Annotated in this window: 38 protein-coding genes, 2 tRNA genes and 1 pseudogene; 18 read left to right on the plus strand and 23 right to left on the minus strand. The window is 43.6% G+C overall.

What is annotated here, in order from left to right; genetic code table 11:
- The 3 genes and pseudogenes from RMO55_RS08940 to RMO55_RS08950 all read left to right on the plus strand — a co-directional run.
- Window positions 1–255, plus strand: a pseudogene (locus RMO55_RS08940) (hypothetical protein); the annotation flags it as partial.
- A gap of 118 nt (window positions 256–373) precedes the next feature.
- Window positions 374–1219 (plus strand): carbohydrate ABC transporter permease, encoded by an 846-nt coding sequence (locus RMO55_RS08945; protein WP_396134238.1) that lies wholly within the window; start codon window positions 374–376, stop codon window positions 1217–1219.
- Between the two features lie 63 nt (window positions 1220–1282).
- Window positions 1283–1933: a hypothetical protein gene (locus RMO55_RS08950; protein WP_310425905.1), complete on the plus strand. Its 651-nt coding sequence runs from the start codon at window positions 1283–1285 to the stop codon at window positions 1931–1933.
- A 214-nt stretch (window positions 1934–2147) separates the two neighbouring features.
- Here the strand turns inward: RMO55_RS08950 and RMO55_RS08955 are convergent, their stop codons facing one another.
- On the minus strand, window positions 2148–2867 hold the full coding sequence (locus tag RMO55_RS08955) for a fatty acid desaturase (RefSeq protein ID WP_310425907.1): 720 nt from the start codon (window positions 2865–2867) through the stop codon (window positions 2148–2150).
- A gap of 252 nt (window positions 2868–3119) precedes the next feature.
- Here RMO55_RS08955 and RMO55_RS08960 point away from each other — a divergent pair, with 252 nt between their 5' ends.
- From RMO55_RS08960 to RMO55_RS08970, 3 genes are all read left to right on the plus strand, one after another.
- Complete coding sequence (locus tag RMO55_RS08960; RefSeq protein ID WP_310425908.1) at window positions 3120–4082, plus strand: orange carotenoid protein N-terminal domain-containing protein; 963 nt, start codon at window positions 3120–3122, stop codon at window positions 4080–4082.
- A 285-nt stretch (window positions 4083–4367) separates the two neighbouring features.
- On the plus strand, window positions 4368–6737 hold the full coding sequence (locus RMO55_RS08965; protein ID WP_310425910.1) for a type II CAAX prenyl endopeptidase Rce1 family protein: 2370 nt from the start codon (window positions 4368–4370) through the stop codon (window positions 6735–6737).
- A 108-nt stretch (window positions 6738–6845) separates the two neighbouring features.
- Window positions 6846–8297 carry an MFS transporter gene (locus tag RMO55_RS08970; RefSeq protein WP_310425912.1) on the plus strand — a complete coding sequence of 484 codons (1452 nt, stop codon included), beginning with the start codon at window positions 6846–6848 and terminating at the stop codon, window positions 8295–8297.
- Between the two features lie 202 nt (window positions 8298–8499).
- Here RMO55_RS08970 and RMO55_RS08975 read toward each other — a convergent pair whose 3' ends face one another.
- Window positions 8500–9930: an isochorismatase family protein gene (locus tag RMO55_RS08975; protein WP_310425963.1), complete on the minus strand. Its 1431-nt coding sequence runs from the start codon at window positions 9928–9930 to the stop codon at window positions 8500–8502.
- Between the two features lie 175 nt (window positions 9931–10105).
- Between RMO55_RS08975 and RMO55_RS08980 the strand changes: the two genes are divergently transcribed.
- Entirely contained in the window at window positions 10106–10975 is an 870-nt protein-coding gene (locus tag RMO55_RS08980; RefSeq protein WP_310425914.1) for a branched-chain amino acid ABC transporter permease, read from the plus strand.
- Window positions 10976–11054: 79 nt separating this feature from the next.
- Here RMO55_RS08980 and RMO55_RS08985 read toward each other — a convergent pair whose 3' ends face one another.
- From RMO55_RS08985 to RMO55_RS09025, 9 genes are all read right to left on the minus strand, one after another.
- Window positions 11055–12116 (minus strand): mannose-1-phosphate guanylyltransferase, encoded by a 1062-nt coding sequence (locus tag RMO55_RS08985; protein ID WP_310425916.1) that lies wholly within the window; start codon window positions 12114–12116, stop codon window positions 11055–11057.
- A gap of 210 nt (window positions 12117–12326) precedes the next feature.
- A complete protein-coding gene (locus tag RMO55_RS08990; RefSeq protein ID WP_310425917.1) occupies window positions 12327–13451 on the minus strand; it encodes a site-2 protease family protein in 1125 nt (374 codons plus the stop codon).
- Window positions 13452–13680: 229 nt separating this feature from the next.
- The gene (locus tag RMO55_RS08995) at window positions 13681–14151 is read right to left on the minus strand and encodes a Rieske 2Fe-2S domain-containing protein (protein WP_310425919.1); all 471 of its coding nucleotides are present in this window, start codon (window positions 14149–14151) and stop codon (window positions 13681–13683) included.
- A 179-nt stretch (window positions 14152–14330) separates the two neighbouring features.
- Complete coding sequence (gene trpA, locus RMO55_RS09000) at window positions 14331–15125, minus strand: tryptophan synthase subunit alpha (RefSeq protein ID WP_310425921.1); 795 nt, start codon at window positions 15123–15125, stop codon at window positions 14331–14333.
- A gap of 99 nt (window positions 15126–15224) precedes the next feature.
- Window positions 15225–15530, minus strand: coding sequence for a DUF3007 family protein (locus RMO55_RS09005; protein ID WP_310425923.1), 306 nt, complete (start codon window positions 15528–15530; stop codon window positions 15225–15227).
- A 10-nt stretch (window positions 15531–15540) separates the two neighbouring features.
- Window positions 15541–15753 carry an NAD(P)H-quinone oxidoreductase subunit L gene (ndhL, locus tag RMO55_RS09010; RefSeq protein ID WP_310425925.1) on the minus strand — a complete coding sequence of 71 codons (213 nt, stop codon included), beginning with the start codon at window positions 15751–15753 and terminating at the stop codon, window positions 15541–15543.
- A gap of 67 nt (window positions 15754–15820) precedes the next feature.
- Window positions 15821–16045, minus strand: coding sequence for a hypothetical protein (locus RMO55_RS09015; RefSeq protein WP_310425926.1), 225 nt, complete (start codon window positions 16043–16045; stop codon window positions 15821–15823).
- Between the two features lie 29 nt (window positions 16046–16074).
- On the minus strand, window positions 16075–17265 hold the full coding sequence (locus RMO55_RS09020) for a GNAT family N-acetyltransferase (RefSeq protein WP_310425927.1): 1191 nt from the start codon (window positions 17263–17265) through the stop codon (window positions 16075–16077).
- A gap of 255 nt (window positions 17266–17520) precedes the next feature.
- A complete protein-coding gene (locus RMO55_RS09025; RefSeq protein WP_310425929.1) occupies window positions 17521–18006 on the minus strand; it encodes a hypothetical protein in 486 nt (161 codons plus the stop codon).
- A 324-nt stretch (window positions 18007–18330) separates the two neighbouring features.
- Here RMO55_RS09025 and argH point away from each other — a divergent pair, with 324 nt between their 5' ends.
- Window positions 18331–19716, plus strand: coding sequence for an argininosuccinate lyase (argH, locus tag RMO55_RS09030; protein WP_310425930.1), 1386 nt, complete (start codon window positions 18331–18333; stop codon window positions 19714–19716).
- A gap of 151 nt (window positions 19717–19867) precedes the next feature.
- Here argH and RMO55_RS09035 read toward each other — a convergent pair whose 3' ends face one another.
- Window positions 19868–20041 (minus strand): hypothetical protein, encoded by a 174-nt coding sequence (locus tag RMO55_RS09035; protein WP_310425932.1) that lies wholly within the window; start codon window positions 20039–20041, stop codon window positions 19868–19870.
- A gap of 423 nt (window positions 20042–20464) precedes the next feature.
- On the opposite strand from RMO55_RS09035, the gene RMO55_RS09040 reads away from it, so the two are divergent.
- Window positions 20465–21304, plus strand: a complete 840-nt coding sequence (locus tag RMO55_RS09040; RefSeq protein ID WP_310425934.1) for an alpha/beta hydrolase — start codon at window positions 20465–20467, stop codon at window positions 21302–21304.
- Between the two features lie 12 nt (window positions 21305–21316).
- Here the strand turns inward: RMO55_RS09040 and RMO55_RS09045 are convergent, their stop codons facing one another.
- From RMO55_RS09045 to metK, 4 genes are all read right to left on the minus strand, one after another.
- Window positions 21317–23458 carry a pentapeptide repeat-containing protein gene (locus RMO55_RS09045; RefSeq protein ID WP_310425936.1) on the minus strand — a complete coding sequence of 714 codons (2142 nt, stop codon included), beginning with the start codon at window positions 23456–23458 and terminating at the stop codon, window positions 21317–21319.
- Window positions 23459–23496: 38 nt separating this feature from the next.
- A complete protein-coding gene (locus tag RMO55_RS09050) occupies window positions 23497–24549 on the minus strand; it encodes a hypothetical protein (RefSeq protein WP_310425937.1) in 1053 nt (350 codons plus the stop codon).
- Between the two features lie 99 nt (window positions 24550–24648).
- Window positions 24649–25491 carry a pantothenate kinase gene (locus RMO55_RS09055; RefSeq protein WP_310425939.1) on the minus strand — a complete coding sequence of 281 codons (843 nt, stop codon included), beginning with the start codon at window positions 25489–25491 and terminating at the stop codon, window positions 24649–24651.
- Between the two features lie 149 nt (window positions 25492–25640).
- Entirely contained in the window at window positions 25641–26894 is a 1254-nt protein-coding gene (gene metK / locus RMO55_RS09060) for a methionine adenosyltransferase (RefSeq protein ID WP_310425940.1), read from the minus strand.
- A gap of 160 nt (window positions 26895–27054) precedes the next feature.
- Here metK and RMO55_RS09065 point away from each other — a divergent pair, with 160 nt between their 5' ends.
- Window positions 27055–27780, plus strand: a complete 726-nt coding sequence (locus RMO55_RS09065) for a pyridoxine 5'-phosphate synthase (protein WP_310425941.1) — start codon at window positions 27055–27057, stop codon at window positions 27778–27780.
- A gap of 110 nt (window positions 27781–27890) precedes the next feature.
- On the plus strand, window positions 27891–28217 hold the full coding sequence (locus RMO55_RS09070) for an MgPME-cyclase complex family protein (protein WP_310425944.1): 327 nt from the start codon (window positions 27891–27893) through the stop codon (window positions 28215–28217).
- Between the two features lie 85 nt (window positions 28218–28302).
- On the opposite strand, the gene RMO55_RS09075 is transcribed toward RMO55_RS09070, so the two are convergent.
- The 3 genes from RMO55_RS09075 to RMO55_RS09085 all read right to left on the minus strand — a co-directional run bounded on the left by RMO55_RS09075 (window position 28303) and on the right by RMO55_RS09085 (window position 32030).
- Complete coding sequence (locus tag RMO55_RS09075) at window positions 28303–29700, minus strand: DUF2330 domain-containing protein (RefSeq protein ID WP_310425946.1); 1398 nt, start codon at window positions 29698–29700, stop codon at window positions 28303–28305.
- Between the two features lie 81 nt (window positions 29701–29781).
- Window positions 29782–31161, minus strand: a complete 1380-nt coding sequence (locus tag RMO55_RS09080) for a DUF2330 domain-containing protein (protein ID WP_310425947.1) — start codon at window positions 31159–31161, stop codon at window positions 29782–29784.
- Between the two features lie 65 nt (window positions 31162–31226).
- A complete protein-coding gene (locus tag RMO55_RS09085) occupies window positions 31227–32030 on the minus strand; it encodes an RnfABCDGE type electron transport complex subunit D (protein ID WP_310425948.1) in 804 nt (267 codons plus the stop codon).
- A gap of 332 nt (window positions 32031–32362) precedes the next feature.
- Between RMO55_RS09085 and RMO55_RS09090 the strand changes: the two genes are divergently transcribed.
- The 5 genes from RMO55_RS09090 (at window position 32363) to RMO55_RS09110 (ending at window position 37393) form a co-directional block, all read left to right on the plus strand.
- Complete coding sequence (locus RMO55_RS09090; RefSeq protein WP_310425949.1) at window positions 32363–32875, plus strand: DUF4112 domain-containing protein; 513 nt, start codon at window positions 32363–32365, stop codon at window positions 32873–32875.
- Between the two features lie 187 nt (window positions 32876–33062).
- Window positions 33063–35078, plus strand: a complete 2016-nt coding sequence (locus RMO55_RS09095) for an AarF/ABC1/UbiB kinase family protein (RefSeq protein WP_310425950.1) — start codon at window positions 33063–33065, stop codon at window positions 35076–35078.
- 213 nt (window positions 35079–35291) lie between these two features.
- Window positions 35292–35417, plus strand: a tRNA-OTHER gene (locus RMO55_RS09100).
- A 127-nt stretch (window positions 35418–35544) separates the two neighbouring features.
- A tRNA-OTHER gene (locus tag RMO55_RS09105) sits at window positions 35545–35659 on the plus strand.
- Between the two features lie 129 nt (window positions 35660–35788).
- Window positions 35789–37393, plus strand: a complete 1605-nt coding sequence (locus tag RMO55_RS09110) for a TROVE domain-containing protein (RefSeq protein ID WP_310425951.1) — start codon at window positions 35789–35791, stop codon at window positions 37391–37393.
- A gap of 120 nt (window positions 37394–37513) precedes the next feature.
- On the opposite strand, the gene RMO55_RS09115 is transcribed toward RMO55_RS09110, so the two are convergent.
- On the minus strand, window positions 37514–38719 hold the full coding sequence (locus RMO55_RS09115; RefSeq protein ID WP_310425965.1) for a DUF4912 domain-containing protein: 1206 nt from the start codon (window positions 38717–38719) through the stop codon (window positions 37514–37516).
- Window positions 38720–39209: 490 nt separating this feature from the next.
- Complete coding sequence (locus tag RMO55_RS09120) at window positions 39210–40766, minus strand: site-2 protease family protein (RefSeq protein ID WP_310425952.1); 1557 nt, start codon at window positions 40764–40766, stop codon at window positions 39210–39212.
- 123 nt (window positions 40767–40889) lie between these two features.
- On the opposite strand from RMO55_RS09120, the gene RMO55_RS09125 reads away from it, so the two are divergent.
- Window positions 40890–41507 carry an MBL fold metallo-hydrolase gene (locus RMO55_RS09125; RefSeq protein ID WP_310425953.1) on the plus strand — a complete coding sequence of 206 codons (618 nt, stop codon included), beginning with the start codon at window positions 40890–40892 and terminating at the stop codon, window positions 41505–41507.
- Window positions 41508–41596: 89 nt separating this feature from the next.
- Window positions 41597–41722, plus strand: a complete 126-nt coding sequence (locus RMO55_RS09130) for a photosystem II protein Y (protein WP_310425954.1) — start codon at window positions 41597–41599, stop codon at window positions 41720–41722.
- A 58-nt stretch (window positions 41723–41780) separates the two neighbouring features.
- On the opposite strand, the gene RMO55_RS09135 is transcribed toward RMO55_RS09130, so the two are convergent.
- On the minus strand, window positions 41781–41993 hold the full coding sequence (locus RMO55_RS09135; RefSeq protein ID WP_310425956.1) for an NAD(P)H-quinone oxidoreductase subunit O: 213 nt from the start codon (window positions 41991–41993) through the stop codon (window positions 41781–41783).
- A gap of 132 nt (window positions 41994–42125) precedes the next feature.
- A complete protein-coding gene (locus RMO55_RS09140; RefSeq protein WP_310425958.1) occupies window positions 42126–43052 on the minus strand; it encodes a hypothetical protein in 927 nt (308 codons plus the stop codon).
- Window positions 43053–43281 lie beyond the last annotated feature (229 nt).

Below are 43281 nucleotides of genomic sequence, written 5' to 3' on the forward strand. Positions count from 1 at the left end.
GCGTGTTTTTTGATTATTGGGAAAGCTGAGAATAAATCGGGTAAGACTGTCTTTGATGCCGATGTCTACGGACGAATTTATGATGCGGATAATAATAATGTATTGCCAAATCGAGGACGTGTGGGTTTAATTGAGCAGGTACCACCAGGTATTAATGATTTTGAGATGCGGATTACTGTACCATCGAATGCACGTCAACCGTTGCAACTGAAAAAGTTTAAAGCATCTGGGTTTACCACAAAAATTAGACAGTAAATTCTTCAGTCAGGATTTAGGATTTGGAATTTGGGGTTCGGGATTAGGAGAGATAATTTTTCAGAAGCACAGGATCGTACCTCAATTTAGCAACGCCCACTTATCACTACTTCGCTCTATGCAATCTACTTTTTGGCAATCCCCCACCGCTAGATTAGTCTGGATTTATGGTAGTTTGAGTGCGATCGCTAGTTTGATGCTATTCCCCTTACTCTGGTTATTGAGTACAGCACTCAAATCGGCTGATGAAAATATTTTTCAGTCGCCACCCCAGTTATTACCGACTCATCCGACAATAGACAACATTATTACCGTCTGGCAAAGTAATGATTTTGGACGCTACTTATTTAATAGTAGTGTAGTAGCGATACTCAGTGTAATTATCAATCTAGTTTTTTGTGCGTTAGCAGCTTATCCGTTAGCCAGACTAGAATTCAAAGGTAAAGAAATCATTTTCTCGATCGTGGTATCGACGATTATGATTCCATTTCAGATTGTGATGATTCCTCTCTATATCATTGCTGTGCAACTGGGATTAGTAAATACCTATTTGGGTGTAATTTTACCCAATCTTGCTTCAGCTTTTGGTATCTTCTTGCTCCGTCAAGCCTTTCAATCCGTACCCAAGGAACTCGAAGAAGCCGCGAGGATGGATGGCTGTTGGGAGATCGGAATTTGGTGGAGTATCATGTTGCCCGCAATTCGCCCCTCCTTAGTTACCCTGGCAATTTTTGTGTTTATTGGTGCGTGGAGTGATTTTTTATGGCCATTAATCGTGCTGCAGGAAGACACTTATTATACGCTACCGTTAGGCGTGGCTAAATTAGCCGAAGGTGCATTTGGCTTAAATTGGCGATTGGTAGCGGCTGGCTCAGTTATTTCAATCGCACCTGTATTAGTCTTATTTATGTTCGTCCAGCGGTATATTGTGCCGACATCCGCCGGAAGTGGGGTGAAGGGTTAAAATAGTCACTGTATAGCGTAAAATTGTGTATAGTACGACACGAATTATTGCACTATAACTCATATGTCGATCGTCAATATCCAGGATGTTCGGATCGCCGAGACAGTCAATCCCAAACATCCAAACCAAGAAATATTAACGCTAAATTATCTCAATCGCCAGTATTCCTTAGTCCAATTTTTTCCACTTAGTCGATTGGATTCAGCTCAAAACTTATGGCGACATCTCACGACCGATCGATCTCAAATATGTATAATTGTTAAAGACAATCAGAAGTATTCTGTCTGGGCTGAAACTATCCAGAAACCAGTCAGCTCCGATCCACCCGATCTGCGGCTAGAATCTGTCTTTCGCGCTCAACTCTGTTTGATTGATGGACTATGGGCTGAACTAGAAGAATTGTTAGGTCAAAATCAATCAGCAGCTTTTGGCAAGGAGATACTAATTAGCATACCAAAAATCTCATCGCGCACCGAGTTATTGGCAGCAGTTACGATCGCTAGGCAACACGGAAAGTCCTTGGTGGAGCCGCTCGGAACGACAATCGATCTAGCTAACATTTCAGCACAGCAATTATCTAAGTTATACCAAGAAATCCAAAGATTGGGGGACAAATATTTAGGTAAAAATTATACTAAAGAACTATTCGGCGATCTACAACAGAAATTACCACCGCAACTCAAACAAAGTCTCCAAAATTGGCTGGGTAACTGATTGATAATCTCACATCTTGCACCATCTGGCTCAATCCTTAGTGCTGGTAAGGGGGAGTGGGGAGAAACACACTCACCACCTGCTTTTTGTTCCAATCTGATTTATCGTGAATATGTATTGATGCCAGATGAGAGTAATTGATAATTTCTTTTTCCTTCTGGGGAGAGGATTGAAATAATAAAGTTCCTGAAGCCTAAAACCTAAAACCGAACCCCTAATCCCAAATCCCTAGTTTGTTCAATTGCCACCAGGGAATCTGGGGTGACTCGTGGTGTTGACGGTGATAGCCGAAATGATAGCAGGTAATTAATGACCACAATGTCGATCGATCGATAGTTATGGCCCGATGTCGATTATCATAACCGCCTTCAGGTTCGCGATGGGGTAAGAAAGTCCCAAAGTAAAAAAGCTGGAGCGAACTTAATAGGGATGGGAGAATCCAAAATACAACTAGATTAGCGAGCGGAAATTGGCAGATAATTAGATAAATTGTCAAGATTGCGCCCAAATTCATTAGTTGTCGCCAACTGATGTGTTCGCACACGAATTGTCCGTACCATGCCCAAAAATGCGATGTTTCTCCATCGTGAAAATCGGGATCTCGATCGCTAGCTGGATATTTATGATGTAAGTGATGCTTGATGGCAAGTTGTGAATAGTCAAATCCAGCATACAACCATAAACACAATTGCCCGATCGATCGATTCAAGTTAGGCCAATCACCAACATTCCCGTGCATCGCATCGTGAGCAGTAATAAATAATCCTGTATAAATCCAAGTTTGCCAGCCAACCAGACAGAGCAACAAAATTGGATGCAAAGTTTTAATCTGAACTTGAGTGCAGCTCCACAGGCTAATTGCCCAGACTCCAACGATCGTCATAGCTACCTGTAATGGTAAGCTGTTCGTGAGTCCTCGGAATTTTGCTGTCATTAGGTTTTAGATTTTAGGTTTTAGACGCATATTTTAGATATAGAGTTTGAAACCCACATTAACATGCTTCCGAATCGAAGTATCTAGCTTGCCTAACATAAGAGATAATAAACACTCTCATAACTTAAGCAATATTTATTGAAACGGCTTGCTTTTTTGTCAATAACTGCTTTAATATCTTAACAAGACAGTAAAGTTTTGTAAACAAAATCTAACAAATATCTGTTTATCCCATATAGGGTCATAGTAATTATGTCTATTTCACTCCAGTCTGCTCAGTCAATCTTTTCCAACACTTTAGTTGCTGATGCAATTCCTGCTGTTACCGCAGCCTTCGACCAACTCAGCGTTGAAGACCAATTAGCTTTACTCTGGTACGCCTACACTGAGATGGGTGTAACGATTACTCCTGCAGCCACAGGTTCGGCAAGTATGGCACTCGCGCAACCATTGCTCGACCAAATCAAAGCAATGCAACCTGATGCCCAGACTCAAGTTATGACCGATTTGGCAATGCATACAGATACGCCAATTTGCCGTTCGTATACTGCATTCCGCATGAATACCAAACTTGGTTTCTGGTATGAATTGGGACAAATGATGAAACAGGGTTTGGTAGCACCAATTCCCCCTGCTTACAAGGCTTCTGCCGAAGCAAGTGCGCTACTCGACACGATCAAACAACTCGATGCAGGTCAACAAATCACTGTATTGCGGAATACAGTAGTTAATATGGGCTATGACCCCGCACGCGGTCAAGATTATGACAAACGCGAAGCACCTTCCGTCACGCCTAAATCTTTTGCCGATCGCTCTCGCGCCGCAATCGAGGGTGTAGATAACTACACTGTGTTAAGCTATATCGATAACATGAATGCCTTTGATTTTGTCTCGGCATCCAATTTATTCGTAGCCGAAGGTGCGCTCCAACCGCCATTTCAAGCTCCTGTTGTCGGCCCTGCGGCGATTCTCACCTACATGCGTGAAGAATGTGTGGGCTTGAAAATGTTACCAGAACGTGGTGTTGTGGAAACGATCGAAGATGGTTATACTCAAGTCAAAGTTACAGGTAAAGTCCAGACTCCTTGGTTTGGTGCCAGTGTCGGGATGAACATCGCTTGGCGATTCCTACTCGATCCTCAGGGTAAAATCTTCTTCGTCGCGATCGATCTTTTAGCTTCTCCTAAAGAGTTGCTCAATTTACGCCGCGCGTAATTGATTAGCTAGTAATTAGCCACCAAGAAGTAAATAGGGATGGATAGATAAATATCAATTCATCCCTATTTTATGAATAGTCTTCTGATTAGGATAGTTCATTACTTGTCGGTCGTCAGTTTTTGGCATACTATTAATTGGCACTAAATTAGTAGATATTCGCTAATCATGAAGTTTAAGTACTGGCGACTAGTTTTATGCTGTGCTATCGGTATTTGTTGGGGCTGGTTTTGTCATCAGGCAATTTCGGCAAGCATTAAGAACCCAAATTTACCCATATCACTAGTGTCTGCAGTAGTCGGTAAAAATTTGCATCAGCAGATAGAGATCGATAGTCAGCATGTCAATTATCGACTCTCCAACGGAGACGCTACGCGAACGAATGATGAGTGGATTGGACGGTTAATCCTGCCCAATTTGGAGGAAGTTAAAAAATTCGATCGCATCGATTGGGTGTGGGTAAAAATCAAACATGCACCAGCAATAAATCGCGAGTTAATTGGTAAAACCATTCGACTGATATGGCAGCCAAAATCTACGATTGAGGCCGATGTTCGTCAGGTTACTACCGATATTAATTTTACACCTGGGACGATCGCCAGTCAAAAAGAAGGGAATATTCATCCGCAACGACTTAATGGTAGATCTCGCGTCGGCGCACTTCAATCACTAGCGGGAGCTAGAGAGATTGACAATATTTTGGTAAGATTGGCAGGGGTAAATATCGATCGGGAAAATAGTTCTAAACATCCGATCTTGACGATCGATCGCGAACCAGTTCAAATTACTGGAACATTAACTGGATTAGTCAAGGTTCTCGGCACAGATCCTAACCTACCAACTGATTGTAATCAGGTTCAATCCTGTCCCAAGGAGTATTTTCGAGTTAGACATTACAATCCCAACTCGCGAGGCTTTGACGGGCAAACAGAGACGATTCTGATTCCCCAAGTACCAGCGAAAAAATCGGGTTTACTGCCCAGTACAATTCGGGATTTAGATCGATCTCCAGCCGGTCATCAAGGTTGGTATATTAATGGGGAACGCGATGCTAGTGGTTTATTTACCGTCGCCGCGATCCAACCGCGATCTTTATTTACTCTAACACCCCAACGTAATCTGACAGGTGCAGATGCAAAATTAGACTATCTCAACGATCGACATTGGGCAAATATCCTCCAACAAAAAGGCACATTATCACAAGTTACATTCGATCGTCGCACGGAACGATTGGGCGATCGATCGCTAGTCATTCATTTATTTGGGGGGATTGGCGGTAAAACTGGTGACAGTCAAGGATTATGGCAAACTGTCACCGGACATTTTGCCTATGGAATGGCGACAGTAATTCGATCGGAATTTACAGGTGAATTGGAGTGGGAAATCGAATACAACCAAGTATACGCCCACAATTCCGATGGAATTATCGCTGGCAAACAAGATTGGGCGACTTACATGGGACATCTCCAGCGTGGCTGGTTGGCGACTCGTCCAGTTGCCGATTTATTAATTAATTATCCCCCAGTAACGGAAGATTATGATTTCGGCGGAATTCAGCTCTCACCGTTGACAGAGTTACAACGACAATTGCACATTGCAGGAGCGCGTTATCGCTCTGGCGATGGGACGGGAAATGCTAGTGTCACACCTGCGACATCCTGCGTGCAAGATGCCAATCAAGCACTGTATGTCACAATTCGACAGTTAAATCGCCAGGTTCAGTCTCAACCGCAGATTCCAGCTTGGATTGCTACTCACCCCCAGCACCCTCAAACCCTGAGATTTAGAGAGTTACAATCATTGGGAGCCGAGTTAGAAACAACTCTCGCACCATTGGGAATAGTCCGCCAAGATTGGCAAGAAAATGCGACTAAATTAGCTGGAACCGGATTAGATAAGGGATTTATGAGCAGTAGTAATCCAGTAGCTGGATTAATCAGTTGGCGAACGATGTTACCACGAGGTGCGCAAGATGGGATTGCCAAAATTTTCAGCCGACATGGGGCGACAATTTGGTTTTTAAATACTGTTCAGGTGGGTGGTGTGAATCCAGATATTATACCGATCGCACCGACTATTCTATTCGGTCAATTTCCGTTATTATCAACTTTAGTAATTAGAATATGGGCAGGGATAGTCACATTGCCAAATTTATCTGACTGGTTCTTCGTATTGGTATTAATAGTTTGTTATGCAGCGATCGCTTTGCCGATCGGATTTGGATTTAGTTTTTTGACATTAGATTATGCACCCAAAAGTCAGCTAAACATTGCAGACTTAGGTCTGGTAAAATTTGCCCAATCCTGGGTTTCGATCTTTTTTATGCCTGCACTAATAGAAGAGATAGGTTTTAGATTATTATTGATTCCACACCCGATCGAGACAGCCACATCAAAAGATATTTATATTTGGTCGGCGATTTCTTTGGGTTTATTTATTATTTACCATCCAATAAATGCCCTGACACTTTTTAGATCGGGTAATCCGACATTTATGGATTGGCGATTTCTCACCTTAGCTGGCTGGTTGGGTGGAGTTTGTACGATCGCTTATCTGATGACTGGCTCAATCTGGTCATCCGTAGTAATTCACTGGTTAGTGGTAGGATTGTGGCTAAACATCTTCGGTGGTAAACAACGTCTAATTAAGTCGTAACTCGTAACTACTAAGTCGGCTGGACTTCGTTAAGATATCGCTTTGTATTTTGCCACCAATTAATTTTTCCATCTTGCTCGTACCCCGATCGATAGTTAAATACCCTATATGAATCCTGCTCAGGAGATTGGAACACCACCCTCGATCGAGAAAATGACCTTCGCTACCAAATTTGCCTATGGTACTGGAGATATTGGTGGCGCAGTAATTGGAATCTTATTACTGTCTTATCTCTCACCATTTCTGACAGATGTCGCTCATCTAGCACCTGGTTTGGCGGGTGCGACGCAATTGGTAGTTAGAGTTTGGGACGCTTGTATCGATCCGATTATTGGGATTATGAGCGATCGCGGCGACATTTTTGGTGCCAAAATTAAGGCGAAGTGGGGAAGACGTTATCCCTGGATGCTATTTGCAGCTATTCCATTTGGGCTATTCTTTATCTGTCAATGGTTAATCCCTTTTCCCGAAGCAAATCAATGGGGGTTATTTAGCTTTTATACGCTGGTGTCGATGTTGTTGGGGACATTTTTCACGATGTATAGTCTTCCCTATACCGCGCTGACGGCTGAGTTAACCGAAGATTATAACGAACGAACTAGTTTGAGTAGCTTTCGATTTACCTTCTCCCTGGGGGGAAGTATCGTTGCTTTATTATTTGCGCGGGCTGTTTTTCAACAGGTAAAAGCCCCCGCCCAGCAGTATTTAACGATCGGGATTATCTGTGCGATTATTGCCGTATTGCCGATTTTCTATTGTGTGTGGGGAACGCAATCCCGAGCAAAACTCGTCCATGAACATCAAGCTGCGAGAATTGAGAACGCCAAATCTCTCTCACTCAAAGAACAATTGCGATCGGTATTTACCAATCGTGCATTTATGTTTGTCGTTGGTATTTATCTCTGTTCCTGGTTCAGTCTGCAACTTACGGCTGCAATCATTCCCTATTTTGCCGTAAGTTGGATGGGATTAAAACAAGCAGATTCACCCCTAATTATTCTCGCCGTTCAAGGTACCGCACTGGGAATGTTATCTGTCTGGAATAAAATCAGTCAGAAAGTTGGTAAAAAAGCAGTTTACTTCATGGGAACGGGCTTCTGGATTATCTCCCAAGCAGGTTTATTTCTGCTTCAACCAGGTCAAAATGCGATGCTCTACACTCTAGCTGTTATGGCTGGATTGGGGGTGTCTACGGCTTATTTAGTGCCTTGGTCGATGTTGCCAGATGTCATTGAATTGGACGAATTAGAAACCGGACAACGCCGCGAGGGATTATTTTATAGCTTCATGGTGTTTTTACAAAAAATCTGTCTGGGTGTCGCGCTAGCCGTAATTTTACAGAGCCTGGAATGGACTGGTTATATTCATCCCACAGATACAGTTCTTGCACCAGTACAACCGCCAGCAGTATTAATGGCAATTCGACTCGCGATCGGCCCAATTCCAACTATATCGCTAATTGGTGGCTTAATTCTTGCTTATTTTTATCCAATTACCCGCGAACGTCACCAACAAATTCTTTTACAATTAGCAGAACGACGCAAGTCAGTCGATCGCTGATATCACTGATTTCAACGAACCCGCCCTCACCTACTGTTGACCTTTCACCGTTGTGGCGTGCCAGTAGCAATCGTATTTTTGATTGGATTGATGAAGAAATATTCAGGTTGCTGGTGTGGTTGGGCCGGTTTGTACAGAGGTTGATTGCAAGTTTGGATTAGTGGCATAAACCTGTCCCTACAGATTATTCTTTACCAATAAATCAACGATCGACAAATCCCTGAAAATCTAAAATATCGAATCCTGGCTGATAAGAATTAGCATCAAAACTGTCATTAATGTTTTCCTCGCGAAAGAGTCGTAGCATTCGATCGGCTTCGGCTTGTTCCTTTGCGAGTCTTTCTTCAGGGGAAAGAGAATTTATCCACTCGACTCTAGCGTTTGCTTCCGCTCTAGTTTTGCTGGGTGTACCAATCCCCCAGACGGCTCTATTATTGGGGTCGTAGTAGGTGCCAATATACCTCAGCGTCAACGAGATCCGAGGTGCGTCCGCGCCGTTACTCCCAAGCTGTTTGATGCCATGATAGAACTTTTGGTTGCTGTCTAGGTTCAACATAAACAAGGAACCGTGGGGTAATGGCAGTTTTTGGGGTACCGAACCTTTCTTGTCTTTCGATCGAAATATCATCGATCGAGTTGCCCCCAGCGAGACATTCACGATAAATGAAGGGCGGATTACATCCAGGGTTTTATCCGCATGTTCGCCGATAAAATCGCGACCGTTGCGATAGAGTTGAATCAAACAATGATTCAATGGATGACCGATTCTGCGTTCGACTTCTTGCCGAATCGAATCGATCGTTGGTGTCCAGTGGGTTAATGGGGGCTGTTCATCGGCTGGATGTCGGTATAATGGTTCTACACCATCAGGTTCCTTCGTGCCTTGGAGGGCAATTAAACGGGGTACTGCGCTGCCACGATGAATCATATTATGCCAAACAACTTCGTCGTGCAATCGATCGAATGTCCGATCGTCAATGCAAGCTGAGAGCGAAGCACAATGCAATGTGCTATCTCCAGCAATGTTGCTCAGTCTAACTGGATTGCTGTCTGAGAGCAGTTCTCCCCAATTTCTAGTCGTAGCTCCGAGTTTTTCGAGTTCTCGAATTGCTAGCAGATGTTTACCTGGCGTGCTAGCAGAAGTTGCTTCTTCTAAAATCTCTACCTGATAACCCAATTGCATCGCTGACTTTGCGGTGTGAAACACGCAGATATTAGTCGTGACTCCACAAATAGAAACTTTGGTAATTTGTCGATCTTGCAACCATTGATGCAGTGTAGTCTGCTCGAAAGCATCGTACCAATGTTTGAGGATGTAAATTTCATCATTTGTTTGCGCTGCAAAAGCACTGTGCAAAGCAGGGGCGATCTCGCTACCCCAAGTATCTTTGGCACAGCAAGGTTTACCAATGTGGGTTTTGCCTTGGAGTTCTTCTGATGTGCCCGTTACTTCGCCATAATTTGAAGCGATCCAAGCAACATGTCGATGTTGTTGCCTTGCGGCTTGTACCAGCCAATCGATCGCATCGCAGAGTTGTTGGGGTTCGATATGTCGCTTGCTAAAAGCACCGCCCTCCGTTAAAAGTCGTTCTGGAGATCGACGAGCAAAAGAGCGGAGAGAGATTTCATCGATCCTGTTTGCTGAGAGTCATTGTAGCTGCCACGTTCATTATATAACTTACCGTAGGGTCAGGTCCAAAGGCTTCTTCAAGAAATTGGAGATCTTGCCGTAACGATCAAAATATCCTAATTTCTCTGGCGATCGGACGAACCTGCTGTAAGATATTTCCAGCGATATCAGATAGAGTATGGACCCCCAATTAATTGTAAATGGCATTGCCCTGGGTAGTATTATTGCCCTGGGTGCAGTTGGTTTGACTTTGACATATGGCATTTTGCGCCTGTCAAACTTTGCACATGGTGACTTCATGACTTTGGGAGCATTTATCGCCTGGATGTTGAATATGAGTCCGATTCCAGTACTAAATAATATCTGGGTATCTATGCTAGTCGGCATTGTGGCGACGGTAGGCGTTGCATTGCTATCTGAAGCCATTTTGTGGAAACGAATGCGTCGCGTCCGCGCCACAGCGACGACGTTGGTAATTATTTCGATCGGGTTAGCCTTATTTATCCGTAATGGAATTCTGTTAATCTGGGGGAGTGAGGCAAAGCGTTATAATCTGCCTGTGAGTGAAGCGATCGATCTATTTGGCATCAAGATTAAGTTCTATAATTTGGTCGTATTAGGATTGGCAATAGTGGCAATCGCTGGGTTGCATTTTCTCTTACAAAATACCAAAATTGGTAAGGCAATGCGGGCGGTAGCCGACGATATCGATCTAGCTCGTGTGACGGGAATTAATGTCGAACAAGTCGTCTTATGGACGTGGATTATTTCTGCTAGTTTGACCGGATTGGGCGGTCAAATGTATGGATTAATTACTAATGTTCGTCCCGATATGGGTTGGTTTCTAATTATGCCGATGTTCGCTGCTGTGACGTTGGGCGGAATTGGTAATCCTTATGGTGCAATTGCTGGAGCCTTTATTATTGGCATCGCTCAAGAAGTTTCGGTACCAATTGTCGGTTCTCAATATAAACTGGCGATCGCTCTAATTCTGATGGTATTAACTCTACTATTTCGTCCTCAAGGATTATTTAAAGGTACGGCATAATCGCTACATCCCCGACTTATTCAAAAAGTCGGGGATGTGTCTCGCCGGAAGATGCTGTCTAACACATCCTATCGTTAAATTAGAGTAGTCGATCGAGTTCTCGATTCTCCTTAATTTTATTGACAATTTGTTTGATTTCTTGGGTACGATCTTTAGCAACAATTAGGGTGACATCGCCATCGCGAACGACGACGACATCTTCTAATCCGATCGTGACTACTACTTCATCGGGATTGCTAGCATAGAGCACCGATCCTTTGGTATCGATACAGACATGATTTGCTAGTTCGACATTAATATTATCGCCTTTCATCAGTCGCTCGATCGCGTTCCAATCGCCCAAGTCATCCCAACCAAAATCAGCGGGAATTACATGGGTTAATGTGGTTTTTTCCATCAAGGCATAATCGATACTAATTTTTGGTAGCGTAGAATAAATACTTACACCTTTTTCGATTAGTAGCTGCATCAATTCTGGTGAATATTTCTGGAGTTCGGCGATCGCAATTTTGGCAGTGAAAATAAAGATGCCACTATTCCAGGTATAATCACCACTAGCAATAAAGTTTTTGGCTGTTTCTAAATCTGGTTTCTCTGTGAATCGATCGACTCGATAGGTTTTTAAATACCCAAACTCGCCGCTGGATTCGCCCTGCTGAATATAGCCATAACCAGTCGATGGAAAAGTCGGTGTAATGCCCAAGGTGACGATCGCACCCTGATTCTGAGCCAATTCCACCGCTGACTCGATCGTCTTGGCAAACGCATCGACATCGCCAATCCAAGCATCGGCGGGGAAAAAGCCAATTACCACATCATCCCCATACCGTTTGGCGACTTCCAAACTCGCCCAAGCCACAGCCGCCGCCGTATCTCTACCCTCTGGTTCTACTAGTAAATTATCCATCAGAAGCCTGGGTAATTGCTCCTGAACACCTGTCGCGAGCATTCCCGACGTAATCACCCAAATATCATCCCAACTACCCACAATCGGCAGCAATCGATTAGCGGTGGCTTGCATCAGACTTTCGCCACTACCATCGAGACAGAGAAACTGTTTGGGGCGATGTTTGCGGCTGAGTGGCCAAAACCGTTCGCCTTTACCACCAGCAAGAATTACAGGGACAAATTTTGGTTGCATGGAATCGATCTAGAGAATCACTAAATTTTACTTGCAGTCGATCGCAATTAATTCACACTACCATGACTTCAGCCGCCCTCAAAATTCAAGGTAGGGGCAATTCATGAAGCGGCGGTTTTATTCGGGGGGAACCCTCGAATAAAAAACCGACAAGACATTGCCCCTACCTTGAATTTTGAGAAATAGCCGATTTCTATTGCTGTAATTAACCTAAGCAGGATTAGTCTGAGGTTGACGTTGTAGGAGATTAATCACCGCCGCTTTTTCTAAAAGTCCGACTAGAATACCATCGCTATTTGTCACGCTTAGAGCAGTAACTTGTTTGGATTCTAATTGCTCGATCGCTTGTAATAATGGTCGATCGCTGATAATAATTGTGGATGGTTCGATCGATCGCATTAGTTCACTGACTAATGTATCCGCCCATCGATCGGATTCGATCGTTTTAAGTGCGTCTAGTGCTAATTCGCCGACTAATTGTCCAGCTTCGTTAGTAACTAGAAACTTTTGCCAGTTGCTACCAGAAAGTGTACGTTGGTCTACAAATTCTCGCAGAGTGATATCTTCAGTAATAATTGGACTATTGGGAGTAACAGCGTCTGCTACAGTTAATCCAGTCAGACGTTCTTGAACTCGCGCAAACTGGGCAGATTTACCCGCATTTTGGAGTAAGAACGAACCGATAAGTAAATTCCAAATATTGTCGAAGCTACCATACAATACTAGCGGTAGTAAGCCAGACGCGATCGCCACCCACCCAAAACCTTGACCGACGATGCTGGCAATTTTTACTCCCTTGTAAGGATTTCCTGTTACTTTCCAGACGATCGCTTTCAGGATATTACCACCATCGAGCGGTAAGCCAGGAATCAGATTGAATAAGCCGAGGGATAAATTAATCGCCGCTAATACTGCGGTGATTGCAGCTAATGGGCCAGTAATGTGACTTGTAAAGCCGATCGCTGTCAGAATACCACACAATAATAAACTAACTGCGGGGCCAGCGATCGCTACCCAAAAGGCGGCGGCTGGTGTGTCAGATTCTTTCTCTAGGCTGGCTAATCCGCCAAAGAGGAACAGGGTAATGGATTCTACTTTAATCCCTTGTTTAATTGCCACGAAGCTATGTCCTAACTCATGGGCGAGTACCGAACCAAACAATAATAATGCAGTAATTAGCCCTAATATCAACGGACTAGCACCTGGGAGATCGGGAAACTGCGCCGCCAACCCATCTCCATAACTCCATGTCACCAACCCTAATACCAAGAACCACGACGGGTTAACGTAAAAAGGGATGCCAAATAAGGAACCGACCCGGATATTACCATTCATAACAGCGACCTCTAACTCTAAAGTCAACGAGCAGTTGTTGTCTCGATAGGTCTATTGTAACGAAATATTAAGTAAGCTCTCATTATTCAGACGGCGTAATATCCGTCTATGGCGGTTCGGTTGTAGCTAGAGGTTAGGCTTTAGACTCTAGTGACATTATCACTAGATTGTGTTTTTGGCAAAAGTGCAAGCAATGCCCATGCGAAGTATAGCAACTTGAGTTATTTATCTAAACTTTAACTAGGACTTGATTGCCAACAATTTTTGCAGAATAGGTAGTTAAAGGCTTTGTCGCAGGGCCTTTCAAAACTTTACCATCGGCGGCAAAATCCGAATCGTGACAGGGGCACTCATATTTTTTCTCTTCAGCTACCCATTTGATATCGCAGCCTTGATGAGTACATTTGGGGTTGACTGCAAATAATTGCTTAGGATTAGCTGGATCTCTAGCAACTGCGACTTCCTTTGTCTGCAAATATCCAGCTTTCTCTAATTGGGTGACAGATCCGACAACAGTAAAACCGTCAGCCGTTTTTTGTGTGATTGGTTTAGCAGCACTAGGATCGCCTGTACCTGGGGGATTAGTCGTAGTTACTTGAGTAGACGATTTACTGGGAGCACAAGCCGCAAGGACAACTGGGAAGCAACTAGTCAACCAACCGATACTAAAATAAGTAATAAAGGAACGACGTTTAATCATAATTTTGGGAACACGATTTGTTTGAATAAAGACAATAAATTATTTTTCTTTATTCTAGCGATTTTTTACTACTATTCAAGCTATGCTTTGCATGGTAAATGTAGCAAAGAAAGATCGGATACTAATCGACAGCGATGGCATCTAAAATTAAATCGGTGCCATAAGTTTTTAAATACCAATTAATCAATTGCTGTTTTCAGACTGCGACAAAATTGCTCGATCGAGGATAGCCCTTGTACAGGTGTTCCTTCGGCTAAACGTTTAACCATCGCACTGCCGACAATTACCCCATCTGCGCCCCATTTTCGCACCTGTTGAGCGTGTTCTGGGGCGGAGATCCCAAAGCCAATTGCGATCGGTTTATCGGTGACACTCCGAATATTTGCTAAGATATCGCCTACTCGATCTTCCAATCCCGATCGCACGCCAGTTACACCAGTTACACTGACTAGATAAATGAATCCTTGAGACTTCTCGGCAATTGCCACAATCCGCTCCTGAGAGCTAGTTGGCGCAACGAGCAGAACGATTTCGATTCCAATCTCCGTCGCAGGTACTAATAGCTCTTCAGCTTCCTCTAGGGGTAAATCTGGCACCACCAAACCCTTGACTCCAGCCGCCGCAATTTGGCTCAGGAAATTGCGAATTCCTAGATTGAGGATGGGATTGTAATAAGTAAATAAAATAATCGGTGCTTTAATCTGGGGACTGACTTGAGCCACCATCTGAATCACATCATTTAACTTGACCCCTTTTGCCAATGCACGGGTAGCCGCAGCCTGTATAATTGGGCCATCTGCCAAGGGATCGGAATAGGGAACGCCCAACTCGATTAAGTCGGCACCTGCGGCATCGAGGGTTTTGAGAGCTGCCGCCGTAGTTGCTAAGTCAGGATCGCCAGCGGTAATAAACGGAATTAAAGCACACTGTTGGCGATCGCGTAAAGACTGAAAACAACTAGAAACGGAATGCATATGCAGGGGGGAGTAGGGTGTGGGGGTGTGGGGTGGGTGTGGGAGGTGTGGGGGTGCTTGCGTCCAAACGCGATATCCACTATCTACTATTCACTTAAATTATGCTTGACGTTCTTTTTCGATTTCGGCTTGGATTTTGGCTAATTGTTCGGGCGTAAGTTCTTCGAGACGTTTTTGGAGTACGGCTTCTTCATAGTCTTTGAGCTGTTGGGTATAAGTCATTTTTTTAGTCGCTACCCGAAAGACATAGCTAAATGACCACCCCAAAATAATCATCACTAAGACTAGTTGACTCCAAATTCCAGCATTAATATTATCTAATCCAGCAAGCTGTAGCCCTAAATATCCAGCACCACCGATCGCAAAGACGACAATTCCAATGATAATGACATCAATTCTCCGCATTATTCTGGATCTAAGCCTCAATTGCGCGGCGTTTGGGACGAAAATTTAGGAATGGCGATAGCAATAGCATTCCAGGGAAGAAGAAAAATACCAGGAAATACATTAAGAGCCGCTCGATCGAACTAGCTACATACCATCTATTTTGGAGATATAGATACAATCCGCCAGGAATTACCAACAGGTAGGCTCCGCTCAGAATTAAATACAAGAGTGCGACGATCATATATTTGATATCTGTCTACTTAGTTAACCTCTATTCTATCAGCTTAATGGGTCTGATTCGTTCAATGTCACACTTGATAAAATTTATAGCCAATTCCACCAATGACCGCCCAAAATAACAATCCACAGCAGACACTCAGTAATCCATCGAGATTAATTTCCTGGACATTCGATCGATCTTCCTTAGACTTAAACAATAAGCTTGCAATCCAGTAGCCTGGAATTTTAATGATGGTATCAAAGAGGATTGAGATAAAGATCCAATTGATAATTTCAGCAACAACTTCTCCCATTGCCTTGTCTGAGTATACTTTTGGTTCGACTAGGAAATGTCTTCCGAATCATTTTTTTCAATTCGGTTAGGGAGCGGCTGGCGAGAAGGTTGGAGACTCTGGAGCATTTCGGCAATTTGGAGATTTTCCAAAGAGAGATGTTTTGCTTCGCGGAGCTTATGCCACACAGAACGAGACATCAACATGCTATGCTCAATTCGCACCGCACCGATTTGTTGGAAGTATTCTTCGCGTTCGGGCTGATAGTCAGCAGAAACTAATCGCAGTGGCTGCGAGGGCAAATATTGACAAGATCTAGCTAGTTGTGACATCAGCTCCGGATAGAGCCAAGTATATGCTGGATGGACTGTTAATTCGGCTTGATGGGTTTGGGGAGTGTTTTCGCCCAACAACTGACGTTGGTGGAGCTTCTCTCCTGGAGAATCGTGACTCAGAGATAACCGATAATAACCGATCGCGGCTTTTCTTTGGGTTTCAAAGACATAATTACTCACAGATTGTTTCTGTTGGAGCCATTCTTTGACTTTACCCACTACCGTTTGGACGAAATTATTTTTAAAGTCGTGGATTTGACGATCGAAGACTTGACGCAATAAGGGCGGCATGGATACTGTATCTAATTGGTAGATCAGTTGGGCATCCGTATTTCTGACGGGGAGGAGGTTGGGTAAATCTGGTTCCCTCTGTGCCAATTGCTGTAGCAGTTCGGGCGAAATTTCCCAGTAGGTGAGATGAGCCAGGGGTTGGAAACCATTCTGCCGATATAGAGCCAGAGTAGAGTTATCATTGACATCTACTTCGAGCACCCAAGTACTTGCTTCAACAATATGCTCGAAACAATAGCGGAGTAATTGAGAACCAATATCGTTTTTCCCCGTAACTTGTTCGGGGGTGGTTGCCTGACTATCGATCGACACCCATTCTACATGCCAGGTGCTGCGAGTCCGATTAAAAGGCGAAACGCTAATAATACCACGTACCCGCTGTTCGCACTCGGCCACTAACAAGGCTCGATCGGTAAAAGTGGGAGTGGGGACAATATTGAGGAACTGGAAAGGTGCATACCAGCGAGTCATGCGCCCGAGCAACTGCTCGATCTGAACTTTTACTGCTGGATCGGTAATAGTTGTTTGTTGACATAAGTTAGCAATCGCGTCAATATCTCGATATTGCAGCGGACGAACGATCGTCTGATGTTTAGATCCATTAGTCGCGGCCATTATATATCCTTTGTCAACCTAGAGGTCGATACTACTATAACATTTTCAACAAGATTGAGATCTCTATACCTATTTACGAGAAATGTTGGTCATCGCTGAATCCGCCCGAGTCAAGAAATCGAGTAATTCTCTTGCTTTTTAAAAACTATTTGCGACTTACTACTTACGACTTATTTTCAGTTTTTCCCCTTTGCAGGGAGTGTGAGCGAGCAAAATTGGAAATACTGAATCCTAACGGTGTAAATGATGCTTTATTTATTTTTTGTCCATGACAGCGGTGATTGCCTTAATCGCCGATGTCAAACCTTCTCCAGCTTTAGCTTTGTCAGGGGTCGCCGATCCCATCGCAGTTTTGACCATTTCTAGCCCACTGGCAATCATCGGATAGCTAGCACCAGCTTTAGCTTTAACCATTGGTTCTACGGCTGGCCATAAACCGCTAAACTTATCAAATTGAGACTTAGCCTTGGTCATATCTCCACCTTTGACGGCAGTGTTTGCCATTACTAATGCAGTTTTGACAGGAGTTAATTTGAGTTTCTCTGCTGGAGATAGTGCCGCACCTGCTGCGGGAGCAGTTGCAGTCGGCGCAGTAGATGCACCAGTAGTGGGAGCAGCCGCTTCAGGTTTGCCAGCAGGCTCGGTAGTTTCGACTTTTTTGCCGCAACTAGTGATGGTTAGAGCAGCACTGAGACATAAAACGGTTAATAAACTGCTAGCTTTGATGGTAGTTAATTTCATAGACATATGGATGTTTGAGTAAATTTGATAGTTCGCACTACATTCATATGATAGCGTGGAAATAGTGGATCGTGAATTGTAACTAGTGGACCTTGCAGCCATTGGCCACAGAGGGGAGAAGAGTGTGGGAGGGATGGCTGTACCACCGTAGTGGGAAGATGGGGATTGGTAGGGAGTGTGGGAAGATAGGGAGGGAAGAGGGGAGATGGGGGCGTGTGGGAGGATGGGGAAGAGAAGAAAGATAGACGATTGTGTCCTCTCCCCACATTCCCCACATTCCCCACACTCCCCACACCCCCACACCCCCACACCCCCTAATCGAACATGTCTCTACCACAAACTTGGAGCGATCGCTTTGAAGGTACTCTACATCCATCGATCGCTAAATTTAATGCTAGTATTGGCTTCGATCTCGAACTGATCGAATACGATCTGACTGGATCGTCTGCTCACGTTCAAATGCTTGCCAAAACTGGGATTATTAGCCAGACTGAGGGCGAACAACTAGTCGCTGGACTAGAGCGAATCCGCACCGAATATCGAGCGGGAAATTTTAATCCTGGTGTCGATGCTGAGGATATTCATTTTGCTGTCGAACGACGGTTGACGGAAATTGTTGGCGATGTCGGGAAAAAAGTCCATACAGCTCGATCGAGAAACGATCAAGTCGGGACTGATACTAGATTATATCTCCGCGATCGCATCCACCAAATTCAATCCCAATTGCGGGATTTCCAGCAGGTATTACTGACGCTTGCCGAAGCCAATGTTGATACGCTGATTCCTGGCTATACGCATCTCCAACGCGCTCAACCGCTGAGCTTGGCTCATCACATGCTTGCCTATTTTCAGATGGCTCAGAGAGACTGGGAGCGGCTAGGGGATGTTTACAAACGGACGAATATCTCGCCGTTGGGTTGTGGTGCGCTTGCTGGTACGACTTTTCCGATCGATCGAGCCTACACCGCCCAGTTACTCGGTTTCGATGATATATATGGCAATAGTTTAGATGGTGTGAGCGATCGAGATTTTGCGATCGAGTTCCTCGGTGCCGCTAGTCTGATTATGGTACATCTCAGTCGCTTGGCAGAGGAAGTAATTATCTGGGCATCGGAAGAGTTTCGATTTGTCAGTTTGACCGATCGTTGCGCCACTGGTTCGAGTATTATGCCTCAGAAGAAGAACCCTGACGTACCCGAATTAGTACGTGGGAAAACTGGACGAGTATTCGGACATCTCCAAGCGATGCTGGTGATGATGAAGGGTTTACCGCTGGCTTACAACAAGGATTTGCAAGAGGATAAGGAAGCTCTATTTGATGCTGTCAATACGGTACAAGCTTGTCTGGAGGCGATGACAATTTTGATGAACGAAGGGATTGAATTTCGCCCTGCGCGACTCGCTGAAGCTGTCGCATCTGATTTTGCAAATGCGACAGATGTCGCCGACTATCTCGCGACGAAAGGCGTACCCTTTCGCGAAGCTTATAATTTGGTGGGAAAAGTGGTAAAAACTTGCTTGAGTCAAAACAAACTCCTAAAGGATCTCAGTCTAGTCGAATGGCAAGAATTACACCCAGCCTTCGAGACAGATATCTATGCGGCTATCGATCCCAAACAGGTAGTTTCAGCACGAAATAGTTATGGTGGGACTGGATTCGATCGAGTTCGTCAAGCGATCGATCGAGCCAAAATTCAACTTAATATCTAATGACTATACTAGTTGAGGCAAAGGTGATGGTCGAGAGGAATATATTCCCCCATCCACTCACCCACCTCTAGTTGAAAGCTGAAATCGGGAATTTGGCTTCCCCCCAATGAAAATTTAACTTTCAACTTTCAACTTTCAACTTTCAACTAATTTAGGTTGCTGCTGCTGAAGTATCTTCGTTATCTTCCTCAGCCGAAGTTCCACTAGATTGAGGACGGAATCTCGATTTGAACATGCGTCCACCAGTTGGGCGTTTTCTGAATTTACGAGCGTAAGCCTGATTACGCTCCGCCTTTTCCTTCTTCAGGTTGCGGCGTTTTGCCATATGTGCCTCTGTAAAAATAAACGATAGAGAATACTCACCAATCCGATGTGGACTGGATCTGTTAAAGCTGTGCTAGAAATCCTTCGCTGTCTCAATAAAATATTAAACCTAACTATCGGAACTTAATCCGATCGGACGCAGCTTCAGCAGATCCTATCATACGCGATCGCGAGCCAAAAAAACTAGAGGTCGATTTTCCAGGGGGAGAAGCTACTTGTGGTGAACTGCTGGGACTAAGCATCGCTGAAGTGAGTTGAACCACGCCAACGATCTCAATGTAGGCACAGTCATACTATCATTTAGCTTACCGTCGAGTAAGTTCGGCAGATTAGTTCGAGCAGCATTCAGCAAACGAGCGATTGCGCCCGTTAGATCCATCTCATCTTTTCCCCGCTTTCAACTTCCAACTTGCAACTTACCTTTATGCGCGATCTCATTTCTCGAATTAAACTCTCAGCAGGACAAATATTCTGGCGTGAAGCAGGAGAAAGTCATCGCCCCGTGCTGATATTTTTACATGGCAGTTGGGATGATAGTCGTCAATGGCAAAAGATTGTAGAACCATTGAGTAAGAACTTCCATTGTTTTGCAATCGATTTGCTAGGATTTGGAAATTCTACCGCAATCGAAATGCCAAGTTCGATCGAGACTGAAGTTAATTGTCTCGATGAGTTTTTACATGCACTCCATTTGCGTCCGGTTTATTTAATCGGGCATTCCTTAGGTGCCTGGGTTGCTGTCAGATATGCCTTAGAATATCCAGATTTAGTTCAAGGTGTTGTGGCAATTGCACCCGAAGGATTTTCGCTAACTAGTTGGCAACAATATCGTCGATTTACTAAATGGTTGCTCGCACACCCGTATTTATTTCAACTCTGGCTGAAGGTATTAGAGATATTGACATCCGTTAGTGATAGTGCTTATCCATTAGTAAAAAGCCAAGCCTATTGGAATTTTTTTAACAAGTTCCAGACTACTTGTTATCTATTTTTTCGACGATCTAGAAAGGTAATTTGTAGTGAATTAGTTGCCGATCGATTGTCTCAATTTAGACCACCTTTTTTAGTTCTACAGAGCGACGCAGACCATCGATCGACGATCGAACAAAGTCAATCTTATGCTAAAGCTGTCCGCAAATCTGAATATCGGGTTGTTCAGAATGTACCATCGCCGGAATTGGATCTGCAATTTGTTCGAGAAATTAAAAGATTTCTCGATCGAGTTCAAACTAAGATCGATCGAGAAGAAGTAGAATTGTGGTAGGAATATAGTAAATTAAAAGCCTAATAACTTACTAATTAGTGGCAATAATGTCGCGCAAGCACTAGCAAGCTTGGCGGCATCTGGTAGGCTAGAAATTGTTCCTTTGAGAAATGTTATCGACCTTTTGGCTGCTTTTTGAAGGACATTATCTGCTTTTGCCTGTCCAGCTTCAGCTAGAACTTTAACCTCTGCTAGAGCTTCCACTTTATCTTCAGGTGTTAATGCTGGTTCGGCTTCAATTGCAGCTTGCAACTGAAGTAATAACTCTTTCAGGCTCTGTTCGTTGGTTCCAGCGGAATCTGGTAGTTGGTTAATCGCGTTAGTGACATTGCCACTAATTTCGCCGAGATTGACAACACCACTGACATCTCCACCCACTAAACCGCTGATGTTGCTAATGTCTCCACTGCCAGATGTAATATTAATTGAACTTTTTTCAGACACTTTATCCCCCAGTTGGTAGTTAGTTTCAAAGTAAAACTTTTTGCCCTCGATCGCACTCATCACCATTTGTTCTAGACTGCGGATGCGTTCGTCTTTTTCAACGGCTGTGGCTAAGAGAGCTTTGATATCTTTAGATGGTAATGCAGAAATAGTCCGATAGCGTTCAAAATATTCGGCACTAAGTTGGGAGCTATCTGTTTTACCTGTTACCACCGCCTGCAAGCGAATTTTTTCGTTTCCCCGCCCTTCCAACGCAACAACTTCCAATCCAGCTTCGGGGTAATGCTCTGCCACTTCGGTTAGGGCAATAGCCGCTGCACTAGGATCGATACCTTGATAATGATATAAATCTAGAGATTTGAGCGAATTTGCAATCTGTCGAGGATCGAGATTTTGTTGATTGTATAGATTCAGCGTTTTAATAATGGGTGCGATGAATTCGGCAAAGTCACCTGCTTGAAAAATTTCCTGACGATTATCCGGTTTGCGCCAAGGTTCGGGATCGTCGATTGTGGGCAGTCTCATGTAAGTATAATCGCACCTAACTGCCTCGAAGATCGTATCGATCGAAATCGCCCAGTCTTGAATATAGGCTCCTGTCAAGCAAGCACCATGTAGATCCGTCTGGTACAACTGAGTTTGCACAAGTTTGGCTCTGGATAAGTTGGCATTTTGCAAATTAGCTTCGCTGAGATTAGCACCAATAAAGCTGGCATCGGTGAGATTGGCATTTTGGAGATTGAGTCCACGTAAATCACATAAATCGAAATTCTCAGCTTGTCCATCTTTAGTCACCACCAACTGGCGCACCCGAGCATCTGCAAGGTAAGTTCCCTCCAATTGTCCTTGTTCTAAGTGTTGTGCCTGAAACCAATTGGTGCGAGTCAATTTGGCAGAGCGAAAATCGGTACTTTTAAGTTTTGCGTTAGTAAAATCGGCATCAGTGAGATTTGCACCGTGAAAGTTTGTTCCACCTTTAGCAACTAAACCTGTTGCAATGAAATAAATAAGTTGATACTTTTTATTACTGGAAATTGCCAACCAACCCGCCCACGCCCCAGTCATAATTGAAGTTAAAGCGATTTGGAAAGAAATCCAAGACTCGATATTATCTCTCGAACCTAGTCCGATACCATAAACAATACCAAATGTTCCGACAAAAATAGTTGGAAATTTAGGATGCCAAATTGAAACTAGTCGAGCGATAGCAATACCAATCGCCATATTAACAGCACCAGATAAATTACCAGCAATTGCTAAAGCTACAAGCTGAACCTGATTGGCAATTTCAACTTTAGAGGTAGGCATGAAGGCAATCGTGGCGATCGAACAAGCAGCAACAACTTCTACACTAATAGCTAGCAATCCGCTTAGTCCTCGCAGTACAACTATCGCAAGTAGGAAAGCCAAGCTAATCAGAGCAATAATGCTGAATAAAAAACTGTCTGAATTACCTATTAAAATATTGCTGATAAAAGTGGCAGAATGTCCAGCAATTAATCCGCCGAATAATGAGATTGCGATCGCAATGACAATCAGCCCAATTTTCCAGGCAACAGTTAGTCCAGCTTGAGCATGACTAAAATTAGTACCGACTAAAATTGCGTTCGTAAAATTGGTGCCACGAATATTAGCATGGCTGAAATCTTTGCCGCTCCAGTCTTGCCCGCTTAAATCTCGCCCACTAAAATTCGCCCCTGTTAGATTCACCTGTTAAAATTCCCTTGCTATTTTAATTGTCTATCGAATTACCTACATTTCCACTCGAAAACTATTCTAATTACTGGGTAATTTATTAATGGGATGCGGCATACTGCTGGCAAATTTATTTTGATTTTATTTATTGCTCTTTCTCTAGCTTCTCCATATATAGCCATACTGATAGACGTGTCTGTGTTAACACGATCGATTTGATGATTTCTAACTTTATTGTTGATTGTTTGATTAGTTGTGTTGCCATTGCCAACGACAACAGCACCTTGTTGGTTATCAATTACAGTTGCTGTATCTCCGCCTGAACGATCTCCATTTACAATATTCGGATATTGTTTTTCCATTTTTTGAGCCAGCGCAAAATCGAAATTTTTTAATAGTAGAAATGCTTCTTTCCGAGTTTCGCTATTATTACTAGTTTTCAAAATAATTTGATTTAGGGCTGGAGTAATAATCTGGGAATGACCTAACAATATTTTTGTTTTCAGAATATCGCGATATAGATAATCTATTTTAGAAGCTATACTTACACGTTTTTCTGGCATTTCTGCTGGATTTTGAACTACTTTCAGTAAACTGCTAATAATAGAATTACGGGTTGATTCATCATTTATTTGCCATAGTGTATACAAAATAACCTTATCGAGATCTTGTGTACTTGATGAATTTCCCATCAATGATAATAGAACGTTTGTGGATGAAGAAGCACGAGAACCCATCTGTCCTAATGTCATAATAACGAGCAGTCGTCGATCGGCAATTTCTGTCAATAATTCTGTCGATCGATCTCTAGGAGCTGCTTCGAGGTAGCGCAGCAGAATTGGAACGGCATCTGAGCCACAAGCCGCCAATGTATCTACGAGCGTGGGATTAGTAGGTAAATTTTTGATATTATTCTCGATTTGCTGGATACTACATTGCGTTGTTCTTGTTTGTGCCAAGGATGGTGCCGAGATCGATAAAAATTCACATGCTAACAGTCCAAAAGCAGCTATTAAGCCAACTCTATATTTCGATCTATCTCGAATCATGTTAAGTACCTGTGGAAAAACAATTCCATGACATGCATCGTTAAACCCAACTAACACACCAATACTCTATGTTAGGTTTTATTCTTCAACTAAACTCACACTGAAAAATTTGTCGCGATCGGGGCAGAGACATCTTACCGTAGTAGCTGACATTTATTATACTGAAGTTTTGTGTATATCTTCCGAACACTTAACAAAAATAGCAGATAATCCATGAAACAATAGATCTCGATTCTCTTTCAGAGAGGCTACGCCAACGAATCTCACTCTATTTCTCGAATCCATTGGTAAAATTGCCTGTAAATATCCAACCAAAAGATCTCCATCACCACCAGTAAAGATTATCTGACTGTCTGGATATAACTGCTGCCAATCTTGGATAAAATTGCTAATTCCCGCACTAACTGTATGCAAAATTCCACTGGCGATCGAGTCTGGTGTATTGTCGCTCCAACGTGTTGGTAATTGTTGGGGTAATATTATTTCTGGTAATGCTGCTGTCCCTGTAGATAAGGAGCGTAATTGCAATCTCAATCCTGGCATAATTGCACCACCAATTAGACGACGATTATTGTCAATACCAGTAATTGTTAATGCTGTCCCGCCATCGATGACTAGAACAGGATAGCCATAAGTTTCACCCGCGCCAAATGCAGCTAATGCTCGATCGATCCCTAGGGTTTGATAGAGATTGTGTAAGGGAATATCAGCTAGAGTAATCTGTTTGACTTGAGGTAATTGTTGCCAAATTTCTGTTTGACTGGGGACGACAGAAATTAGATAAATCGGGATTCGATCTATTTCTAGCCGATCTCGTTTGATTATCGCTTGGAGATCGATCGGGAATAGAGATGAGGCTCGATTCTCATACTGAGAGGCGTTGCCAACGATTGTGAGATATTCTGTATCCCAACTCGATTGAAGTTTGGTATTTAAAAACCAAGCCCAATGATAACGGGAATTACCGATCGATAATCCAATCTGGATATTTTCATTCATTATCAAACAGGGACAAAGATATGTTGCGATCTACAATTTCTTTAAATGAAAATATCTCGGAGTAGAAACAATCGATCGATTGTTTCTACTCCGAGATATTTTGCTTGAGGGAAAATGGGACAAAATATTTGTCCCGATCGCACTTTTAACTATGCTGTAGCTAAGAGTTTGGCAGCCGCTGCTTTGAGTTCAGCAGCTTTGTCAGTTTTCTCCCAAGGTAACTCTAAGTCTTCACGACCAAAATGACCATAAGCGGCGACATCTTGATAGAAACGACCATTTCGCTCTGCAGGTAAATTCCGCAGGTTGAAGGTAGCCAGAATCCCTTCTGGACGCAATTCAAACTGATCTTCAATTAGTTCAAAGATTTGGTCGTCGCTAATGATGCCAGTGCCGAAGGTTTCGACTAAAATACTAACAGGACTAGCTACGCCGATCGCATAACTGAGTTGAATTTCACACTTGGAAGCCAAACCAGCAGCGACGACGTTTTTGGCAACATGACGACAAGCATAAGCCGCAGATCGATCGACTTTAGTGGGATCTTTACCGGAGAACGCACCGCCGCCATGACGGGAATAACCGCCGTAGGTATCGACAATGATTTTACGTCCAGTTAAACCAGCGTCACCTTGAGGACCACCAATTACAAATTTACCCGTTGGGTTAACGAGGAAGTGAGTGCTTTCATCTGGCTTGATGTCTAAATCTGCAAATACGGGGATGACTACAGATGTCCAGAGGTCGGCTTTGATTTTAGCCAAAATGCCAGCATCGTCGGTAATATCACCAATTGCGGCATCATGTTGAGTAGAAATCAGGATAGTATCGATCGCTACAGGGACACCATTCTTATATTCAACAGTGATTTGCGTTTTGCCATCGGGACGAAGATAAGGTAAATCGCCAGTCTTGCGAACAGCCGCCAACCGACGAGCTACTCTATGTGCCAAACTGATTGGTAATGGCATTAATTCGGGTGTTTCGTTACAAGCATACCCGAACATAATCCCCTGATCTCCAGCACCCGTCTGGTCGAAAATATCGGTGCTATCATCGCGATTTTCTTGTGCTGCATTGACACCCTGAGCAATATCAGGCGATTGTTGATCCAATGCAATTAGGACTGAAGCACTATTTGCCGAAAATCCGTTGTCGGCGTTTGTATAGCCAATTTCAGCGATTTTTTTGCGAGCTAGATCGATATAATTGACAGTAGCTTTAGTAGTGATCTCGCCAGTGATTAAGACGAGTCCGGTATTGACGACTACTTCTGCGGCAACCCGACTATAGGGGTCTTGCGCGAGTAGTGCATCCAAAATTGTATCAGAGATCTGATCGCAAATTTTGTCAGGGTGACCTTCCGTCACGGATTCTGAGGTAAAAAGATATCTACGAGACAAGGAAATAGTCCTCCTTAATGTTACTTACTGGTGTTAGCCTATGATATTTACATGGTACCCAAATTAATCCAGAATTTCACCATTCTGTAATTAGATGTGCTAAGACAGGATCTAGTTTCTACGCCATTTGTATCAAAATAGAACATAGGAGAATTGAAAATTGTTGACGCTTGGGGTAAATATCGACCATGTTGCCACGATTCGACAGGCGCGACGCACGGTAGAACCCGATCCGATTGCGGCAGCGGTATTGGCGGAACTGGCTGGAGCTGATGGCATTACCGCTCATCTGCGCGAAGATCGCCGACACATGCAGGATCGAGATATTCGACTACTGCGTGAAACTGTTCGCACTCGCTTGAATCTAGAGATGGCGGCGACGGCGGAAATGGTGCAAATCGCTTTGGAAGTGAAGCCAGACTACGTTACACTCGTACCGGAAAAGCGGGAAGAAGTGACGACTGAGGGCGGATTGGATATTGCTGGTCAACTCGATCGACTGAAATCGGTTGTGGACAAATTACAATCAGCGGGGATTCCTGTCAGCTTATTTATCGACCCAGAACCCGCCCAAATTGACGCAGCAGCCCAGGTCAAAGCAAAATTCATCGAATTGCATACGGGACGCTATGCTGATGCCAAGGAGCCAATTCTGGTGGAGAGGGAACTGACTAATCTAGCTGCAGGCTGCGAACTGGCGATCGAGTCTGGTTTACGGGTGAATGCCGGACATGGACTGACTTATTGGAATGTGCGCCCGATCGCCTGTTTACCAGGTATGGAAGAATTAAATATCGGACATAGTATCATCAGTCGATCGGTTCTAGTTGGGATCGATCGAGCCATCCGCGAAATGAAAGCAGCTATGTTTGGGGTGAATGGCTAGTTAGCTTTTTATTAGTGTGGTGGTGGGGGTAAGGGGTAAAATACAACTCCCTACTCCCCGCTCCCCGCTCCCCGCTCCCCGCTCCCAATTAAAAATCACACATAAAAGTCATGCAACCTTATTATTATTTAGTCGCTAGCAAGAGATTTCTGCGAGAAGAAGAAGATTTAGATGAAGTACTCACAGAGCGCGTTCGCAACTATCACGAACAAGAGAAAGAAATTGACTTTTGGTTTATAGATCGACCCGCTTTTTTGGATGCACCGGAATTAGCCAGTGTCAAAGCTAAAGTTCCTCAGCCAGCGACCGCAATTGTTTCTACAAATAAACAGTTTATTACTTGGTTGAAACTTCGGCTAGAGTTCGTAGCAACAGGTGAATTCCAGGCTCCATCGGCGACTATTCCCGATCCAATTGCCGTGCTGACCACAGCTTAGACGAGAGTACTAAGAAGGGCAATTCATGAATTGCCCCTCCTAATGCCAGATCCCAGACTTCTTCAAGAAGTCCGGGGCATATCAATTATTTATCACTCCAAACATTGCGCCAAAATGGAGTGTTTCCATCAGCTTTTGGAAGTGTATTTGGAAAATCAATCTTGGTATAAATATCGCGAATACTCCAGCCAGTGAGATTAGCTAAATTACTAGCTTCTTTCTCCAAACGGGGGCGAAGAGCCTGTTGATATTTTTGACCAGCTTCACAACTCAGATTGCCTTTAAAGGGGTGATTCATCACATAGCGACCTTGGAAATTTTCCTGATTGCCAGTTTCTTGAAATACTAGATCTTCAGGGAATTTATCGCGGGTATACCGAACGTGGATGCGGGTAATGAAGGTATTTCCTTGAGCCATCATCGGACGGCGACGAAACCGAATGGAAGGATTCACAGGTACAGTATCGCCATTATTTTCCCAAAATACACCAGCTTCTTTTAATTCAGTTTGTGTCGGCGGTGCGCTCGCACAAGGATCGCAGTTGGAGACATTCCAAGCATATTCTAAGAAGGCAACTTTCTTCTGTTCCTGCTCGTATACTTTCTGGAACGTTGCTTTATAAAACGATCCGAAGTCTGACTTAACATATTCAGGTATTTCTGTGCCAGTTGGTACTTTCACTGTCCGATAATTAGTGAGTTCTACTTGTCCTTTGGATGAGAGGACATAGACAACTAAATCTTGTTCGCCACGAGAATTTATCATCCCCAATCGGATTGGTAGCATAAATTTGGGAGATTCATAAGCAATTTGGATCGGACGCAACAATTGATAGCCAGATTTATCAAATTCTTTGACATCTATTTTAGCAACAAAGAACTTGAGGTTTTGTTTGATATACGGACTTAATAATTCACTCGCACCTTTAGGAATATTGTAGCCACTTTGCCGCAGCCAGGTTTCCAATCCGTCTGATTGTTTAGCACTGAGAATTACGATTTCATATTCGTTTACTTTGAAGGTGTCTTCAACTGTTACGCCTAACTCTTGTCTAGAGCTTTCACGACTAGCTGCAAACGATTTTAATGATTGTTTTATCATATTTCCATTGCCAAATGCATCTGAGAACTGGAGGTCTCTGCAAGGATCGGGATCGAAATATTCAACTAATCGGGGTTGACTAAATGCGTCTAGTTTGTCGATCGTGCTGCGTTTGCCGACGTGGACTTGTTCTCTTTTAATGGCGACAGGGACGGGTATAACCATTGCGAAATCTTTAACAGCTCCTTGGAAATCATTTGCCATCGTTAGGATGGTTCGATCTCCATTTCGAGCGATAACTACTTGGGAAGCTTTATTAAATAATTTCGCATCTGCTCCGCCGACGTAGAAGCCACAAAATGCGAGTGCTTGGGTTGTATTAGAGAATACAAATATACAAGCGAGGCCTAGACTAATAATGATTCGAGTTAGATTTAACATATAAAGTTAGAGTCTTCAAATACTATATGAAATTTCGTAGGGTGTGTTAGCAATAGCGTAATTCACCCTACCATATTTGCTTTACTTATCACCCCAAACATTCTGCCAAAACTGATTACCATCAGCTTTTTTAGGCGTATTTGGGAAATCAATCTTGCGATAAATATCGCGGATGCCCCAGCCAGTGAGATTTGCTAAATTGCTAGCTTCTTTCTCTAATCGGGGGCGGAGAGCCTGCTGATATTTTTTGCCAGCTTCACAACTCAGATTACCTTTAAATGGGTGATTCATCACATAGCGACCTTGGAAATTTTCCTGATTCCCTGTTTCTTGAAACATGAGATCTTCGGGAAACTTGTTTCGAGTATAACGAACGTGTAAACGAGTGATAAATGTGTTACTTTGAGGTGCCGAACGGCGAAAGCTCGGTGGAATATTTCCCGATGAGCTATTACCATCATCTAACCAAAATACGCCAGCTTCTTTTAATTGTGATTGTGTTGGCGGTTCGCTAGAACAAGGATCGCAATTACCAGTATCCCAAGCATATTCTAAGAAGGCAACTTTTTTCTGTTCTCGCTCGTAGACTTTTTGAAATGTTGCTTTATAGAAACTCCCAAATTCTTTCTTGATATATTCAGGTATTTCTGTACCACTAGGGATCTTGACAGTTCGATAATTAGTAAGTTCTGCTTGTCCTTTGGGTGAGAGAATATAAACAATCAAATCCTGTTCGCCGCGAGAATTTATCATACCTAAACGAATCGGCAGCATGAATTTAGGCGATCGATAAGCAATTTGAAGTGGACGTAATAATTTATCCCCAGATTTATTAAATTCTTTTAGATCGATTTTAGCGACGAAAAATTTGAGTTTCTGTTTGATATATGGACTTAATAATTCGCTAGCACCTTTGGGAATATTGTACTCATTTTGCCGCAGCCATGTTTCTAGTCCATTAGATTCTTTAGCACTGAGAATTACGATATCATATTCTTTGACTTTAAAACTATCTTCAACTGTGACACCTAAATTAGCACCGCTTTTTCTCATGGCTGGTGCAGCAGCGGATGGACGAGGAAGAGCAGAATCACTTCTCTTTTCTGCATCCATCATCGGCGCACAAGGATCGGGATCGAAATATTCTACTAGTCGGGGTTGACTGAAAGCATCTAATTTCTCGATCGTGCTGCGTTTGCCAACGTGTACTTGTTCTCTTTTAATGGCGACAGGAATGGGTACAACCATCGCGAAATCTTTGACGGCTCCCTGGAAATCATTTGCCATCGTTAGGATCGTGCGATCGCCATTTCGAGCGATGACTACCTGAGAAGCTTTATTAAATAATTTTGCATCTGCACCACCAACATAAAAGCCACAAAAGGCGATCGCTTTAGTTGCACAGCTAAGTACGAGAATACAAGCAAGACAGAGACTAATAATAAGTTGAGGTATGTTCATTAGGGGATAGGGGGTAGGAATTTGGGATTCGGGATTTGGAAGTAGATCGATAGCCCGCTTTTACCTCATGCTTTCAATTCGCTATAATACCAATTAAATCGAGGTGCTAGCCACAGACGATCGAATAAAATTGTCAGTGGTGATATAGTAAATAAAGCAATAAATACTGCCTCATTAATATAGAAGTAATTGCGGAGAATAAATGCTAATCCGGCGATCGCGATCGACCAGATAATTCGCGCAAATCGAGCATTGGGAATCGATCGTGGATCGGTAATCATAAATAAGGTAAATAGTAACAGCGAACCACTCATTAATTTATGAAGGCACACATCCCACGTCCAACCTAGCCAGATATTTCTGGCAATTTCTAATAAAGCATAACTACCCAAAAAAGCTACACTAGTATCCCATCGCCCTACCCGCTTGAGGACGATGCCACCCATACCGAAAAATAGCACTAAATACCACCAATCAGATCCCCATTGCCCAGGTGACACCCAAGCATCGGGAGTGAGGATTAAGGCGATAATTATGCCAAAATTAGCGGGGTTAAACCAATGCTTTTTGTTGGTAGTAAAAATGAATTTACTGGCGATCGCTAGGATACCAGCTAAAAGCATCGTACTGACTCGATCGGCACGCAACAGCAATGATAAACCCAGGCTAGTAATCAGGGCACTTTTGAGTGTAGGTAGAAGATTTTCTGTTGGCTTCAACAAACTAGTCAGTACTAGTTGTGTTAAGCAACAACTGAGGATTAAAGTTAGGATTAATTCTGGTTTAATCGACCAATCTCTGGTCATAATTCCTAGTCCCAGAAATGTAGTTAAAAAGACGATCTGATAATCTCGTGGATCGCTAAACATAGGGGTCGTGGATAGTGGATAGTGAGTAGTGAATAGAAGATAACGTGAATTTATACACGACTTCTATTGGGAATACTGTATTTGTCGATTGAGATGATGCTGCGATCTAAAGATACAGGTTGTGGAGATCGAGTTCCTGAAATTTGATAAATAACTTTAGATTCTGGCGTTGCTCGATTGATGTACAATCTGTCGTTTTGAAACAAACAGTTATCCTATTCTCCTGACTCTCCCCTTTCTTTTCTAGCTGTTCTGGCTTGGAGTATGATAGATCGTGGATCGAGTTGTTGAAAAATTCGATCTTTACCGCCAATCGATCGAGATAACTAGTTATGGATGATACGAGACAGGGCAACAATAATCTAACAAATGAACCCCATTTTTCTCATGCACCACGCTTGAAACGGATGCGCCAGCTAAGTAAGTTACTTGATGGAGCAATTGCGATTCCTGGAACAAAACAACGTATCGGCTTAGATCCCATTTTGGGATTGATTCCTGGGGGTGGCGATACAGTTAGTGCTGCATTATCTGGCTATATTATTATCGAAGCTGCACAGATGGGCTTACCACGCAAAGCATTGATGCAGATGGTGATGAATCTCATCATCGATACGGTGGTGGGTTCAGTACCAGTAGTGGGCGATATCTTTGATGTGGTTTCCAAAGCCAATTTACGCAACATGCAAATCGTCGAAAGTCATGCTAAATTATCCGCACCTAGTGCCAAAACAGATAAATTGTTTATCAGTTTACTCATCGTGGGATTGATAGTTTTCGCGCTAGCAGTCGGCTGTATCACCGCGTTGGGGTGGAGTTTGGCGAGCAACTTATTCAACAAGTAGACCAATCGTTCTAGCGATTTTAATCGCGGCTATAGTGGCAAAATCTCGCTTAGATGTGGGTATTCCGATCTTTAATAGGAGGGGAAACCCCTGCTGGAGAATTTTTAGTGACGGTAATATGGATATTAGCTCCTGCCAGTTCAGAAAGATTGTTACAATACTTAATAGGGCTAATTATCTTCACCTCATGAACACTACATCCTCTATTCAGTCTGATGCTCCGTCTAACTATCCAGCCGAGACAGCCGTAACAACAGAACTAGTAAAGGAGGAGGAAGTTGTGACTCCCAGGCGGGTGAAAGAAGTTACTGACGATACCTGGTTGAAGTACGATCCGATCGCCGTCGCCGAGTATTATAGTAGTCAGCCCCTGAAAGTATTTTTCCGCTTTATTAGTATCTTTTTTCCGATCGTTAATTTTGCCTTAGGCTTATGGCTGGACAAGAAGACAAACAGAACTAATAAAAATCGCAATAAGCGGGCAGTTCAGATCCGCAAAATGTTGACTAAATTAGGGCCTGCTTATATTAAAATTGGTCAAGCACTGTCAACTCGACCTGACTTGGTACCACCACAATTCCTCGAAGAGTTAGCCCAGCTCCAAGATAATATTCCCGCCTTTTCTAATGAGATTGCTTATCAATTTATCGAAGAAGAATTGGGTGACAGACCAGAAGTAATTTATGCTGAGATTAGCGATTTACCAATTGCGGCAGCATCATTGGGGCAAGTATATAAAGGTAAGTTGTGGAGCGGTGAAACTGTCGCAATTAAAGTTCAACGGCCTGGTTTAGCTGAGAGCATTACTCTAGATCTCCATGTTGTCCGAACTCTATGTATTTGGGCGCAAACTAACTTCAAACAAATTCGCAGCAATTTAATCTCGATCGTCGATGAATTTGCCGAGCGAATTTTCGAGGAAATGGACTATGAGAACGAAGGGCGGAATGCCGAAAAGTTTGCCGAATTGTATGGCAGTATGCAAGACATCTATGTACCTGGAATCTACTGGCAATATACAGGTCGAAGAGTCCTGACAATGGAGTGGATTACGGGGACAAAGTTAACCAATCTCGAAGCAGTAGCCGCACAGGGACTTAATGCTACTTATTTAGTCGAAGTTGGCGTGCAATGTTCTTTACGTCAATTATTAGAGCATGGTTTCTTCCATGCCGATCCTCATCCTGGTAACTTATTAGCCATGCCTGATGGTAAATTAGCTTACCTAGACTTTGGGATGATGAGTCAAGTTAAGCCATATCAACGCTATGGTTTAGTAGAAGCGATCGTGCATTTAGTCAATCGAGATTTTGATGGGTTGGGACGAGATTTTGTGAAGTTAGAATTTCTCACCGCCGATACAGATTTAGCCCCAATTATTCCAGCGATATCTGATGTTTTTAATAGCTCCCTGGGTGTCGCGGGAACAAACATCGCCGATATGGATTTCAAGAAAGTTACCGATCGATTGTCGGGCGTAATGTATGATTTCCCCTTCCAAGTACCAGCTTACTATGCATTGATCTTGCGATCGCTTGCCACCCTCGAAGGAATTGCAATTTCCGTCGATCCTGATTTCAAAGTACTGGCAAAAGCCTATCCCTATGTTGCCAAAAGATTGCTAACAGATCCCGCACCCGATTTGCGGAACTCCCTCAAAGAACTATTATTTAAAGATGGTTCCTTCCGCTGGAATCGGCTCGAAAATCTGCTATCAAATGCCCGCAGCAGCGACGAATACGATCTCAATCAAGTTATCGACCAAAGCTTAGACTTCATCCTATCCGATCGAGGTACATTCATTCGCGACTATCTCGCCGATGAGATCGTTAGCGGTTTAGATAATTTCGGTCACAATACACTTCAGTCTGTCACCTATGCCATCCAAAAAGGGATGGGAATGAAGGTCGAAAAAGCCCCCAGCAACACCCAACAGCTATCAGACGGACTCCAGAACATCCAACGGATTTGGGGCATCTTACAGCAGACTAAAGGCTTCGATCCGTCGATCGTTTTACCCCGCATCCCCCAAATTCTAATGCACTCCGAAACCCAATCATTCGGACAAAAAATCGCCAGCGGTTTAACCCAACGGATGGCTGCACGCCTGATTCGCGAGGTATTATTGCAAGATGTACCTGAAGATATCTTGGTAACAGATAAACCCCAGCTTGCTTTAGCAGATCGAGTTCGATCGAAATAATGCCGTAGCGTGTGTTACTGCGGAGCATAACGCACCCTACTCAGCTAGAGTCATTCTATCCTTCCTCGTTTCTAGCATATTACCTCAAGTCTATCCCTGGATGACCTGCCTCAAGTAGCAAAGCGATCGCACCACACTAATCTCAAATAAGTTACGATAAAGTTATCGATCGAGTGTAAACTCAGACTCGATGGCGAAGGATCATCCCAACATGGAGCAGGTAGCCAAGTGGTCTAAGGCAGGAAAAACTCCTCGATCTATTACTTGTCTGTAAAGGCTGGAGATTAAGGATTATCGCATAAACGACCTATTCGCGGGTTCGACTCCCGCTCTGCTCCAACAACACACAACTTATGGAATAGGTTCAAGCCTTGATTGATGACTTGTCTGCAAAGGCTGAGAATTAAGGGTTATCGGTATGGTAACTGAAAAGTTATGCGGGTTCAAACCCCGCCTTGTCCTCTTTCGGCGGGTAGCTCAGTGGTAGAGCGATAAAAAACCCCTTTATTCGATCCTTGCCAGCAATGGCTGAAGAACTAAGGTTATCTTATTGGTCGTGAGTTCGACTCTCACCCCGCCGAATTGTCCAAACTAAAATATCGAAATGGATGGTAGGGATAATTCATGAATTACCCCTACCATCCATCTTCGACCGCCTAGCGGCGCGCTTGCGCGATTGAATACTTGTCTGAAAAGACCGAATAAATATCATGACATATAACTTTTTTACCAACAAACAAAACCAAAACCCCCAAAATCAACCCATCCCCGGACGTGAAGCTGAAATGATCCAAGCGCGTTCTGGTGCGTATACATTTGATGCGGGGATCTGGAAGATGTTGCAGCGGTGTTTATTAATCGGTACGTCGCAAAATGCTTACTATGCAGATAAGCACGAATTGACCGATGATTTTGTTAGTACTGTCAAACAAGCTGTCATCGAAGATCCGGCGAGAACCGCTCAAGAAATTATCGATGCTAGCGATGGCAAAGCGATTAATAATAGTGCGCCAATCTTAGCATTGGTATTACTATCGATGGGCGAAACACCAGAAGCAAAGAAAGCCTTTCTGGAAATCTTTCTCCAAGTTGTGCGGACTGGTAGCCATTTTTATGAATGGTTGAATTATACTAAATCATTGCGCGGGATGGGTAAAATTATCCGCGAAGCTGGACGCAGTTGGTTAGGTAAAGAAGATGCCAAAGCTGTCGCCTATCAACTGCTAAAATATCAACAACGGAATGGATTTAGCCATCGCGATGCGTTGCGACTATTCCACGTTCAACCACCGACCAAAGACCACGAGCTTTTATATCATTGGGCGGTGAAAGGATGGGACGAATTACCGACCGAAATTCCCAGCAGTTCCCTCGCTCAAATCTGGTGGTATGAGTGGCTAAAACGCAATCCTGACAGTACTCATGAGGCAATCCTCCAAGGGAGACTTACCCATGAAATGGCGGCTCCTGTAGGCAAGATGGATGTCCGTGCTTGGCAGCTATTATTTAATGATATGCCGATCGGGGCAATGCTCCGCAATCTTGGTTCTTTAACTGAATTAGGCGTATTAAGAGCCGACGAACCTGGGAATCTCGATCGAGTCGAATCAGTACTCAATAATCGCGATCGAGTCCGAGCGGGGAGAATTCACCCGATCGATGTTTTAAAAGCACTTAAAACTTATCAATCTGGCGGTAAACTTGGCAAAAGCAAAAAGACTTGGGTACCAGTGCCTCGGATTATCGATATCCTTGAAAAAGCTGTCGAATTAGCCTTCGATTCGATCGAGCCGACAGGTAAAGTTTTCATGCACGCTGTTGACATTTCTGGCTCGATGTCTTGGAGTGCATTACCCTCGATTGGGATGACTTGCTGTGAAATTGCGACAGCGATGGCTTTAGCATCAGCAAAAGCAGAAACTAACTATATGATTCGCGGATTCTCTACCGAATTCATTGATTTAGATATTACCAAGCAGGATACTTTTACTTCCGCATTAGCTAAAGCTCAAAACAAAAACTTCGGTGGTACCGATGCTGCCGTCGCCTATGATTGGATGCTGAAAAATAACTTTAAAGCTGACGTAATTTGTTTTTGGACTGATAGCGAAAGTTGGGCGGGAAATAGACATCCCAGCCAAGCTTTAGCCGAATATCGCCGTAAAATTAATCCCCATGTTCAAGCAGTTTATATCACCTTACAATCAGCGCAAATCACCTTAGTAGATCCCAAAGATCCCATGTCTTGGGACTTAGGCGGTTTCGATCCTACCATGCCCAGAGTGATCCAATCGATCGCACAAGAAAATGTCTAGTAATCTTGGGCGTGGATAAAGAAACTAAAGCCAAAAGTTCAACCCTCTGATATAAACTTCAGAGGGTTGAAACCATTATTAGAGATGTAGAATTTGGACTTTAATCCAAAATCGTGATGACTAGAACCATTTCTCAGGTACAGCTTCTTCTTTAGTATTGGTATTCCGAGAAGGAGTCGATCGATCGAATGTCATGTGTACCGAACGTTGTTGTTCGCCATCTTTGGCTACCGCAATGATTGGGTAGTCGATATTCCCATCTTGGAAGGACATCTGGAAGCGGAAGGTACCATCGGGATTGAGTTTGATTTGTCGTCCGCCGATGGAAACTGTCGCATCGGGTTCGGTTGCACCGTAGACGATTAACTCGGCATCAGCAATCAACCAGAATTGACGCTGACGTTCGCCGACATCCATGCCAATACCTGACATGCCGACCCCAGACATATTCACACCAGAAGTAGTAGGTAAAGACCACATCCCAGCTCCAGAGGGGAATACGAAGGAACTGATCGATTCTAGTGGTGATTGCTGCATGGAACCATAGAGCGAACCAGCAACTCGGAGAGATTCCATCGACTCTCCCATCCCAAAGATTCGATCGTAGATCGCACTCTGTTCGGTAGTTTCGCTAGCTGTACCGGCTTCTGCTGCTTTGTGGCTAGGAGGTACGAGTTCGACAAAGGTTTTCCCTGCCAATTCTTCTTCCCAAGGTACAGTGATGAAGATATCTTCGATCCAGTCGGAGGGATAGACGGGGGGAATGCTGACAGATGCCGATCGAGCCAATACTAACCAGCGACCATCACCACAACGATAACCGATATCGATCGTGTATGAGCGATCGCTTACCGGAATTGGTAAGTACCATTCCCGTGCCATTTCATCGATCGGGTATTCTTGAATACTGTGGGGACTTTGGTTCTCTAAACTGATGTCAGTGACATCATAAATGCGTAAAGCTAATTGTTGTCCGCCATGATAGCGCAATTCGTTTTTGTGTTCGATCGGAATATCCCAGTAAGCATAAGCCCATTGTGGATCTCTTGGTAATAAAACAATCCGGCTGTCTCCATAACCACCAGGCAAATCGCCTAACCCTTCATCCACATCTGCTAATTCCTCAGCAGTAAGATCGACATCGACTCCAAGTTCAAATTTTCCTGCTTCCACTGCTAATTGTGCCTCCAGTTGTGTAGATGGAATGTGAGTAGACTGAGTACTCTGAATTTTCTGAATTTCTTCCAGCAGTTGGGATTTCCGCATCCTGCTGTAACGGGATACTCCACAGACACTTGCCACGCGGCGAAGTTGTCTGAGAGTCATTTCTTCTAATGTGTTGTCTGTCGTCACGATCCGAATCTCCGAGTAAGGTGTAGATGAAAAATCTGATAAATTTGGCTCTACACTTTGTTGTCACCTAAGAAAATTTGCTATCGCTAATCAGTCGGTTAGTTGACTAACTACATTTAAGCTGTTTATTAAATTTCTAGAACCTAATATGGTCGAAAGGTCAACTAAATCGCAGGTGACTAAGTTGCGATTTGCTAAAATACGCATGTTAGTTAAATTTACTAAGTTCTGGAATATTTATTTCTCAGTCATTAGTGATTAACAATTGTGGTGTATGAGTACAATCTAACAAAACTTTACCCCTATCCGTCAAGGGGGGATCGCCTTCAATTTCTCAGGTTTAACGCTTTTACGCCATTACAGCTCTAATAATTGTCAAGAAACCATGACAATTGCGTTCAAAAATTAGGGTAGGGGCAATTCATGAACTGCCCCTACCCTAATTTTTGAGCTTTCAAGTAGTTCAAATCCCTAATAATTCCATCAACACCGTTGGCACTGGAATCAAAGTCAAGATTAAAATTCCTAAGATCGCAACACCAAGAGCGTCACGGAAGTTGTTGAGATCGGAAACATCATTGAGTGCTGGTTCATCGATCGCTGGAATCAGCGAAATGACGATCGCCAAAAAGAGGAGATCGGTATTGCCGAATCCAGAAGATCTAAACCGAATAAAGCCGAGGATTAATAAAATCACCTTACTTAATTGACTGACGATCGCGCTAGGTTTTTGGCCGAACATGCCATGCACGATGTAACCACCATCGAGTCTACGGAGTGGCATCAAATTGATCGTAATAATCAGCAAACTAATATAAGCAGCGATCGCCACACCATTTAAGTCGATAGCTCGATCGGCTACAAATTGGCTACCTAGTGCCAATTTGCTCAGTAACGTCATCAGGATCGAAAAGCGGGGATTGAAGGCGTGAAAGCTAAATAAGGTGGCTTTGAGGTCTAATGGGACAGTCTGCGATTGTGTCAATCCCCAAATTAATAGGGGAATCGCTAATGCTAATCCTAACATCGAAGCGACAAACCCGAGATCGAAGACCGCTTTACGATCGGGAATCGGCGATCTCATTTGCACCAGACAACCATAAGTTCCAGGTAGAAATGGGAGCGGGATAAAATAAGGCAAACTGGTATCGATTCGGTAAATTTTAGCGACAAAATAGCGGGCAATATCGCGAAGTCCTAAGATAAAAATAATGCTGAGAGCATAGGGTAAACCAGCTCTAACCAGATCGCCAAGATCGCCTTTAAACCTTGTTAGTGCGGCACCAAAATAGGTAGTAGGAATGAGGGTAATTAGAAATAATATGAGCGCGGTTGCATAATCTAGCCAGCGGCGCGATCGGGTAATCAGTGTCTGCTGGGGTCGAGGCACTAGTGCAAAAAACGGTTTACCAGTCGATAAACTATATTGAAATAAGATAAAGAATCGATCGCCGAATAAGTCTTCAATATTTTTGGTAATTGTGGCGTAGGCATTATCGGCATCAGTTCGCAATTTACCCCGACACAATACGGCTTGTGGACGATATTCAATTTTATCTAAGAAGAATACATTCCACGCAAAACAAGTCCTTAATGTTGCCTCTTCGTGAGCTTCGATCGGTCGAATGGCGGTCGTCTCGGCGATGAGATCTGATTCTGGTGGCGAAATCGTTATCGGGAGATCGAGTTCTGACGGGGGCGACTCTGCTAATGATTGGCTCTGTACCTCTTCAGAGCTAGGCAAACTAGCCTCAATTGGCTTCGCCAAAGACCGAGGGTTCGATCGTCCCCAGTCTAGCAATCGCCAGTACAAAAACCAGCAAATCGAGCAGATCCCCACGGCTACTGGTAACGGCGGAATTTGCTTACTCCAGGTAACTGTCGCCCCAGTTAATACCGGTGGAATCATGAGGATCGCCCATAATATCCAGAGCGGAATTGTCACGATCTTACTAACAGTTTGACGCAGAATAATATACGTCACAATTCCCGATAAAACTAAAATGAATAGTAAAGACAACCACATAATTAAACGGAGTCAAGAGTCAGGATTCAGGAGTCGGGAAATTGGTAGAATATAAATCCTTACCAACTACGCGCTCTGATGCAGCTAGAATCAAATTTGTCACATCAATCTTTGTCAATGAAATCTCCAGTTAATAAACTGCCGACAGAGATTTTGCCAGGTATTTTTGCTTTTCCCCCTAACCGCGAGATCTTAGGTGGTACGGCTTATCTAATCGCAACTCCTTTGGAGAATGTATTAGTCGATAGTCCAGCTTGGAATGATGTTAATCAACAGTTTATTGCCGATCGAGGTGGGGTGAAATGGTTGGCTATCTCCCATCGTGGCGGCATCGGTCAGACCACTGCCATCGCCACTGAATTGGGCTGTGAAGTCATCATCCAAGAACAGGAAGCTTACTTACTGCCAGAAATTAAAGTTACTACTTTCCAACAAAAGTTCGATCTTAACGATAGCATACATGCAATCTGGACTCCTGGACACTCCCCTGGATCTGCTTGCTTCTACTATGCTGGTGCTGGTGGGGTGCTATTTACAGGTAGACATCTATTGCCAGACCAATTTGGCGCAGCCGTTCCCCTCCGCACCGCCAAAACTTTTCACTGGCTCCGTCAACTCCGCAGCGTCGATGCCATCTGGCGACAGTTTCCCTCACAACAACCACTGAGTCATATCTGTCCTGGTGCTAACACGGGATTACTGCGCGGTAAAGGATCGATTTTAATTGAAAGTTGAAAGCCCAATACTATGGACTAATTCTGTTAGACTATATGAACGATATCTAATCATCAGAAAATCTTTTACTTCTCATTCAGGAAATAAATATGGACTTCGACTTTCGACTTTTGATCGTCCTGGCACCTCTTGCCGCCGCAGGTGGTTGGGCTATTTACAATGTACTCCCAGCAGCTATCAAGCAAATTCAAGGACTTCTAAGCGAGAAGAACTAAGAGTAACGAAACACGAAGTAGGGACAATTCGCGAATTGCCCCTACTTATTTAAAACCCCTAAAACCCTTCCAATTGGTCGATTCTGAGCCAAATATTGGGCGTTGGGACTTGTCCGAATTTAACTAGGGCATAATCGCCCCGTAAATCTACCACTTCACCCTTAGTTTCAAATAAATACTTTGGAAACCTGGAATCACTAGCCTTTGCTTCTAGGCTATTTGCTAGCGAACTTGCGATCGCCCGAACGGAATCTCCTTTCTTGACTGCCATAATTTTAGGGATTGGGTTTTAGGGATTGGGTTTTAGGGATTAGGCTTTAGGTATTAGGTTTTAGGCTTTAGGATCTATGACACAAGCGTTCTGTTAATCCTAATACCTAATACCTAATCCCTAACTTCTAGTTTAGCGTCTGCGACTGCCAAAGCCAGAACTCGATCGGCTGCGACCGCTACCAAAGCTTCGACTTGAGCCTCCCGATGGACGAACGGTAGGGCGAGACCTGTCAGATTGACGGAGAGTACTACTCCCAAACCCAGATCCCGTAGCGCGATTACGTTCGATCGACCGATTAGTATTGCTATTAGTGCGATTGAAATTACTATTATTATTCAATCGTCCGGTTGTTCGTAGAGTAGTACGATTAGTTACGGCTGGTGGGGGACTATTGTAACGGGTTTGATAACTCTGTACAGCTTGACCATAGTTATTCCCATAGCCGCCATAACCTTGCATTCCGCCATTACTATAAACAGGGGGCACGTAGTATTGGGGTCTAAAGAACATGTTGCTAATTACCTGTCCGGCAACTTGTCCGGCGACGGCACCAGCAAAAGGCTTCCAGAAACTAGATTCTTGTTTGACTACGACAGTTTCTTTTTGTCCGGTTTGGGGATTGGTCTGACTTTGAGTGACATTGTGGACGTATTCAATTTTGAAGTCTTCTGGCATGTGTAGAGAAACTTGCCCTTTTTCGGATTTGAAATAAGTCTTTTCACTCGCTTTAACTTCTTCATCAGTTAATCGCGCCATCTGAAGGTTCGTGCTACGGTACATCGGCGGCGTGCCAGCAGGCGTATTCAGCAGCATGAGGGTGTATTCACCGTTTGCATCATTATAGGTAGCTTGCTGGACGGGATACTTGCCATCGGCGATTGGCTTTTGGTTGGTGTTATTACTAACAGTGGGACTTTGGATGGAAGTGTTGGTTTGTTTATTTTGTACCTGAGATGACCGATCTTCATTTCCAGAGCCGCAGGCTACCGAAGTGATAGATAAGGTCAAAGCCATAAAAATTATCATTAATCGACGTAACATATAAGCTGATTTCATGACTGTTGTATTTTCTTATTTTAGCTAATTCTCAGGTCGATCTACAATTCACAATGTTGGGCGAAAGAGAGATAGTCGATAGAGTATGGATCTCCACCTTTTATGTTTATATTATCCGATCGTTAGATCGACAAAATACCTGGTAAACCGATCGTGACGATCTGGTTAACCGCATCTCTCAAACAAGAATAATCGAGAATTCAGCCACTATCGACTATTTACAAGGGAA

This window comes from Chamaesiphon sp. VAR_48_metabat_135_sub, from assembly GCF_031418915.1.
In the GTDB taxonomy this organism is placed as follows: Bacteria; Cyanobacteriota; Cyanobacteriia; order Cyanobacteriales; family Chamaesiphonaceae; genus Chamaesiphon.

What these genes read in the sequence shown, in the direction of transcription:
- RMO55_RS08960 (WP_310425908.1), top strand. Translation starts at nt 3,120, where the DNA reads ATGTCTATTTCACTCCAGTCTGCTCAGTCAATCTTTTCCAACACTTTA.
- ndhL (WP_310425925.1), bottom strand. Translation starts at nt 15,753, where the DNA reads ATGATCGTCGCACTCTTGTATTTAATTCTGAGCGGAGCCTACCTGTTG.
- RMO55_RS08995 (WP_310425919.1), bottom strand. Translation starts at nt 14,151, where the DNA reads ATGATTAAACGTCGTTCCTTTATTACTTATTTTAGTATCGGTTGGTTG.
- RMO55_RS08950 (WP_310425905.1), top strand. Translation starts at nt 1,283, where the DNA reads ATGTCGATCGTCAATATCCAGGATGTTCGGATCGCCGAGACAGTCAAT.
- RMO55_RS08970 (WP_310425912.1), top strand. Translation starts at nt 6,846, where the DNA reads ATGAATCCTGCTCAGGAGATTGGAACACCACCCTCGATCGAGAAAATG.
- RMO55_RS09095 (WP_310425950.1), top strand. Translation starts at nt 33,063, where the DNA reads ATGAACACTACATCCTCTATTCAGTCTGATGCTCCGTCTAACTATCCA.
- RMO55_RS09055 (WP_310425939.1), bottom strand. Translation starts at nt 25,491, where the DNA reads ATGAATGAAAATATCCAGATTGGATTATCGATCGGTAATTCCCGTTAT.
- RMO55_RS09090 (WP_310425949.1), top strand. Translation starts at nt 32,363, where the DNA reads ATGGATGATACGAGACAGGGCAACAATAATCTAACAAATGAACCCCAT.
- RMO55_RS09070 (WP_310425944.1), top strand. Translation starts at nt 27,891, where the DNA reads ATGCAACCTTATTATTATTTAGTCGCTAGCAAGAGATTTCTGCGAGAA.
- RMO55_RS09130 (WP_310425954.1), top strand. Translation starts at nt 41,597, where the DNA reads ATGGACTTCGACTTTCGACTTTTGATCGTCCTGGCACCTCTTGCCGCC.
- argH (WP_310425930.1), top strand. Translation starts at nt 18,331, where the DNA reads ATGTCTCTACCACAAACTTGGAGCGATCGCTTTGAAGGTACTCTACAT.
- RMO55_RS09005 (WP_310425923.1), bottom strand. Translation starts at nt 15,530, where the DNA reads ATGCGGAGAATTGATGTCATTATCATTGGAATTGTCGTCTTTGCGATC.
- RMO55_RS09040 (WP_310425934.1), top strand. Translation starts at nt 20,465, where the DNA reads ATGCGCGATCTCATTTCTCGAATTAAACTCTCAGCAGGACAAATATTC.
- RMO55_RS09135 (WP_310425956.1), bottom strand. Translation starts at nt 41,993, where the DNA reads ATGGCAGTCAAGAAAGGAGATTCCGTTCGGGCGATCGCAAGTTCGCTA.
- RMO55_RS08980 (WP_310425914.1), top strand. Translation starts at nt 10,106, where the DNA reads ATGGACCCCCAATTAATTGTAAATGGCATTGCCCTGGGTAGTATTATT.
- RMO55_RS08945 (WP_396134238.1), top strand. Translation starts at nt 374, where the DNA reads ATGCAATCTACTTTTTGGCAATCCCCCACCGCTAGATTAGTCTGGATT.
- RMO55_RS09110 (WP_310425951.1), top strand. Translation starts at nt 35,789, where the DNA reads ATGACATATAACTTTTTTACCAACAAACAAAACCAAAACCCCCAAAAT.
- RMO55_RS09115 (WP_310425965.1), bottom strand. Translation starts at nt 38,719, where the DNA reads ATGACTCTCAGACAACTTCGCCGCGTGGCAAGTGTCTGTGGAGTATCC.
- RMO55_RS08955 (WP_310425907.1), bottom strand. Translation starts at nt 2,867, where the DNA reads ATGACAGCAAAATTCCGAGGACTCACGAACAGCTTACCATTACAGGTA.
- RMO55_RS09080 (WP_310425947.1), bottom strand. Translation starts at nt 31,161, where the DNA reads ATGAACATACCTCAACTTATTATTAGTCTCTGTCTTGCTTGTATTCTC.
- RMO55_RS09035 (WP_310425932.1), bottom strand. Translation starts at nt 20,041, where the DNA reads ATGGCAAAACGCCGCAACCTGAAGAAGGAAAAGGCGGAGCGTAATCAG.
- RMO55_RS09025 (WP_310425929.1), bottom strand. Translation starts at nt 18,006, where the DNA reads ATGAAATTAACTACCATCAAAGCTAGCAGTTTATTAACCGTTTTATGT.
- RMO55_RS09140 (WP_310425958.1), bottom strand. Translation starts at nt 43,052, where the DNA reads ATGAAATCAGCTTATATGTTACGTCGATTAATGATAATTTTTATGGCT.
- RMO55_RS08985 (WP_310425916.1), bottom strand. Translation starts at nt 12,116, where the DNA reads ATGCAACCAAAATTTGTCCCTGTAATTCTTGCTGGTGGTAAAGGCGAA.
- RMO55_RS09020 (WP_310425927.1), bottom strand. Translation starts at nt 17,265, where the DNA reads ATGGCCGCGACTAATGGATCTAAACATCAGACGATCGTTCGTCCGCTG.
- RMO55_RS09015 (WP_310425926.1), bottom strand. Translation starts at nt 16,045, where the DNA reads ATGGGAGAAGTTGTTGCTGAAATTATCAATTGGATCTTTATCTCAATC.
- RMO55_RS09125 (WP_310425953.1), top strand. Translation starts at nt 40,890, where the DNA reads ATGAAATCTCCAGTTAATAAACTGCCGACAGAGATTTTGCCAGGTATT.
- RMO55_RS09075 (WP_310425946.1), bottom strand. Translation starts at nt 29,700, where the DNA reads ATGTTAAATCTAACTCGAATCATTATTAGTCTAGGCCTCGCTTGTATA.
- trpA (WP_310425921.1), bottom strand. Translation starts at nt 15,125, where the DNA reads ATGCATTCCGTTTCTAGTTGTTTTCAGTCTTTACGCGATCGCCAACAG.
- RMO55_RS09085 (WP_310425948.1), bottom strand. Translation starts at nt 32,030, where the DNA reads ATGTTTAGCGATCCACGAGATTATCAGATCGTCTTTTTAACTACATTT.
- RMO55_RS08990 (WP_310425917.1), bottom strand. Translation starts at nt 13,451, where the DNA reads ATGAATGGTAATATCCGGGTCGGTTCCTTATTTGGCATCCCTTTTTAC.